The following is a 56,886-nucleotide window of genomic DNA, read 5'->3' as shown; positions in this document are numbered from 1 at the left end:
CGGCGCGGCGACGTCGGAGATGATGCCGCGGTTCACCCCGACCATCCCCGATTCGAGCGCCTCGGCCACCCGCAGCGCGCGGTCCAGGTCTGTCGTGTAAATGTATGCGGCCAAACCGAATTCGGTGTCGTTGGCCGCGGCGATACCCTCGGCTTCGCCGTCGAATCCGGTGATCGGGGCCACCGGTCCGAAGACCTCCTCGCGCAAGATCCGCGCGTCGGCGGGCACATCCGCCAAGACCGTCGGCTCGTAGAAGTAGCCCTCTGCTTCCGTATTCGCGCCGCCGGTGGTCACCACCGCACCCTTCTCGACCGCATCGCGCACCAGCTCGGCCACCGTGGTGCGCTGCTTCTCGCTGATGAGCGGCCCCACCTGCACACCGTCGAGGTGGCCCGGCCCGACCTTCAGTGCGCGCATCCTTGCGGTCAGCATCGTCGTGAACTGTTCGCGCACCGCATTATCGACATGGAAGCGGTTCGCCGCGGTGCATGCCTCGCCGGTGTTGCGCATCTTGGCAGCCATGGCGCCGTCCACCGCCGCGTCCAGGTCGGCGTCCGCGAACACCACGAACGGCGCGTTGCCACCGAGCTCCATGGACGTGCGCAGCACGCGCGTCGCCGACTGGGCGAGCAGGAGTTTCCCGACGCCGGTCGAGCCGGTGAAGGTCACCTTCCGCAGCCGGTCGTCGGCGAACATCGGGTCGGTGAGCTGTGCGGCCTGCGAGGTCGGCAGGATCGACAGCACACCGGCGGGCAGTCCGGCGTCGGCGAACACCTGTCCGAGCAGCAGCATGGTCAGCGGCGTTTCGGCGGCGGGCTTGACCACCATGGTGCAGCCCGCCGCGAGGGCGGGCGCGATCTTCCTGGTGCCCATGGCGAGTGGGAAGTTCCACGGCGTGATCGCCAGGGTCGGACCGACCGGCTGCTTGGTGACCAGGATGCGCCCGGTGCCCGAGGGCGACTGCGTGTAGCGGCCGTTCACCCGGACCGCTTCCTCGGCGAACCAGCGCAGGAACTCCGCGCCGTAGGTGACCTCGCTGTAGCTCTCCGCGAGCGGCTTGCCCATCTCCAGGGTCATCAGCAGCGCGAAATCGTCGCGGCGCTCGATGACCAGTTCCCAAGCGCGTCGTAGGATTTCCGAGCGTGACCGGGATGATGTTGCAGCCCAGTCCTTTTGCACGCGAGCAGCGGCCGCCAATGCGCGTGCGCCGTCGGCAGCGGCCGCATCGGCCACCTCGACGAGTACCGCGCCGGTCGCCGGATCGTGCACCGGGAAAGCGCGGCCGCCTTCCGCGGGCACTTGCTCGCCGGCAACCCACAGTCCGGTCGGCACCGCGGCGAGCAGGGCAGCCACATCACGCATCGTCAGGTTCTCCTCGATCACTTCGAAAGGGTTTGTCGTCAATGCAAGGCGTCGGTCAGCCGGCCAGGCGGCGCAGCGCGTCGGCCAGTACATCGATGCCGTCGTCGAGCAGCTCGGCGCCGATCACCAGTGGCGGAAGCAGCCGGATCACATTGCCGTTGGTCCCGCACGTCAACAGCACAACACCGGCGGCGAGCGCGGCCGCGGCAACGGCTTTGGTGAGCGCCGGATCCGGTTCGGTGCTGCCCGGCCGCACGATCTCGATCGCGAGCATGCCACCGCGACCACGCACCTCGCCGATCACGCCGACCTCCTCGGCCAGCGCCCGCAATCGCGGCACGACGGCGGCCTCGATGGCCCGCGCCCGCGCGGGCAGATCGAGCTCGCGCATCACCGACAGCGTGGCGAGCGCGGCCGCGCAGGCGACCGGATTACCGCCGTAGGTGCCACCGAGACCGCCGGGGTGCACCGCGTCGAGCAGTTCGGCCCGTCCGGTGATGGCCGCGAGCGGCATACCGCCCGCGATCCCCTTGGCCATGGTGATGATGTCGGGCACCACACCCTCGTGCTCGCTGGCGAACCAGGCGCCGGTGCGCGCGAACCCGGTCTGCACCTCGTCCGCGATGAAGACGATGCCGTTGCTGCGCGCCCACTCTGCCAGTGCCGGAAGGAAACCCGGTGCCGGGACGATGAACCCGCCCTCGCCCTGGATCGGCTCGATGATCAGCGCGGCCACCGAAGTGGCACCGAGCTGTGCCTCGATGCGCGCGATCGCGCGCTGTGCCGCCTGTGCGCCGGTCAGCCCGGCCTCGTCGCGGTACGGGTAGGAGGTCGGCATCCGGTAGATCTCCGGAGCGAAGGGCCCGAAGTTCGTCTTGTACGGCATCGACTTCGCGGTCAGGGCCATCGTGAGATTGGTGCGCCCGTGGTAGGCGTGGTCGAACGCGACGACCGCAGCGCGTCCGGTGGCCAAGCGCGCCACCTTGATCGCATTCTCCACGGCCTCCGCGCCGGAATTGAACAGCACGGTGCGCTTCTCGTGGTCACCGGGTGTCAGCGCGTTCAGTTCCTCCGCCACCCGCACGTAACCTTCGTACGGCGTGACCATGAAGCAGGTGTGGGTGAACCGGGCCACCTGCTCGGCGACCGCCGCCGCGACCGCGGGATGCGAGGCCCCCACGCTGGTTACGGCAATGCCGGAACCGAGGTCGATCAACGAGTTGCCGTCGACATCGACGATGACGCCGCCGTCGGCATCGGCCGCATACACCGGCACCGACGAACCGACGCCCGCCGCGACCGCGGCCTTGCGGCGGTCGGCCAGCGCCGTCGACCGCGGCCCTGGCATGGCGGTGACGATAGTGCGCTGCTGCGCCAGTCGGTGGCCGATGGCGATCATCTTCGGGCTCCTGTCCAGTCGAAATGTCTCTATCTAGTCTCGGCGCAATCGGCTCTCCGAACCAGCGCCACTTCGGCCATGCGCCACCCCTACACGCGCCATTTCGTCGTTGCACGCGGAAGGGCGGCCTATGCCGCCGGCGCTCGGGTCTACCGCTTGTCCACGCGGATCACTACGGCGTCATCGCTGATGACCGGGGTCTGTCTGGTGAGCGTGTTGTCACGGAAGAACTCGGGGTTGCGCCACCGCATCACCGACATCAGCACCGCGCCGAGGCACAGCATCCCGAAGCCCATGAAGAACACCAGTCCGACACCGCCCACCGACGCGCCGCTGCCGTTGTCCGGGTTCATGCTCTCGCGCACGGAGATCACGAACACCGTCGCCAGCATCAGCCCGCCGAGCAGCGGGAACAGCAGTTTGAAGACGGCATTGCGGACGCTGCTGAACAACTCCCCGCGGAAGTACCACACGCAGGCGAAGGCCGTGATGCCGTAGTACCAGCAGATCATGATGCCCAGTGCCGCAACGGTATCCAGCAGTGTGTGCTCCGAGAGCAGCGTGACCACGGTGTAGAAGACGCCGGTGACGACGCCCGCGACGATGGTGCTGAACGACGGCACCAGGAACCGCGGGCTGACCTCGGCGAACTTATTCGGGAACGCACCGTAGGCGCCCATCGCGAGCATGGTCCGGGCGGCGGGCAGGAACGTCGTCTGCAGGCTCGCCGCCGAAGAAGCGAGGACCGCGAGCATCAGCAGCGGCCCGGCCCAGCCACCGAGCACCGGATCGGCGAGCGCACCGAAAACATTGCCGGCATTCTCCTCGTTGCCGAGGCCGAGACCACTGGCACCGACACCGGCATACATCATCACGGCGACCGCGACGAGCAAGTAGGTCAACAGGATCGAGAGCACGCAGAGCAGCCCCGCACGCCCGGGCACCTTGGTCGGATCCTTCGACTCCTCGCCGAGAGTCAGGCAGGTGTCCCAGCCCCAGAAGGCGAAAATGGAGCCGGTGAGGCCGACAGCGAACGCGCTCAACGTGATTCCGGTGAACGGGTTGAACCAATCGAAGCTGAAGCCGAGTGATCCCGGTGCCGCGCCCCGGCCGACGTGCACGAGCGCGACCACCGCGAAGGCGAGCAGCACGATCATCTGGAAGCCGACGAGCACGTATTGGACGTGCTGACTGGTGGTGATGCCACGACTGGCGATGAAGGTGGCGACGGCGAGGAACAGCAGGGTCGTCGCGATATTGATGCCCTTATTGCCCGCGAGATCGGCGATACCGGGATCGCTGAAGATCCTGGCGAGGAAGAGATAGCAGAATTCCACGGCGATCGAGGCCAGATTGGACAGCACGATGACCGAGGCCATCACCATGCCCCAGCCGCACATCCACCCGGTATAGGGACCGAAGGCCTTGGCGGACCAGGTGAACGACGCGCCGCAGTCGGGCACTCGCGAGTTCAGCTCGCGGTAGGCGTAGGCGGTCAGGAACATCGGGATGAAGCCCGCGATGAGAATGGCGGGCATCTTCAAGCCGACGGCGGCCACGATCAGGCCGATACTCGCGGTCAGCGTGTATCCGGGCGCTACGCACGAAATACCCAGTACCGCACCGGCCAAGGTGCCGACCTTGCCCGCCGCCAGCCCCTTGTCGACGAACGGCTCGGCGGATGCTGCCACGATCGGACCGGAGGCAACGGGCGGTGGGACAGCAGTGTCACCGGCCATGGTCGTTTACCCCCTCTTTCGGAACCACGACCATGGGTACCTGGAGGACCCGCAGCATCTTCGCGGCGGTAGAGCCGAGGAACAGGCGGCGGGGTTGGGCGAGTCGGCTGGAGCCGACCATGATCAGGTCGCCGTCGTGCCATTCGAGCTTGTTGACGGCGGCTTCGACCGTCGGACCGTCGGTTGTCGAGGACGTCGCCGGAAAGTCTTCGGGTAGTTCGGATTTCGCGCTGTCGAGGGTTTCTCGTGCGTGTTCGAGCGCGCGGTTGCGGACCGCGGCGGGCAGATCGTCGGCGCGGCGGGAGCCGTGCATCGGATCCAGGGCGACCAGCGAGACCAGCCGCAGCGGCGTGCCCGCCGCTCTGCTGGCGCGGACGGCGATGTCGAGCAGGAGATCCGCGCCGGGGCGGTCGCCGATGGCACAGGTCACCTCGCGCACCCGATCGACCGTCGAATGACGGGTGCCGCGCGGCGCCAAGGCCAGCGGGACCGGCGCCGAATGCAGCAGGTCGCCGGCGACCGAACCGAGGGAGTGGCGGCCGATCAGGCCGTCACCGGCGGCGCCGATGACGATCGCCGAGGCAGCCAATTTCTCGGCCTGTTCGATCAGACCGGCGGCGAACGATTCGTCGAAGCTGATATGTGTCTCGACCACAATGTCGTTCGGCACCGCTGCCGCCGCTTCGGCCAGCCATTGCTGCGCCTGCTCGACGAGCACATCCTCATATCCGCCGGTCGGCACCGCGCCCGCCGCCACCTGATCCGGCGGCAGCACCATACAGATATCCAGCTGCGCATCCAAGGTCCGAGCAAGCCGGATGGCAAGCGCCACACCGTCGGCGCCGCTCGGGGTGGCGAGGTAACCGACCACCAACCTCATCTGCGTACCCGCCCTACTCGTGCGAACTCATAACGTGCTTGACGCGGGTGTATTCCTCCACGCTGTAGGCCGAGAGATCCTTGCCGTAACCGGAGTGCTTGAACCCACCGTGCGGCATCTCCGCGACGAGCGGGATATGGCAGTTCACCCATACCGCGCCGAAATCCATTGCGCGAGTGAGTCGTTCCACTCTGGCATGGTCCTTGGTCCAGACACTCGCCGCGAGCCCGTAGCGGACACCGTTGGCGTATTCGATGGCCTGGGCTTCGTCGCGGAACGGCTGCACCGTCAACACCGGGCCGAAAGTCTCGTCCTGGACGATGGCGTCGTCCTGTAGCACCTGGGTAATGATGGTCGGCTCCACGAAGAAGCCCTTGTCGCCCATGCGCTTTCCACCGGTAGCGAGCTTCGCGTGCGCAGGCAGAGCATCGAGTTTGCGCAGCACCTCGGTGAAGTGGTTGATGTTGTTGAGCGGGCCGTAGAACGTGTCCGGATCCTCGGGCAGACCGGGCTTCAGCATTTCCGCCTTCTTCACCAACGCGTTCACGAACTGGTCGTGGATCGACTCGTGCACGAGCACGCGGGTGGCCGCAGTACAGTCCTGGCCCGCATTGAAGAACGCCGCTTCGGCGATTCCGCTTGCGGCCGTTTCGATATCGACGTCGCCGAACACCACGGCGGGCGCTTTGCCACCGAGCTCGAGATGTGTGCGTTTGACCTGCTGTGCCGCCGTCGCGGCGACCGCGATGCCCGCGCGCACCGATCCGGTGATCGAGACCAGCCCCGGCGTCGGATGGCCGACCAGCTCGGCGCCGGTTCCGCCGTCGCCGAGCACGACATTGAACACGCCATCGGGCAGGATGCCCTTGGTCAGCCGGGCCAGCACCAGGGTGCTCTCCGGGGTGGTGTCGCTCGGTTTGAGCACAATGGTGTTACCCGCGGCCAGCGCGGGGCCGATCTTCCAGATCGCCATCATGAACGGGTAGTTCCACGGTGTCACCTGACCGACCACACCGATCGGCTCGCGACGCACGTAGGAGGTGAAGCCCGCCATGTACTCGCCGGCCGACTTGCCCTCCAGCATTCGGGCGGCGCCTGCGAAGAATCTGATCTGATCGGCGCTCACCGCGATCTCCTCGGCGGCGATGACCGCCTTCGGCTGTCCGGTGTTGCGGCATTGCGCCTCCACCAGTTCATCGCTGTGCGCCTCGATGGCATCGGCCAGCTTCAGCAGTGCCGCCTGCCGCACACTCGGGGTGGTCCGGCCCCAGGATTCGAAGGCTCGCTGCGCGGCCGCCATTGCGGCATCGATATCGGCCTTGTTCGAAATCGGGGCTTGCCCGACGATGGTTTCGTCCACCGGATTCACCAGGTCGAGGGTTTCGATGGCGGACGAAGCCACGAATTCGCCGTCGATATAGTTCTGGAGCGCAGGCCTCGACATTAGTTTTCCGTCCATCTCTCGGTGCGTTGTCCGGGGTTTGCCTAGGTCAGTGTGCCTCGGGGCACATCGCGGACACCCTGCCAAGATGGATAAGACACCGGCGATTCTTCGACATTCTGTACACTCACCAGCGATGGCGGTTCCTGTTAGCTGGGTGTTGTCCCAGCCCGATCTCGCGGTGCGGTTGAAAGGCGGCGCGGCAGGCGTCGGCCGCGAGATCGACCTCGTCGTCACCTCCGAGCTCGAAAGCCCGTTCCGCTGGCTATCGGGCGGGGAACTACTGCTCACCACCGGGATGCGGCTGCCTGCCACGGGAAGCGCCCGCCTCGAGTATCTGCGCGGCCTGGACGAATGCGGTGTCGCCGCAGTCGGATTCGGCACCGGACTAACCCACGCCGAGGTGCCCGCGGATCTCGCGGAAGCGGCCGACGCGATCGGTATTCCGCTCTTCGAGGTGCCGTTGCCGACGCCGTTCGCGGCCATCGTCGAACGCGTGACCGCGCGGCTGGCACAGCTACAGCACGACGCGCTGCTGCGCGCCTCGCGCGCCCAACCGCGCATGACGAGAGCACTGGTCAAGGCAGGAGCTCAGGCCATCGTCCGCGAATTGGCCGTATCGCTCGGCGCGAAGGTCCTGATGCTGGATTCGGCGGGCGCCGTCACCGAATGCCATCCGGGTGTGCCGGATGACAACCTGCTGCCTACGGTGCGCGCGGCGCTTGCCGCGGACCCGGCCGCATCGGTGAGCAGCGTCCACACCGATACGTCGGGGATGTCGATCACGCACCAGCGCATCAGCGTCGGCCGCAGCTCCTACGGTGATCTGGTGGTGGTCAGCCCGGCACCGCTCGGCGCTGTCGATCAGATCCTGCTCGGGCACGCCAACTCACTGCTCGCGCTCGATTTCGAGAAGCCTGCACGGCTGCAAGCCGCACAGCACCTGCTCAATAGCACCGCGCTCGGGCTGCTGCTCGGCACCGACGCCGACCTCACTCCGGCGTGGGCACAGCTGGCCCAGGCCGCCGACGCACAGGGCCGCATCCGCGTCCTGGTCGCCGAGTGCGACGCCACGCGCGCGGTCGCCGGAGTGCGGATAACACTGGAAGCAGCGCTCGTCCGCGCCGGACTTCCCCTGTTCATGCACGTCCTCGAGCGTCGCGTGCTTGTCGTGTTGCCCGCCGCCAAGGGCACGGCGCTGGCCGGCAGGCTCGCGACCGAGATCGATGCTGCGACCAGAAAGCTGGTCCGTCTCGGACTGAGCGGCGCGCATCCCCCACACGATCTCACCGCGATGCTGGCGAATGCCGAGCTCGCTGCCTCCGCCGCCGAACGTGGCGGTCCCCCTGCGGAATTCACCGAACTAGCCGGTCGTTCATTGCTATCGTTCGACGCCACCAGGCAGGTGCTGAACGCGATGGCCGACACCATGCTCACCCCGCTGGTCGACTACGACCGCACGCACGGCACCGATCTGCTGAGCTCGCTGCGCGCATTCCTCGAATCCAACGGACAGTGGGAATCGGCGGCGGCCGTGACAGGGGCGCATCGGCACACGCTGCGCAAGCGGATCGCCACGGCGCAGAGTGTGCTCGGCTGCGATCTCGACAATGCCCGGGTGCGCGCGGAGCTGCTGCTCGCGCTGCTGGCGCGCGGATCCTGAGCCACGATGACCCGACACCTGCGGGCGTCACTGCGATATAAAGGTCGCCAATCGTAAAATTCGACGGATTTCGTTGTTCGAAGCGTTCGATTTCGACGCATCCGATGTTTTGACCACAACCCTCGAGGAAGGATGCAGCGTGTGAGCGACCAGGAGAACTACCGGCCCGCGCCGGTGCTCGACGACATCTCGAAGCGGATCATCGCCCAGCTCCAGGAGGACGGACGCCGGGCCTACGCCACCATCGGCAAGGCGGTCGGACTGTCGGAGGCGGCCGTCCGGCAGCGGGTCCAGCGACTGTCGGACGCCGGCGTCATCCAGATCGTCGCCGTCTCGGATCCCTTGCAGGTCGGGCTTTTTCGCCAGGCCATGATCGCGATCACCGTCGACGGACCGTTGCAGCCGGTGGCCGACGCCCTCACCGCCATGGACGAGATCAGCTATGTGGTCGAGTGCGCCGGGCGCTACGACATCCTGTGCGAAGCGGTCTGCACCGATGACGCGGCGCTGCTGGACCTGGCCTCCAACCGGCTGCGCACGCTGCCTGGCGTACGGCATGCGGAGATCATGGTCTACCTCAAGTTGCGCAAGCAGACCTACAAATGGAGCACTCGCTGACCGGACAACGAAATCCGTAGAAGTATCGACAAAAAAGATCTCAATTCGTTGGTAAACATGCAAATAGCAGCAGATTTAGTTGCGATACGCCGTACGGTGTGGAATAACCGAGTGGACCAGTCCCGCCTCCGAGGAGCCCGCACATGACTGCCACGATCGACTTCCATCCTCTTGCCGCCCCGGATGCCTCCCGCGTCATCCGCGACCACCTGTGGATGCATTTCACCCCGCACACCGGCCTGACCGGCGCGGACGTTCCGGTCATCGTGCGTGGCGAGGGCGCCTACGTCTGGGACTCCCACGGCAAGCGGTACCTCGACGGACTCGCGGGCCTATTCGCGGTGCAGGTCGGCCACGGCCGCGAGGAACTCGCCGAGGCGGCGGCCCGCCAGACTCGCCAACTCGCCTACTTCCCGATCTGGGGCTACGCCCACCCGACGGCGATCGAACTCGCCGAACGTCTCGCCAACGCCGCACCCGGCGATCTCAACCGGGTGTTCTTCACCGTCAGCGGCGGCGAGTCGGTCGAAACGGCGTGGAAGCTGGCCAGGCAGTACTTCAAGCTCGTCGGCAAGCCGACCAAGCACAAGGTGATCAGCCGTTCGATGGCCTATCACGGCACCTCGCTCGGCGCACTGTCGATCACCGGAATCCCCGGCGCGAAGGCCGATTTCGAGCCACTGGTGCCGAGCACCCAGCGGGTGCCACACACCAACTTCTACCGCGCCACCGAACACACCGACGACTACGAGGCCTACGGCCGGTGGGCCGCGGACCGGATCGAAGAGGCCATCGAATTCGAGGGCGCCGACACCGTGGCCGCGGTCTTCCTGGAGCCGGTGCAGAACACCGGCGGCTGTTTCGTGCCGCCCCCGGGATACTTCCAGCGCGTCCGAGAGATCTGCGATCGGCACGACGTACTGCTCGTCTCCGACGAGGTGATCTGTGCTTTCGGCCGCCTCGGCCACGATTTCGGCGCCAAACGCTTCGGCTACCAGCCCGATATCCTCACCACCGCAAAGGGACTCACATCTGGGTACGCCCCGCTGGGCGCGGTGCTCGTCAGCGACCGGCTGATGGAACCGTTCCAGCACGGCGCCACCTTCATGCACGGCTCCACCTACGGCGGCCACCCCGTTTCCTGCGCGGTCGCACTCGCCAACCTCGATCTCATCGAGCGCGACGGCATCTACGAGCACGTGCTCGCCAACGAGTCCGCCTTCCGATCCACCCTGGAAAAACTCTCCGACCTGCCCATCGTCGGCGATGTCCGCGGCACCGGCTACTTCTATGCGGTGGAGCTGGTCAAGGACCGCGACACCAAGGAGCGGTTCACCGACGAGGAGGCCAACCGCATCCTGAAGGGCTACGTCTCCAAGGCCATGTTCGAGGCGGGCCTGCACTGCCGCGCCGACGACCGCGCCGAACCGGTCATCCAGTTGGCCCCGCCGCTGATCTGCGATCAAACCCAGTTCGACGAGATGGAACAGATCCTGCGCCACGCGCTCACCGGAGCCTGGGCCCAGCTCTGAGCCACGCACGGCAGCCGATTTACACCGTCGGCAATGCCCAGTCGGTTCCCGAAGCGAAGGCGGCGACGCGCGGCTCAACGAGGTGCTCGAGTTCGACTGACACCGTCGCCGCCCTGCGGCGCCGCCTCGGCCATCACCCGGTGACTTCACACGCCGCGGTGAGCAATCCCGGTGGGCCGGGTTTCGTGCTCGACCGCACCAACGCCGCCGCACTGCACGCGGTTTACCGCGACTCGCCCGGAGTCTTCCTGCACCACAGCGGCCACACCCACCGAAACCGTCGCAGCCGCCCCGACTTCGGCATCGATGTCGAATTCCTCGAAGTATCGGCGGTCAAGGAATATCCAGGCGGCTACATGCTGCTGCGCATCTACGAGGGCGGCTACACGGTGAACTTCTACAAGACCCGCACCGACGCCGCCCGCCGCTGGAGCACCCGCACCCGCCGCCAGTACTTCGGCATGCACCCCGACCACGCCCTCGGCAGCCACACCGACCGCAACCACGTCAGGCTCCGCGACTACTGCGGACTCACCCGCGGATCAATAAGCGTTGGCGCGATGCGATCGCGGTGAGCTCAGCTCTCCTGCCAGGCTCTTGGGGAAGCTGACCGTGGCCGGATCGCCGTCGGAGGTGTAGCGCTGATCGGGGTGGTCGGCGAGCCAGTCGAGCCAGTAGGCCGAGTCGAAAGCGACCTCGCCCTTGCCGGATCGGATGCGCGGGACGCCCATGGGGTCGATCGTGCTGAACGGCGAAGGGGCGGGCTCGGCGCCGACCAGCATCACGGCGTCGAAGGTGTACGGGGTGCCGTCCCAGTTGCCTCCGGCAGCGAGGGCGTGGTCGGTCGGAAAGATGCCGAGAGGCAATGCCATGGTGCGCACGTCATTCCGAGGTGCGGCGGATTCGATGGCGCGGACGTTTTCCGCCAATTCGCGCTGCACGCCGATGGCGTCCAGACTCGCCAGGTTGGCATGGGTCGCGGTATGCGCGCCGATCTCGTATCCGTGTTCGGCCAGCCACGGCAGCACTCGCGGGTCGTTGCCGAAAGGTTCGTTGTTGATGTAGAAGGTGGCTCTGGGTGTGAAATCCGGATTCTTCGAGGCGAATTCCGTGAGAATGCCGAGCGCAGAATCCGGGGCGAGGGTGGCGTCGTCGGCGAACCGGACCTGGCTGATGGTCGAGTCGTCGAAGGTGAGCACGACAGGATGAGTGCCTGCGGGGAGGTCGATCCGGCCGGAAATGTAATCGACAGCGGTCACGGGGCGGTAACCCTCGCGGTAGAGGCGTTCGAGTTCGAGGCGGAATTCCGCTGCCGTCTGGTCGTATTCACTGACCGGCGACGGCGTCATTTGGTGGTACATCAGGACGGGCACCAGCCCGAGTTCATTCGCCGCGACCGCTGCCGCATCGGGCAGCGAACTCGTCGGCGGCGTCATGCTTTCGACGGCAGCGGCAACGGGATCTTTCGGCGTTTCGCAGGCGGGAACTGCGGCGAATACCACTGCCGACGCGATAATGATGATCCCGATGCGAGCATTCGGCGTCACCGATCCAACATTACGTGTCGGCAGGCGAGTTCGGCTGCGCGAACGTGGAAATAGCGCCTGCTTTCAGCGTCCCGCGGTGGATAGTAAGGGAGAGCGATGAACGAAAGTTGGTGCGCGTTGAACAAATCGGTCTCGCCTACAGGACGACGTCGGTTGCTGGCAATAGCGGTTATCGCAGTTTTATCAATTCTGGTCGCTTCGGTAACCATTGGTGCGTTCCGCGCGGAACCCGAGGGTTTAACAGTGACGGGGCTCCCGGAGGGCGTTGTGGGCGCGGCAGCCATGGCCGCGCTGGAATTACGGGTGGATGCCCGCGGTCACGATCCGAACGATATGCAGCTCGAGCTCGACGGCAAACCCGTCACCGGTGCCGTCGCGGGCAATGTCGTGAGCTACCGGCCGGGCAACCTCGCCGACGGCACCCACAAGTTCACCGCCGAGATCCGATCAGGCGGCCTGTCCAGCTTCCTCAAGGCCGGACCCGGAGTCACCAAGACCTTCACTGTCGACACCGAGCCGCCGACGGTGGAGCTGAGCGAGCCCACGAGCGTGCCCTCCTATCGCCAGTCGGTCGTGTTGCGCGGCAGAGCAACCGGTGCCGACCACGTCTCGGTCGGCGCGCAGTCGGTGCCGACCGCCGCGGACGGATCTTTCGAGATCACATTGCCACGCGCGCCGGTCGACGCCGAGATGATCGCCGTCGACGCGGCGGGCAACACGGCCGCCAAGGCCATCAACGCCGCGGTCGACCTGCCGCGAATCAAAGCGGTGCACGTGACCGCCTATGCGTGGATGCACGAGGGTCTGCGTGCCGGCGTGCTCGACATGGCGCGCGAAGGGCGCATCAATACCGTCCAACTCGACATCAAGGACGAGGACGGCATCGTCGGCTACGACTCCCAGGTGCCGCTCGCCCGGGCATCGGGCGCGGCCGCCGGGATCTACGACGCCCGCGCGGCATTGCAGCAGCTGCACGACATGAACCTGAGCGTGGTCGGCCGGATCGTGGCATTCCGCGATCCGACGATGGCGGAATGGGCCTGGCGCGAGGGACATCGGGACTGGGTCATCCAGAACCCCTCCGGTGAGCCGTATTCCAGTCATTACGGCGCTATCGCCTTCACCAACTTCGCCGATCCCGAGATCCGGAAATACAACATCGACCTCGCCATAGAAGCGGCCGAACTCGGCTTCGACGGGATCATGTACGACTACGTCCGACGTCCGGACGGCAGCCTGTCGCAGATGCAATTCCCCGGCTTGACCGACACGCCCAGCGTGTCGATCGCGCAGTTCCTGCGCGAGAGCCGTGACCCGGTGCGGGACAGGGGTGCTCATCTCGGTGCCGCGGTCTTCGGGATCGCCTCGACCCGGCCGGACGCGATCGCCCAGGACATTCCGATGATCGCCCGGTACGTCGACTATGTCGCGCCAATGCTCTACCCGTCGCATTGGAACCCGGGCGAATACGACGTCGCGAACCCCAACTCTCAGCCCTACGACATCGTGTTCCGCTCACTGGCGGACTTCAACATGCTGACCGCGGGCACGCACGCCGATGTCATCCCGTGGTTGCAGGACTTCAGCCTCGGGGTGAACTACGGCGACGCCGAGGTCCGAGCCCAGATCGATGCCGCCGCGGCCACGGGCGACACCAGTTTCTTCCTGTGGAACGCCGCGACCCGCTACCACTCCGGGGCACTCAGCCCGAATTGACACTCCGAAGTACTTCTATCAGCAGAGTCTCAAAATAGGACCCCTATGCTGAGGTCATGAGACGGACTTCTTTCGCAGGCTGGCCATGCTCGGTCGCACGGACCATGGATCTGCTCGGCGACTGGTGGACGCCGCTGGTGCTGCGCGAAGCGTTCTACGGGATTCGGCGCTTCGACGAGTTCCGCCACGAGCTCGGGATCGCCCGCACCACGCTCTCCGAACGGCTGCACCGGCTGGTCGAGGAAGGACTGCTCGAAAAGCAGGCCTACCAGCGCGAGCCGGCGCGTTACGAGTATCTGCTCACCGAGAAGGGCGCCGACTTCTGGAGCGTGTTGCTCGCCATGTCGAAGTGGGGCGATCGGTGGCTCGCCCCCGAGGATGGACCGCCGGTCGTCCTGCACCACACCCGGTGCGGTCACGAGACCCAGGTGAACGTTGTCTGCGCACACTGCGGCGACCCCGTCCCCATCGAGGAGTCCCGCATGCGGATGGGGCCTGGATACCCGCCGCATCTGGCCGAGCGGCCCGAGATCGCCCGACGGTTCACGGCGGATTGACCCACTTCAGTTGGTTGACATGCTAAGTCTATCTACGGGACTATCCGTCACGAGGCAGGTCACAGAGAGGTGGTTGCCGTGGAGTGGACGGGCGCCAAGTACGCCGACGGCCCGACGGTGGAGGTCGAGACCTGGATCGATGCTGCGCCGCGGCGGGTCTGGGAGATCGTCACCGACGTCGAGTCGATGCCGCAGATGAGTACGGAATTGCAATCGGCGAACTGGCTCGACGCGGCGGGGCCCGCCGTCGGCAGCGCGTTCGTCGGCACGAACAGTCACCCGGCGCTCGGCGAGTGGTCGACAACCTCCTACGTGGTCGAATGCGACCCGGAGCAGGTATTCGCCTGGGCGGTACAGGATCCCGACAACCCGACGGCCACCTGGCGCTTCACCCTGCAGGCCCGCGACGGCGGCACCCAGCTGCGCCAGTGGGTCCGCATGGGTCCCGGCCGGTCCGGGCTCTCGCAAGCGATCGACCAGATGCCGGACAAGGAAGAGAAAATCGTCTTCGTCCGGATGCGGGAGTTCGAAACCGCAATGACCGCAACGGTCGCCGCCATCAAGCAGCGCGCAGAATCGGCGGGCCACCGGTGAGGACCGCGACGACGATCGAGGCGTCCGACGCCGCGGGGCAGACGTTGGACTTCGTGCTCGAGGCCGAGAAGCTCGGCCTCGACATCTGCTGGGTCGCGGAGGCCTGGGGCTCGGACGCCCCGTCGGTGCTCGGCTACCTGGCCGGCCGTACCGATCGAATCCTCTTGGGCTCCGGCATCATTCAACTCGGCACCCGAACACCGGTGGCCATCGCCCAGACCGCGCTCACCCTCGCCGACCTGTCCGATGGGCGATTCCTGCTCGGGCTCGGCGCCTCGGGTCCGCAGGTCATCGAGGGCCTGCACGGCGTGCGCTTCGATCGGCCCCTGACCCGCATGCGCGAGACGGTGCAGATCATCCGCCGAGCATGGGCCGGGGAAAAGATCACGTTCTCCGGCAAGGTATTCCAGATCCCATTGCCGGGCGCGGCCCGGCCGATGCGACTGTCGAAGGCCGCGAACCCCGACATCCCCATCTACCTCGCCACCCTCTCCCCCAAAATGCTGGAACTGACCGGCGAAATCGCCGATGGCTGGCTCGGCACCAGCTTCGTGCCCGAAGGCGCGTCCGCCTACTTCGACCACCTCGATGCCGGACTCGCCAACGCCGGCCGCACCCGCGCGGACCTCGACACCTGCCAGGGCGCCGAGGTCGCCCTATTCGACGACGACGAACTGCTGAGGTCCCACATCCGCAGTCGCAAAGGAGAACTCGCGTTCAGCATCGGCGGCATGGGCAGCGCCGACACCAACTTCTACAACGCCGCCTACAGCAGGCAGGGCTGGTCCGAGGTCACCGGCGAGATCCGCGAACGCTGGCAGGCAGGTGACCGCGACGGCGCCACGGCACTGGTCACCGATGACATGGTCTTGGCCACCACGCTGATCGGCACCGAACCCATGGTTCGCGACCGGCTCCGGATCTGGCGCGACGCGGGCATCGACACCGTCCGGCTATATCCCGCCGGCGCAACCTTGCAGGACCGCCTCGCCACCCTCGGGCGGGCCATCGAACTCGTCGCCGAGGTCGGTTGATCTCCGTCTGATCCTGCGGTGGCGGAATGTTCTGCCGGAAGCCTTGGAGGGCAACCATGTTCACGGCTGCCGGACGGGAGTCGCACGCGGGTGATCTACTCCCGGTTTTCGTCCGAGGCGACCGACAATCGGCAGCAGCACGAGGCTTCGATCGGGACATCCGCCACGGCAGCAGCCAGTTTCAGCTGTTGGCCGATGATCATGGCTTCGCCGGTCTTACCGAGCCGCCTCAGGCATTCGTGGTAACCGTGCAGGCTCCACACATTCGCGGGATGTTGCGCGGCGCGCGGCAGGCTGTTGTCGATGCCGAGATCGGCGCGGTAGACGGCTTCGGCCTCGCGCACGTGACCTTGTTCGAGCAGCAGCGCGCCGTAAGCGTGTCTGGTCGGCTGCATCCAGCCCCACGGTTCGTCGTAGGGCAGGTGGTCGTCGAGTTCGATCGATCGGCGCAGGGCTTCGAAGGCGTTGTCGTAGTTGCCTTTTCGGTAGTGCAGTTCACCCTCCAGCATGGCCGAGGCGACGGCGAGGATGTCGCGGCAGGTGTTGTTGAACAGCGTCCTGGTCTCGGGGACTCTGTCGAGCGCGGCATGGAACAGGCGCTGCTGTTGGTGTGCCTGCGGGATGTCGCCGGTCGCCGAATGTGCGACGCCCTTGGCGTAGTGCAGCATTGCCGTGCTGACGCAGTACAGGTCCTGGTCTTTCGGGAGCGGGAGGTCGATGATCTCCGCCCATTTGCCGAACCTGACGAGGACGTGCACCCGCATCGACAGAAAACCCTCCAGCCAATCGGCCATCGGCGGAACCTGTACCCGCAGCAGATCCTCGGGAATCGAGTTCTCCAGCTGCGCCACCGTTCTCAGTGCTACGTCGTATTGTCCGAGGAACATTGCGCCGTAGACCTTGAAGTGATAGTTGTGGGCGCGATACAGCGTGTAGAAGTTGATCTCGCCTGCCTGCTGCGCATATTTCCGGTCCGCGACGATGGCCGCCGAGTTGGACGAGACCACGGCCCGATAGTCACCGCACAGCACGTCGATGTGCGAGGGCATGTGCTCGAGGTGACCGGCATCGGGCACCAGCCCGCGCAACCGATCGGCCGCAGGCTGCGCGGCCTCGGGCGTCGCAGACATCTCCATCAGGTGGATGTACATGTGCAGCACACCGGGGTGCGCCCGGCCGGTTTCGCTGCGCAACGCCCGCTCGAGCACCGCCTTGGTCTCCACGGCGCCCGCGCCCGGTTCGCCGGTGTGCTGGTCCCACAGGCCCCACGGCGTCAGGTTCATCAAGGCATCGGCGAACAGTACGGCCACGTCGATGTCGTCGGAGAACCGCTCGTAGACGGCACGCATCGCATCGGCATAGTCGCGATTCCACGCCGAGCCATCGCCGTCGGGCCGGTTGCGCTGGTAGCGCGTTGCGAGTGATTCGATGAGTGCGCGTTCGACCGGGGCCGCCGAGCCTACGAGTTCCAGCGCCCGCCGCGTCGCCTCGAAGGTGCGGGTGACGGTGTCGGCCAGCTCCATCTCGTCGAAGAACTCCCATGGCTTGTTGTAGTTGGGGCCGAGCGCATAGGCCAGGCCCCAATGGGCCATCGCGCAGCCCGCATCCTCGTCCGACGCCAGGGCGAAACATCGAACTGCTTCTTCATGATTGAAGGCATAGGTCCAGATCAGACCCCGGTCGAACCACCGCTGCGCGGCAGGTGAGGTTGTCGTCACCGGTCGCGTGTATTTCCCGAGATCGTAGTAATCCACAGCCATCTCCTCCAGGCCCCCACGACGAGTTGAGCACAGCATTGGCGATGATCGTGCCATCGGCCGCTCGCATCCGACGGAACCATCCGCGTCGACAAGACATGGCGGCAGGAATTCGAGCTCTACGACTACACCACCGAACGCGGCCGCATGGAGCTGGACCATATCGCCGGCAACAGCGCGGCGCAGGACAAGCTGCGCTATCTGCTCGAAAATGCCGTCATCCCCAACGAATTGGCCGCACCGGTACCGGGCTATCCGCGCTCCGCACAGGAGCAGGGAATCGCCGATTTCCACGCCCACAGCAGCCTGCTCACCCGGCTTCCGCGTGGCCTCCACCAACGCTGACTCGACCGACCTGCCCGGAGTCCCGCCCCAGCCCCTGTGGCCGTCCACGATACGGGTGTCGACCGCTGCGGCTGTGGCCGGAAGTTCGGGTAGCTGTCTTCTTCGGTGTCGCCCGATGCTGCCGGATCGGGGATGCTCCACTGGAGCCACCGCGGATCGTCGTCGAACTCGGGCGACTTCAGACAGTTCGGTCAACAGCCGCCACAGCAACGGATGAACGAACGGTGGAGCAGGCTTGACGGGACGGTGTCATGAGCAGTAGCACCGAATACATCCAATGAATGTGATCGAACTGGCCGAATCGGGTCTGTGACGGGAGCGTGGTGACCGAGACAACGCCGACGGATACGCCGGACGAGCTCCGTCGGAGCCTGGGAGTGATCGATGCTGTCGTGATCGGCCTCGGCTCGATGATCGGGGCCGGGATTTTCGCGACCCTGGCTCCGGCGGCGCGGGCGGCGGGATCGGGGTTGCTGCTCGGGCTTGCGATAGCGGCGGTAGTCGCATACTGCAATGCGACCTCGTCGGCGCGGTTGGCCGCGCGGTATCCGTCCTCGGGCGGCACGTACATCTACGGGCGCGAACGACTCGGCGAATTCTGGGGGTATCTCGCGGGGTGGTGTTTCGTGGTCGGCAAGACCGCCTCCTGCGCGGCCATGGCGCTGACTGTCGGCGCGTATGCGTGGCCGGAGCAGGCACACGCCGTCGCGGTCGCGGCGGTCGTCGCGCTGACTGCGGTGAACTATCGCGGCATACAGAAATCGGCTCTGGTGACCCGGGTGATCGTCACGATCGTGCTGGCCGTGCTCGCCGCGGTGGTTGTCGCGGCGTTCACCTCCCCCGCCTCCGACGTCGCACGGCTGGAATTCGGTTCCGACATCACCGTCGCAGGGGTGTTGCAAGCGGCGGGTCTGTTGTTCTTCGCGTTCGCCGGATACGCACGGATCGCGACGCTCGGTGAGGAAGTTCGCGACCCGGCACGCACCATTCCGCGCGCAATCCCCCTCGCGCTGGGCTGCGCCCTGCTCGTCTATGCGATTGTCGTGGTCGCGTCGCTGATGGCACTGGGGCCGCAGGGATTGTCCGAGGCGGGCGCGCCGCTGTCGGACGTGGTGCGGGCGGCCGGGGTCGACCGGCTGGAACCGGTGGTGCGGGCCGGAGCCGTCGTCGCTGCGCTGGGAGCGCTGCTGGCGCTGATTCTCGGTGTCTCGCGTACGACACTCGCGATGGCCCGCGACCGGCACCTGCCGCACGCACTGGCAGCTGTGCATCCCCGATTCGGGGTGCCACACCGCGCCGAGGTCGCCGTCGGCGTCATCGTGGCCGTCGTCGCCGCGACCACCGATGTTCGTGCCGCGATCGGATTCTCCTCCTTCGGCGTACTGCTCTACTACGCCGTCGCGAACGCGGCCGCCTGGACACTGACCGCGACCGAGGGGCGGCCGGTGCGGCTGATCCCGGCGATCGGCCTGCTCGGCTGCCTCATCCTCGCCTTCACCCTGCCGATGGCGTCGGTGCTGGCAGGTGCGGCCGTCGTAGCCATCGGCGCCGCGATCTACGTCGCCCGCCGCAAGTTCATCACCAGTTCGGCCGCAACAGCGCAATCCCGATGAAAGCCACCTGATCAGAAGGAGCGGATCGGCTTGTCCACCAACTATTTCCGGCACACCCGGCTGATGTCGACCAGCGCTCCCGCCGCGGTCATTCTGATCCGTTTCTATGTCGGTGCGATCTTCTTGTTCGAAGGCATCCTGAAGTTCCTGCGCCCCGACGCATTGGGGACCGGCCGGTTCGACAAGGCGGGCATCCCCGCACCGGGCTTCTTCGCACCCCTGGACGGGGTATTCGAAATCGCCTGCGGCGCACTTATCCTCGCTGGGCTGCTCACCCGACTGGCAGCGATCCCGATGATCATCAACATGGTCGGTGCGCTGCTGATCACGAAACTGCCCATCCTGTGGGGCAATGGGCCGCTGTTCACCGATGAATCCGGATGGTGGGACTTTCTGCACGAATCCCGCACCGACCTCGCCCAATTGTGCGGCTGTCTGTTTCTGCTCCTCGTCGGCGCCGGCACCTACTCCCTCGATACTCGCTTCGACCGCGGTCGCGTATCAGTGCGTACACGATCCCGATAAATTGCGCCGCAGCCCACGAGGACATGCTCGCCCTCTCGAGCGCTGACGGAATCGCCGGTCAGAACAAGGTCATCGGTTCGACCGGCTGTGGCTCGGGCAGCGGTGCCAATTCCGGGAGCCGCGCCTGTATCTCGTCGTAGAACCGGCGCGCGAGATCCAAAGAGCTTGCGTTGTCCGGGGTATGGAGGAACACCGTCGGCGATCGACCGTCTCGCAACCACTCGACGACGGTATCGAGCCACGGCTGCCAGCCCTCGATCGTGGGTTCTTCCGCGTCACGCCCGTGATACCGAACGATCGGGAACTCGGTGAGCGCCCGCATACGGCGCGGCAGGCGCGGCTTCTTCGACCGCGCCTCGGCCTCGGCCGGGCTGGTCGACGGGCCATCGAAAAGCACTGTCGTATCGAAAGGTATCCACTCCGCATCGACGAGCGCGAGCACGCTCTCCAATTGCCGTGCGGCGGAATCGTTCTCGAAGAATGCGGGATGCCGGACCTCGACAGCAGATCGATACGAGCGCGGGAGTCTGCGCAGGAACGCGGCAAGCGCGCCGAGATCGTTCGGGCCGAAGGAGCCGGGCAACTGCACCCACAGCGCGTGCGCGTTCGTCCCGAGCGGCTCGATGGCGTCGAGATACGCGCGCATCTCCGCGTCGACACCTGCCAGCCGGCGCTCGTGGGTGACCGTCTTCGGCAGTTTGACCACGAACCGGAAGTCGGGCCCGACCTGTTCGGCCCACGATTGCACCGTCCGCCGCTGCGGCGTCGCATAGAAGGTGGTGTTGCCCTCCACCGCGTTGCACCACTCGGCATAGGACCGCAACTTCTCGCCCGCGATGGGCTGCCGTTCCTGCCAAGCGGCGTGCGTCCACATCGCACATCCCACGTGTAGCCGCATACCCACGACGCTAACGCAGACCACCGACAGCGGCGACCGCGTCCGCAAGGCCGGTCAGCGCGGTGGAGCAGCCCACATCGAGGGTGAGTGCGGCGAATTCGTCGCCCCGGGTTGCGCCTCGATTGATGATGACAACGGGCCGTCCGTGTTTCGCCGCGTGACGGACGAAACGCAGGCCCGACATGACGGTCAACGAAGAACCGGCGACCAGCAGGACCTCGGCGTCGTCGACGAGGTCGAAGGCGGCAGCGACGCGATCCTTGGGGACGTTCTCGCCGAAGTACACGATGTCGGGTTTGAGCATGCCGCCGCAGCGTGCACAGTCGACCATGCGGAAGCTTTCGGTATCGGCGATCACCGCGTCGGCGTCCGGCGCCACCTCGACCCCGCTGGCCGTGGCATCGGCCGCGAAACCCGGGTTCGCCGCTTCCAATCGTTCGGCCAGCGTCATGCGGGAGATGAGCGCTTCGCAGCCGAGACAGCGCACCCGCGCGTAAGCGCCGTGCAGGTCGATCACCCGACGGCTGCCTGCCTTGGTGTGCAGCAGATCAACGTTCTGGGTGATCAGCCCGGTGACGACGCCCATCGACTCGAGTCGGGCCAGCGCGCGATGCCCGGAATTGGGGCGGGAGCCGTCCATGGCACGCCAGCCGATGTGGTTGCGGGCCCAATACCGTCGGCGGAAGACCGGATCACCGACGAACTGCTGGTAGGTCATGGGATTGCGGGCCGGTGAAGTGGGACCGCGATAGTCGGGGATGCCGCTGTCGGTCGACACACCGGCGCCGGTCAGCACCGCCACCCGGCGGCCGTTGAGCAGCTCGAGCAGCCGGTCGAAGTCCGCATCGAGGCGCGGTTCCGCGATTACCGACATGGAAATCAGAGTACGGCGGCTCGCCACACCCGAACCGGCACGTCCTCGTTAGCGGTGGCCAGGCGGTTGGCGGTCCGGGAATTCCGCCGCAGCTGCCCGCGCCGGTGTGCACCGACGCGGAATTCGACGACAACCGCGATGCCGATTTCGACAGCGCGATGCGGTGACTCGCGCCTCAGACCGCCCCGGTCCGCTGGTTGGTCAGGAAGGCCGCCATGGCCTCGGCGACCACGTCGGGTCGATCGAGCATGGACAAGACGTAGGCATCGTCGATCTCCACGAGCCTGCCCTTGGGCAGCAGCTCCGCGAGCCGACGACCGTGGTCCCTCGGCATCACCTTGCCCGCCGACGACCAGAGCACGAGGGCGTCACCGGAAAAGTGCTGCAATGCCTCGGTATTCGCGATCAGCTCGGGTCCACGGAAGTCCGACTTGGCATATTTGATCAGATCCCGCCGAATTGCCTTGTCGTGCAGCGCCGGTTCGGTCCACTCGCGCACCAGGTCGTCCGGCAGCGGCTTGCGCGCCATCATTCCCATCAGTAGCGGCGAGTTGCGCAAGAAGCGGATCCGCAACTGCCGCAACGCAAGTGCGGCACCGCCGGGAATCGCCACCGCGATGGCGACCATCTTGCCCGGCAGTCCGGGCGGAAAGTTGTCGAACGCCTCACACGGCAGTGCGATCAGCCGGGCCACCCGCTGATCGAGACCGTACGCGGTGAGGAACAGTCCCCCACCCCAGTCGCTGTGCACCAATGTCACCTCGCGCAGATCGAGCGCGTCGAGGAAATCGGCAATGATCTGATTCTGCCCACGCAGGGAGAGGTCCGTGCCGGGATTCATCGGTGTCGCGTGCGCGCCGAGCGGTAAGTCGGGCAGCACATAGCGGAATCCACTCGGCAGCAGGTCGATCACCCGATCCCACACGGTGTGGTTCATCAAAAGACCGTGGAGCAGCACCACGGGCGGGCCGTCGCCACGCTCGACATAGTGGATCCGACCGGCGGCAATATCGACTGCAGGCATCGCAGCACCTCCGCTAGAGTAGTCGCTCTAGAGCATTTGCTCTAGTCTTACGGAGTGGCCGAGAAGATGTCAACCAGCACCAGGGAACGGATCCGCACAGCGATGGCGGAGCTGATGCGCACGCAGGGCTACGGCGCGACCACCGTCAAGCAGGTGAGCGAGCTGGCGCAGGCACCGATGGGCTCGCTCTATCACCACTTCCCACAGGGCAAACAACAGATCGCGGCCGAAGCGCTGCGGGCGGCGGGCGCGGCCTACATCCAGCTGCTGCCGATGCTGATGGATCCGCACGAGGATCTGCGCGAAGCGGTGACCGCCGCCTTCACGGACGCCGCCGAACAGATGGAACAAGCGGGCTGGCTCAATATGTGCCCGGTCGTCACGATCGCGGGCGAAATCGCCGAGAGTGAACCAGCACTGCGGGCAGTCACCGCCGAAATTCTCGACTCGTGGATCGCTCGCGGCACCGAATACTTCGTGCGGCGCGGGCTCGATGCGACCCAGGCGCGCCAATTCACCCTCGCACTACTGAGCGCACTGGAGGGGGCCTTCATCCTCAGCCGCACCCTGCATTCGACCGAACCCCTGCGGGCTGCGGGTCGCGCCCTGGCAGTTCAGCTGATGGACGACACCGTGTAGCTACCGCGGCTGTTCCGGTGTCTGCTGCGACTGGGTCGGCTGCGGCTGCACGACTTTCGGCTTGTCGGCCCAATGCGTCGTGCCGTCGGCGGCCACCATCGTGTTGACCAGATCAATACCCGCGACGATCAGGACGGGGCCACCGACGATGGTGGTTCCGATGATCCCGCCGATGCCGGCTCCGGCGAGGAACCCGCCGATGCAGCCCGCGGCGATGGTGAGCACGCAACCGATGGTCGCGCCGACTGCGGTCCCGATAAAGCCGCCGATCGCAGTGGCAAGGCCGAATTGGGTGGCGAATTGGTTTCTGGCGCGCTCGTTCTCGAGCATCGATGCCACCGGCTTGACGGCAACCGGCTGCGAGACAACGAGCCCCGCCGGCTTCCAGGGCGTCAACTCGAGCACCGTGCCGTCCTTCTGCACAACCGGTTCGACCGGAATCGAGGTCTGCGCGATGCGGAAGTCGAGCGGCAGGGTCAGCACGGTGTGACCAGCGCTGTCCTCGAGATCGACCACGTCGACCACGTCGGCGATATCGGCGGCCTTGCCCGTGGCGTCGACCAGCTTGCCGTCCCGCTCGACAAGACGACCGTCACCACCCGCGGCCAGCACACCCGCGAGCGCTTTCGACAGCTCGAAGGTGCCGCCCTTCACGGTGGTCACCACGGCCTTGTCCACCAGCTTGACCGAGTACGTGATGTTGGGCTGCGTGGGCTCCACGGCGGGTTCGGCGTGGACGATGCCTGCACCAAGGGTCACGGCGCCGATAACCAGGACGGCCGCTGTAGCGCTGTCGCAAAGCCTCATTGCGTTTTTCCATTCCGTCATCAGGGCAATTGATCTGCCGCGTCCTGCACACCGATGCTCGAACCAGTTCCGCACTCGCGATACTCCCCGATCGAATGTGCCGACATGCACAACGAGGAGGCAGAGGGGAGCATAGCCGAGCGGTCCGCGAGATGCGACTGGCTATTCCCAGAGAACCCTGTGACGGCGGAGCGATTCGCGGTGTCGGCCAGTGCCATTCGTCGAACGGCACCGGCCGGGGCACCGCCCTACCCGACGGCAGCCGCCTCCGTTTCCTTCGCCGGCTCGGCCGGGCGCGCCCGCAGCAGCACCAGCCCGAGTAGCGCGGCAGCGATGCTGAAGCCCGCGCTGATCCAGGCACCGGTGGACATGGCGGTCGTGAAGGCCGTCTTCGCCGGCTCGATGTAGCCGAGTTGGAAAGCCGCGCCGATGGATTCGCGTGCCGCATCAGGGGCATCCGCAGGCATGTTCGAGGTGAACACCCCCGCGAGCACGCTGCCCAGAATCGCGATGCTGATCGCCATGCCGACCTGCTGCAGGGTGTCGTTCATGGCCGAGCCGACGCCGGCGTGCTCGAGTGGGATGGCGCTCATTATTGCGGCGTAGGCGGCGGGACCGGCAAGGCCGCCGCCGATGCCCATCACCAGCATGCTTCCCAGCACCGCGAAGTATCCGGTGCCGAGCGCCAGAATGCCGAAGGCCACGCCCATCACGAGCAGGCCGGCCACGATGAGTGTCTTATTGCTCAGCTTCTGCCCCAGAGTCGCGCCGAGACCGTTGAACACCGCGGCGGCCACGGCGTACGGCAGCAGCGCGAGACCGGCCTTCATCGGCCCGTAGCCGAGCACGAACTGCAGATACTGCGTGAGCATCAGCATGATCGCGCCCATACCGAACACCATGAGCAGCAGGGTGAGCGCCGTGCCGGTGAAGTCACGCTTGCGGAAAACCGCCAGCGGCAGCATCGGGTGTGCAGATCGGCTCTCCCAGACCGCGAACGCGATGAACGCCGCGATCGCCAGCACGATCATCCCGATGTTCCACTCACGCTCGATGATCACGTAGACCGTGGCGCCGAGCGCGGTGATGGACAGCACCACGCCGAGCAGATCGACCGGACGCTGCTCCCCCGTCGATTCCGGCATCAGCACGATCGCGGCGACGATCGCCGCCGCTGCGACCGGAATATTGAGCAGGAACACCGAGCCCCACCAATAGTGTTGCAGCAGAAAGCCACCCAGCGTCGGCCCGAGCACGATGCCGACCATCGAGACGGTAGACCAGGCGGCCATCGCCTTGCGCCGCTCATCTTCGGCGAAGGTGGTCATCAGGATCGACAGCGTCGATGGCATCAGCAGCGAGCCACCGATGCCCATAGCGGCCCGCGCGGCGACGACCTGCCACGGTTCGGTGGCCAGCACGGCGAACAGGGATGCCGCGCCGAACACCGCAAGGCCGACGATCAGCATTCGACGCCTGCCGAACCGGTCCGACAGGCTGCCCGCGGTGAGCAGCAAACCCGCGAAGACGAGGACGTAGGCGTCCAGGATCCACTGCACGTCCGAGGGCGAGGCGCCGAGCTCACGAATGAGTGACGGGATAGCGATATTGAGCACGGTGCCGTCGATCATCAGCACCAGCAAGGACAGACAGAGGACCCCGAGAATCCACCAACGGCGAGGGTCTCGTACGACGTTCGATTCCACTCGCACACCGTACGATAGAATCGAACAATGTGCGAGCGAATTATGCTGGCCCGATGACCAAGCAGTTCACCTCGGTGTGGACCCGCGAGCCCCGCCAACCCAAAACGGCGGGTCTGCGCCGCGACCAGATCGTCGCTGCCGCAGTCGAACTCCTGGACGCCGAGGGGAGGGAGGCGCTGAGCATGCGCAAGCTCGGCGCCAAACTCGGCGCGGGCGCGACCAGCCTCTACTGGCATGTCGCGAACAAGAACGAACTACTGGAACTGGCCCTCGACGAAATCTGGGGCCTGGTGGACACCCCGGAGCCCGACGAAACCTCGTGGCGCGAAGTGGTGACGACCTTCGCCTACAGCTTGCGCGTCACCATGCTCGCCCACCCGTGGGTGGCATCCATGGCGGTCCAGATGCCGAGCATCGGCCCGAACTCGTTCCGCCTCGGCGACCGCCTGCGCCGCACCTTCCTCTGCGCGGGTTTCACCGGCGTGGATGTCCACCTCGCGACCAGCACGGTGATGAGTTTTGTTCTCGGCCAGATCATTCCGGCGATCACGGCGGACAAAGCATTCGACGGCGACCTGAGCCCGGAGAACGTGATGGAGGTGATGGAGCAGATCGGCCACGACTACCCCGAGATGATGGCGGACTACCGCACGACCGTCCCGACCGACCCGGAGGTCGCCCGCGCCATGGCCTTCGACTTCGGCTTGCTGTGCGTCATGGACGGCCTCGAAGCGCGGCTGCGCGCCGCGCCGAAATCCTGATACGCCGCTACCCGCAGAGCGCGGCATCGACGAGGGCGTTCATGGCGCCCAGGTATACGCCCATGACCAAGAAACCAGTGAGCTCGTTCGTGCTGACGGTCACCGCGCGGTCGGTGGTCGCTGCGCCGAACACGAGGAAGCCGTTCATGGCGCCACCGTGGCCCCAGGTCTCCATACCACAGCTGTTGATGCGACGGAACAGGCCCAGACCCGCCTCGCGGGGCCGGGCCGGCTCGTTGGCGGGGATGGTGTGCATCATCTCGGTCTGCACTTCAGGTGGCAGCAGCCGCCCGGACACCAAGGCCATGAAGAATCGGTTCAGATCCGCACCGGTGGACACCAGTGCGCCATCGGAAAGGCCCCAGCCCGGGTCGATGTCGGTGATGTCGACGCGGGTGCCACCAAAGTTGTGATACCCGCGCGGATGCGGTTGCCGAATCACGTTCTCCACCGGGAACAATGGCCAGTAAGTATGACCCAGCCCCAGCGGCACCAGGATTCTGCGGGTGATCTCGACGCTGACCGAGGACCCGGTGACCCGCTCGATCAGCTCCCCTGCCAACAGATAATTGGTGTTGGAGTAGCCGAAGGCCGAGCCGGGGGTGAACTCGGCCGGATGGTCGAGGCCGAGCCGGATCAGCTCGTCCGCCGGCCGCGACCGCCGCAATGCGTCAGCGGAACCGAGGTCGAGGTAGGCGAGATAGTTGGGAATACCACTGGTGTGCTGCAAGAGATTTCGAACGGTGATCACACGGCCGTCGCCACCTGGCCCGTAGACCCGACCCGGGAGATACCGCTCCAGCGCAGCGTCGAGTTCCACTCGATGTTCGGCCACCAATTGCAGCACCACCGTCGCGACGAAAGCCTTGGTATTGCTGGCTATCCGCACCTGAGCGTTATCCGGGAAAGCCGCGCCGGTCGCCACATCTCCCACACCGCTATTGATCTGGATGTCGGTTCCGTGCTCGGTGAGCACCAGTTGCGCACCGGGCACCAAGGTGTCCTTGACCAGCTCATCCAGACCGACCTGCAACACCTGGGCCCGCATCGAGAATGCCGGATCGGCACTCGACGCCGATGCCAGGGCCAATGGCGAAACCAGCACTGCCACAGCCGAAACCGCCGTCATCGCAAACCGTCTCATCGGGCCTCATCCGATTCGGCCCGTGCCCGTCCCGCGGATAGGCGATCATTCGTGGCTGGAGTTCGAGTACTGCGTGAGGCAATATCCGGACGGGTCCCGTTCGGTTCGAACCGACGCCGTACTGCAACCACCGACAATGCGGCCTCACTTCTGCTCGACGAACTCCTTGATACGGCTCAGCGTTTTCCGCATTCCATCACGATTGGTCTTCCCGCGCGCCCGACCGGCCACCAGCCAGTACAGCCGCAGCCCGACGATGTCGGCGAGCCGGAACGACTCGGTGACATCGGTGCCGCCATCGACCGTCTCGAACCGGTAGCTCCAGGTGTTGAGCGCCGCCCCGCCGGGACCGAGCACGGTGAAGGTGAACTCCCGGCCCGGCTCGCAGGCGTCGATCCGGCAGACCGTCCAATACTTCAGGCCCCAGCCATTGCGGTTGACGTGGCCACGGAACTTGACGCCGACGGCAGGTGCGGTCGCGCCACCGAGCCACTCGGCGCCGAAGGTCTCCGGACTGAACCGGCCGGTATTGGTGATGTCGCTGACCAATTCCCAGATCTCTTCGGCAGGCGCAGCCATCCGAATCGTCACGCTATCGTGCATATTCGAACGCTATCACCGAGCGTGCGCACCAGGACCGGGCAGTAACGCGACGGTCGATGACGGTCAGCGCGAACTCCGGCCGGCGGATGTTCTCCCGCCGCATGCGCCCATTGCAAGCCCACGGCCATCGAGGCACGGATCGTGTCGGTGTTTTCCGCGTCGAGGGGTTGGACCTGCACTATCCGCTCGTCGCGGATCACGGTCGGTTTCGGTGCGCCGACTGCGAAGGCGTGCAACGCTGCGCGCCCGGCCGGGGTGATCGAATGCAGTCGCTCGGTGGGGCAGCACCCGCTAGCGTTCGATGCGGATACTCGACACATTGACTATGAGAGGTGGGTCATGCACCCGTTCCGGAAAGCCGTCGAAGCCGGCGACGCGGCCGCCATCGAGGCACTGCTGGCCGACAACGTCGTCTTCACCAGCCCGGTGGCGTTCAAGCCGTACCCGGGCCGGGCCATCACCGCCGCCATCATCCGTGGCGTGATGCGAGTCTTCGAAGACTTCCGCTACATTCGCGAGATCACCGACACCAACGGGCTCGACCACGCCTTGGTCTTCGAGGCGAAGGTCGACGGCAAACAGCTCACCGGCTGCGATTTCATCCACCTCGATGCCGACGGCAAGATCGATGACCTCATGGTCATGGTCCGCCCGCTGTCGGCGGCCAATGCGCTCGCCGCCGCTATGGGCGCACAGTTCGACCGGATCCAACGCGAGGCCACCGAGCAGATCGAGCGAGAAGCCGCCGGCGCATAGGCACCGATGTGCGCCCGCTCGTCGATTCCCACTGCGGACGCACACCGCCCCGACCCTGGGCCGCGACGATTACGCGTCCCGCCTCCGCAGCTCGACGCCGGCGGCAATGAGCCGCTTGGCATGCTTCTTGTGTACCGCCTGCCTGGTGACCCCGAGTGCCTCGGCAACCTGCGGCCAGCTCCACCCCTCCCGCATCGCCTGTTCGACGGCAGCGTCTTCGACCTGATCGGCCATACGACGCAGGGCCGCAACCGACGCAAGCGCATCGGCCGGGCTCTGGGTACCGGGAGGACCGACATCAGGCACGCAAGCAACCCTAGTTGACTATATTCATTCCAGTCAACCAGGGTTGCTTATCGACGACATCTCGAGTGACGTGAGCCACGTTCCCGCTCGACGGAATAGCAGGCCCGCCGTTCATGTTCCATTGGTTGCCACATCCACCAACTGGATGTAAGACTTGGATTGAGGAGGTGTCGTGCAGTTCGGAATCTTCACGGTCGGGGACGTGACCACCGATCCGACCACCGGTCGTACGCCGACCGAGCACGAGCGCATCAAGGCGATGGTGACGATCGCACGCAAGGCCGAAGAGGTCGGCCTCGACGTGTTCGCCACCGGTGAGCACCACAACCCGCCGTTCGTGCCGTCGTCGCCGACCACCATGCTCGGCTACGTCGCCGCACAGACAGAGCGGCTGCAACTGTCCACCTCTACGACGCTGATCACCACCAACGATCCGGTGAAGATCGCCGAGGACTTCGCCATGTTGCAGCACCTGGCCGACGGCCGGGTCGACCTGATGCTCGGGCGCGGCAACACCGGGCCGGTCTACCCCTGGTTCGGCAAGGACATTCGCGACGGCATCCCCCTTGCCATCGAGAATTACCATCTGCTGCACCGGCTTTGGCGCGAGGACGTGGTCGACTGGGAGGGTAAATTCCGCACGCCGCTGCAGTCGTTCACCTCGACGCCCCGCCCGCTCGACGGCGTGCCGCCGTTCGTGTGGCACGGGTCGATCCGCAGCCCCGAAATCGCCGAGCAGGCTGCCTATTACGGCGACGGGTTCTTCGCCAACAACATCTTCTGGCCGAAGGAACACTTCCAGCGGCTGATCGAGCTGTACCGGCGGCGCTACGAACACTACGGCCACGGCTCCGCCGACCAGGCGATCGTCGGCCTCGGCGGACAGGTGTTCATGCGCAAGAACTCTCAGGACGCGGTGCGCGAATTCCGTCCGTACTTCGACAATGCGCCGGTGTACGGCCACGGCCCGGCGCTGGAGGACTTCACCGAGCAGACACCGCTGACCGTGGGCAGCCCGCAGGAGGTCATCGACAAGACGCTGAGCTTCCGCGACTCTTTCGGCGACTATCAGCGCCAACTCTTCTTGATGGACCACGCGGGCCTGCCGTTGAAAACGGTGCTGGAACAACTGGATCTACTCGGCGAAGAGGTGGTCCCGGTGCTGCGCAAGGAATTCGACGCGCTGCGCCCGGAGCATGTGCCCTCGGCACCGACCCACGCTGCTCTCGTCGCTGCCCGAAGCGTGGAAGTGGAGGTCGCGCAGTGACTCGCATCGCCGTCATCTCGGCCGGGCTGGCGCAACCGTCCTCGACGCGGCTGCTTGCCGATCGTCTCGCAGCGGCGGCCGATCGGGCGCTGACAGCGTCCGGTCGGGCCGTGCAGTTCGATGTCATCGAATTACGGGACCACGCCCTCGATTTGGCCAATAACCTGGTGACCGGGTTCCCGGCGGCCGGTCTCCGGGAGACGATCGGCACGGTTGTGGACGCGGACGGCATCATCGCCGTGACACCGATCTTCAATGCCTCCTACAGCGGCCTGTTCAAGACCTTCTTCGACGTGCTGGAGCCGGATTCGCTCACCGGAATGCCGGTGCTCATCGGCGCGACCGGCGGCACCGCCCGCCACTCGCTCGCACTCGAGCACGCCGTGCGGCCGATGTTCACCTATCTGCGCTCGGTCGTAGTGCCGACCTCGGTGTACGCGGCCTCCGAGGACTGGGCGTCCGCGGACGCAGACGGACTCAGCGCCCGAATCGACCGTGCAGCAGTGGAATTCGCTGATGCACTGGCCACAGCTCGCCATGACCGCCCGTCCGATCCCTATGACGAGCCGGTGCCGTTCGCGCAATTGCTCGGAGGCACCGCGAGCTGACCACCGGTGCAACGGCGCACCGCCCCCAGCACCACCGCTGGACACCTGTTCACACCGCAGTAATTGAAGAATCAACTATATTAGGAGACAGCATGACGACCAACACCGCCAACGCCCTGACCGCAGGCACCTGGGCGATCGACTCCGCCCACTCCACCCTCGGCTTCTCGGTTCGCCACCTCATGGTGAGCAAGGTGCGCGGCCGCTTCGCCGACTTCTCCGGCAAGCTGGTCATCAATGAGGACGGCACCGCGCAAGCCGACGCCGAGATCCGCGTCGACTCGGTGACCACCGACAACGAGCAGCGCGACGGCCACCTGCGCACCGCGGACTTCTTCCACGCCGCGGACTTCCCCGTCGCGACGTTCTCCTCGACCGGATTCCGTGTCAACGGCAACGGCTTCGTGGTGGACGGCAACTTCACCATCCGCGGCGTCACCAAGCCGGTCTCCCTGGACGTCGAGTTCCTCGGCGTCAACCCGGGTATGGGCGACGGCCCGGTCGCAGGCTTCGAGGCCAAGACCGTGATCAACCGCCGGGACTTCGGCATCACCATCGACATGCCGCTCCCCGACGGCGGCGCCGTGATCGGCGACAAGATCACCCTCACCCTCGAGATCGAGGTCGGCCTGCAGGGCTGATCAATCCTCTCGAAGCCGAATCCGCTGCAACGGCTTCCGATCGGCGCCGAGCCCCACTCGTGGAGCCCGGCGCCGATCGGCGTTGCTACCGACCACGCCAGGTGTTTCGGCCCCAGCCGAATGTGGGTGCGCGCACCGTCGGCCGTTCCTACGCCTTACAGAATGCCGCCGAGGCGTTCGGGCACGGCGACGAGGTGACGACACTCGGCGCGGCCTTGCTCGACGGTGATTTCGGCAGCGGCGTACGCACCGCATAAGGCCGTCGCTCGCGCAGTGTCCGATTCTTGCCACGATCGCAGGACCGGGTGACACTGGATCGATCGAGTGTGGCAACCATCCACGGATGGTCAGCCACCGGCTCGTGCGCAGTGTCGAACGAGTCGAGACGAAAGTTGAGGCGGCGACGAATGACCCGGCCACGAAGGCTGCCGCAATGATGGACGACGACACTGTTCCCGGCGCCGAGGTCGACGGCCGATGGCCGCAGCGCCCGCCGCGCTCCCGGCACCGGCAGGCGGCGCACCGGCGTGCGGCACAGTCCCCGAGATGGCGGCACGCGGCCGAACCCGCGCCACGGGCTCGTCGAGCCACCGAACCCCCACGACGTGGTCGCCGCGCAGCGCAGCTCGCGACCCGAGCGGTCGCCTGCGCCGCCGCGCTCGCTGTCCTGTCCGGCACCGGATTCGCCTGGTCCGCCAAGACCGATTTCGAGCACGGCTTCACCCGCACCGAGGCCATCCCCGAAGATGCACCGCATTCGCTCGGTGGCGACATGAATATCCTGCTGATCGGCCTGGACACTCGAAAAGACCTGAACGGCAACGACCTACCCAAGGCAATCCTCGACCAGTTGCACGCGGGCGACGGCGACAACGGTGGATACAACGCGAATTCGCTGATTCTGCTGCACATTCCGGCAGATATGAAGAAGATCGTCGCCTTCTCCATCCCGCGCGACGACTACGTCGCGGTGTCGGGCATTCCCGGCTACGACCACGCCAAAATCAAGGAGGCCTACGGCCTGAAAAAGGCCGCCGCCCAGGCAAAGCTGATCAACAACGGCGAAAAGGACCAGGTCACGCTGGAGCGGCAGGGCCGCGAGGCGGGCCGCGCGTCCATTGTGCAGACCGTCCGCAACCTCGTCGGCGTGCCCATCGACCGGTTCGCCGAAATATCGCTCGCCGGTTTCTACGACTTGGCGACCGCGCTCGGCGGTGTCGATGTCTGTCTGAATCACGCGGTCGACGACAGCTACTACTCCGGCGCGTCCTTTCCCGCGGGCCCGCAGCACTTGAACGGCTCCGACGCACTCGCCTTCGTTCGCCAGCGGCACGGCCTGGAAAACGGCGATCTCGACCGCACCCATCGTCAGCAGGCCTTTCTCACCTCGGTCGCCAAGTCGATGAGGGACACCGGCACCCTGACCAACCTCGGCAAGCTGTCGGAGCTGATGGAGGTCGCCCATCGCGACGTGGTGCTGTCGGGCGGCTGGGACCTGCTCGATTTCGCCCGCGACCTCGGGTCCGCGGGCTCGATGTCGGTCGAGTTCCGCACCCTGCCGGTGCTGCGCTACGACAATGTCGACGGCCAGGACGTCAACGTTGTCGATCCGGTCGCCATCAAGAAAGAAGTGCGGGCCGCCTTCGGCTTCGACGCAGCGCAGCCGACCCCGGCCCGCGTCCCGACAAGCACCGTCGACGTCCACAATGCGGGCGGCCGAACCGGTCAGGCCGCCAAGCTCTCCGCCGCACTCGCCACGCGCGGCTACCGGCCGGGCGCGGTGGGCAACGGCACCTACGCCGACGGTTCTGCATCCACCGTCAGCTACGGGCCCGGCGCCGAGGCCGATGCCACCCAGCTGGCCGAAACCCTCGGACTGACCGCGACGGCCTCGCCGGCCACCGCGACCGACCACATCACGGTCGTCATCGGCAGTGATTTCTCGATGCCCACCGAGCTGACCCCGGCCTCGGCCACAGCCTCGGCCGCGCCGACCATCGCACCGGATCTGCCCGTCCCCGACTCGGGCAGGCCGGTCGCGACCCAGATCGGCAGCACGGTGCCCTGTGTGAACTAAGTCATCGTTCAGGGCGGTTGTCGACGGCAAAGGCAGCCCTCAGCGGCCGGTAAACTACGGATGGGGACAGTAACCAGAGCTGCGCCGCTGGGAATGTACGGCGATATATAGGAGATCCATGTCGAGTCGCCGCTTCCGATCGAGTGTTGCCGCGGGTGTTGTGTTGGTGACGGCTCTGGTCGTTGCCGCGTGTTCTTCGTCTGCGCCGCAGGCGACAGGACCCGCCGAGCAGGCACCCGCCGGGATCTCCATCAGTCCGGGGGACGGGGCGAGCAAGGTCGACCCACTCGGCCCGGTCCGGGTGAGCGCGGGCGACGGTCAGTTGACCTCGGTGACCATGACGAACGAGCAGGGCAAAACTGTCGAGGGGATCCTGACCCCGGACAAGACCGCCTGGAAGCCCGCCGAGCCGCTCGGCTACGGCCACACCTACACTGTCACCGCCGAGGCGCTCACGATCACCGGCCGCACGGGTCCGACCACAGCGACCTTCTCCACGCTGACCCCGAACAACCAGACCAAGGCGTATCTGAACACCACCGCCGGCACCCCGTTGACAGACGGCGGCACCTTCGGCGTCGGCACCGTCATCGTCGCGCACTTCGACGAGGACATCCCCGATCGGGCCGCCGCGGAGAAACGGCTGGTGGTGACGACCACCCCCGTCGTCGAAGGCTCGTGGTACTGGGTCGACAACCGCAATGTGCACTGGCGCCCGCAGCAGTATTACGCGCCGGGTACCAAGGTGACCGTCGCGGCGAACATCTTCGGCGCCGAACTCGGCAAGGGCCTGTTCGGCCAGGAGGACAGCAAAACCTCCTTCACCATCGGACCCTCCCATGTGTCGATCGCCGACGACAACACCAAGCAGGTCCAGGTCTTCGAAAACGGCAATCTGATCCGTACCATGCCGACCTCGATGGGCATGGGCGGCAGCGAGGTCGTCGGCGGCAAGACGATCACGTTCTGGACCCAGCCCGGCGTGTACACGGTCATGAACAAGGCCAACCCGGTGATCATGGACTCCTCCACCTTCGGGCTGCCGGTCAACTCGCGGCTGGGCTACAAAGAGTCCATCAACTGGGCGACCCGGATCAGCACCGACGGCATCTACCTGCACGAGCTGGCGTCCAGTGTGTGGGCCCAGGGCAACACCAACACTTCGCACGGCTGCCTCAACCTCAGCCCCGCGAACGCGCAGTGGTTCTTCAACTTCGCGGCGCCCGGCGACATCGTCGAGGTCCGCAATACCGGCGGTGCGCCGCTCGAGGTCTGGCAGAACGGCGACTGGGGCCTGCCGTGGGACCAGTGGCAGCAGGGCAGCGCACTGCACTGAGCTCGTCGGCCGCAGCTTCGAGCGGAAGGGCACTGACTTGGACATCTCGACCATGCCGCGCTCCTACGGCGTCACCGTGCCGGACTGGGTCTTCGACGAGCTGCGCGCGACGCCCGACACGCTGAGCACCGACGAGGAACGAATGTCGTTGGTGCACAAGCTCGCCGCACGTAACCCGGCCGAAGGCTCCGGCGGCCCGTTCGCTGCACTCGTCGTCGACACCGATACCGGCGAAGTCGTCTCGGCAGGCGTCAATCTCGTTCTTGCCAGCGGTCTTTCGGCGGCGCACGCCGAGGTCGTCGCACTGTCGCTCGCTCAGACCCGGATCGGGGGCTGGGATCTCGGTGCGGCGGGCGCTGCGAACCGTGAGCTCGTCGTCAACTGGCGGCCGTGCGCCCAGTGTTATGGCGCCGCCCTGTGGTCGGGAGTGAAACGCCTGGTTATTGCCGGTGCAGGACCGGAGCTGGAGCAGCTGACCGGCTTCGACGAGGGCCCGATGCGCGAGGACTGGGCCGAGCAGTTCCACGGCCGCGGTATCGAGGTGGTCTCCGATGTGTTACGCGAGCAGGCACTCGAGGTTTTCGCCGCCTACGGCCGGATGGCTGCCGAGCAGGGGCTCACCGTCTACAACGCGCGCGGCACCCGCTAGCCGAAGCCCGCTCGATCGCTCCTGCACCCGCCCCATACAACGCCGGGTACGTCATTGCCACCTACCCCGGGCCGCACGCCGTTGACGAGTCGGCCGCAGTGGTCACACGGGAATGTCGGTGCCCCTTGCTAACTTTCGAGATGTTCTGATCTCACGAAAAAAGCGGGGCTATGCGATGACCACCGGGGGCACTACCTATCTCGAACTGTCCGAAGACGGCGGTTCGGCACACAAGTTCTACGAAGTCGCCGTGGCGGGCACCGAGGTGACCATTCGGTACGGGCGCATCGGCGACCAGGGGCAAATACAGGTGAGTTCCTTTGCCACCGCGGAGAAAGCGGCCGCCGCCGCCGCGAAGAAGGTCGGCGCGAAGGTGCGGCGAGGCTATGCGCCCGCGGTGATGGGTGCGCGAACCAAGCGCCCGGTCACCCGGCGCGCGATCGTCAGCCAGCGCTCCACCGCAAAGTCGGCGCCGGTGCTGTGGACCTTCGACTCGGGCGCGGCCGCGTTCGGCATCTTCGTCGACGAGCACCGCTGCTGGGTCGGCAACGAGCACGGCGACGTGTTCACCTTGACACCTGCCGGCGACGTAACCGGTCGCTTCCGTCTGCCCGATGCCGTGAAATGCATTGTGGCGGATGATTTCTGGATCTATGCCGGATGCGACGACGGCAGGGTGTACGACCTTTCCGGCAAGGTGCCGCGCGCCGCATACGACATCGCCGCCGATGTCGACATCTACTGGCTCGACATCCACGACGGCATCCTCGGCGTCTCCGATCGAGACGGCGGCATCACCGTGATCGACCACGAAGAGGAGTCGCTCTGGACTCGGCGTAGCACCGGGAACTCGGGCTGGATGGTGCGCATCGACCGGGACGGCGTCTATCACGGCCATTCCGACGGCGTCACCAAATATGGTCTCACCACCGGAAACCACCAGTGGCATGTCCGCACCGGCGGCCCGGTCCTGTTCGGCTGGCAGGAGACCGACGCGGTCTACGCGGGCACCAGCACCCGCCAGGTGCGGATGGTGGCGAAGAACGGCCGATCCGAGCGCTCCTACCAGTGCGATGCCGCCGTATTCTCCTGCGCCACTTCGCCGGACGGCCGCTACGTCTTCGCCGGTGACAACTACTCCTCGGTCTACTGCTTCGATTCCAGCGGTCAGCGCCTGTGGAAACTGGCCACCGGCTGCGGTTCGGCATACTCCATGCAGTACCACGACGACAAGCTGTACCTGGTCACCACGAACGGAACGCTGGCCTGCCTCGACGTCAGCGAGGCGGCCATCCACAATGCGGAGCAGGGCGTCCTGCCCGAGACGCTGTCGGTCAAAGCGCCGGAGATCTCCGCCGTAACTCCGAGCAGGACCGTCGAAGTGGCCGTGGACGCGGGCTCCGGCATCGTCGTGGAGTGCGTCGAGGACGGCGGCAATCTGCGGGTGCATGTCGTGTCTCCCGGCTACCAACCCGCCTGGAACGTCCAGTTCCCCCGCGATATTCGCGAAGCGGGCGTTCGCTACGTCGTCGATGCCGTCGCCGAGTCGGCACGCGGCGGTTTCTACCGGGTCCGTGGCGATATCCGGCGATTGAGCTGACACCGGTGGCGAACCAGGCGTGCCGGATGCGCCCGCCACACCTGGTTCGCCCGGCGAGTTGCGCAGTCCGAGCTCGGTAGCAGACCGGCCGCTATCATCCATTGTGTGACGCAGACGACATCGGATCGGTTCCGGTAATGACCGGGCTCAACTCGCAGACTCTGTCCGATCTCGGCGCTGCGATATCGACACTCACTTATGAACGCACCGAAATACGCACCGGCATAGTGCATTTCGGTGTCGGCGGCTTTCATCGGGCCCACCAGGCGCGATATCTCGACCTGCTCCTCGAATCGGGTACCGCCCGGGAGTGGGGAATCTGCGGGGTCGGCGTGCTCGCCAAGGATCGCCGGATGAGCGAGGTGATGGCCGAGCAGGACTGCCTGTACACCCTGTGCGTCACCGAACCCGACGGCGCTTGGACGCCGCGGGTCGTCGGCTCGATTGTCGAGTACCTCTTCGCCCCGGACGATCCCGAAGCGGTCGTCGAGAAGCTCGCCGACCCGGCCACCCGCATCGTCTCGCTGACCATCACCGAGGGTGGATACAACATCTCCGCGACCACCGGCGCGTTCGATGCGGCGAATCCTGCCGTCCGCGCCGATCTCGCGCCGGGAGCCGTCCCGGCGACGGTGTTCGGCCTTGTCACCGAGGCACTTTCGCGGCGCATGGCACGTGGCACGGCGCCGTTCACGATCATGTCGTGCGACAACATTCAGGGTAACGGCCATGTTGCTCGAAACTGCTTCACCGCCTTCGCCCGCCTACGTGATCCGGCACTGGCGGACTGGCTGGACCGCGAAGGCGCGTTTCCGAATTCGATGGTCGATCGGATCACCCCGGCGACAACCGCTGCCATGAGGGCCGAGCTCACCGACCGTTTCGGCATCGAAGACGGGTGGCCGGTGGTGACCGAGCCGTTCCTCCAATGGGTGCTCGAAGACGAGTTCACGCTGGGCCGCCCCGATTTCGGCAGGGTCGGCGTGCAGCTGGTCGAAGACGTCGCGCCCTACGAATTGATGAAGCTGCGGATGTTGAACGCCAGCCATCAGGCGCTGTGCTATCTCGGGCATCTGGCCGGATATCGACTGGTGCACGAGGTAGTTCAGGACGAAGCGTTCCGGCGGTTCCTGCTCAGATATATGGACGAGGAAGCCCGACCGACGTTGCTTCCCGTCCCCGGTATCGACCTCGACACCTACCGGGACACTCTCATCGAACGGTTCTCCAATGCCGCGATCGGCGACACTGTGGCCCGGCTGTGCGCGGAGTCTTCCGACCGGATACCGAAGTGGCTGCTGCCGGTGCTGCGCAGCCAGTTGGCCACCGACGGCGCAATAGCTTGCGCCGCAACAGTAGTAGCGGGGTGGGCACGCTACTGCGAAGGAGTCGACGAGGGCGGTGCACCGATCGATGTCGTGGATCCGCTGCGCGATCGCCTGATGGCGCTTGCCCGCCGCCAGCGCGACGATCCGACCGTATTCCTCTCCGACCGATCGGTGTTCGGCAACCTGATCGACGAGCCCCGCTTCGTCGCCGCCTACCGCGCGGCATTGGCGAGCCTGCACACCCGCGGCGCACGCGCCACCGTCGTCGAACTGCTGCGCGATCAGCGGACACCCTGACAAGCAGCTGCCGTCCGCTCCGGGCCGAAATGCCGGCTGTGGTCGCGTATGGCCCGAGCGCACTCGGCGTCGACGCCTCCGAATTCCCGCAGATCGGCCGGCGTCGGGAACAGGCGTCCGAGCCCGAACTGTCTCAGCCCGGCGACCGGTGCGCCGTACTCTGTGACGATTTCACCGAGGACGGCCGGAGCCGCTGCCGCGCCGACGTGGTCGGCCACGATGGCGCGGACACCGGCCTCGAACGGATCCCACGCGCGTCCATCGAGGAAACGCCGCACCTGGTCCACCTGGTGGATGAGTCCTTCGATACGCGGTAGGTGGGCGATCAGCAGCGCATCGGCAGGCCCGGCCGCGCTGATCTCGATCACTCCCGGATCGCCGTCGACGCGCACAGTACGCCGGTAGACCGTCTTCGTGGCGTTCTCGACGCCGCGGATCGCGTGGCAAGCCAGCTGAGAAAGCCGTCGACCGAGGTCGACGGGTGCGGGCAACGGCACACGGAGGGCGAGTCCACCGTCGGCAACAAGCCGATCCGCACGGCGTCGGCGGCGGCGCAGTTCGAGCGGCGCGGCGCGGAAGGTCGCGGTCATGACTCGATTGAACTGGCGGAGACTGCCGAAACCGGCGGCGAAGGCGATATCGATGGCCGACAGGTCGGTGTCGTCCAGCAGTCGCCTGGCGAAATGTGCCCGCCGGGAGCGCGCGAGCTGATCGGGTGTTGCGCCGACCTGTTCGTGGAACATCCGACGCAGATGCCGCTGCGACACCGCGAGCCGGGCGGCGAGCGCTGCCTCGCTGCCCACATCCAGCGCACCCTCGGCAATGAGATCGATGGCGCGGCACACCAATTCGGAGGTCTGCGCAGGTCCGGCCGCGGCCCGATACGGCCTACAGCGGTGGCAGGCACGAAAGCCCGCCGCTTCCGCTCCGGCCTGCGAGGGAAAGGGCACGACGTTCGACGGCAGCGGACGTCCCGGACACGGCGGCAGGCAGTAGATCCCCGTCGTGACGACGGCCTGGAACGCTCCCACATCCGAAGTCTGCACGCAGCCCGGCCCACCGACCAGACATATTCGGACACGCCTGCCACCGTGTCCGAATATGGCGAGATCGGTAGCCGCACACCACCCAGGATTGCCCGCATGGACGCAACGACGAGCACAGAATTCATCCTGCGGGCCTGGCGCGAATTCGCCACCCGAGACCCCGAACGAATCGCCGCCGTCCTCACCCCCGACATCGAATGGCTGGCCCCGCCCCACAACGCCACCGCCCGCGCACTCGACGGCATCAGCCACCTCATCGGCCGAGACCGCGTCGTGCATTTCCTGACCACCGAATTCCCCGCGGTGTTCGTAGCCGACCGGCAAGTGGACTTCACAGCAGTCACCGCGACCGACACGACCGTCGTAGTCGAGACCCGAATGCGAGCAACCCTGATGAACGGCCGCCCCTACGACAACGACTACTGCTTCATCTTCGAACTCTCCGACGGCCGGATCCACCGGGTCCGCGAGTACATGGACACGCAACGCGCTCAGGAAATGTTCGACGGCAACGGTTTCCGGCAGAACGGCTGAAGCTCTGTGCCATGCTCCTCGATCGGTTTGCGGTCAAAACAGCCGCAGCGCACTCAAACGCCAGCCCTTGGCACGCGTGCGGGTGATGCGGGCAGCCAGCGCGAAATGGCGGCTGCCACGGTCGTAAGCGGCGCACACTTCCGCCGCGGTGGCATCGACCATGACCACGTCCACTCTGGTCAGCACCGCCGCGCCCAGGGTGCGCCCTGGCGCCAGGTCGGCTCTGACCAGAGTCCGCACCGCGGACAGCACCGCAGGCTCGGCGACCGCGGCCAGCTGTGCGACCGGTCGACGGTGATCGAGCACTTCGAGGGTGAGCCGCAGTGTTCGATCCGCGAATAGTTTTGTCGCCGGATCCACTTCGGGAATCGTGCTCTCGGCGGCCGACAGACCGGCTGCCCGGCGGGCACCGGCCGGATCCACCGAAGGGCGGGCACGGCACATCCGCTCGCGTGGCTGCGGTGGCAGCTCATCGAATCCGGTTGTTCGACGCGATGGCCGGCACGGCCGCAGCGGTGGCTCGCTGCGTGGCGCGCGCGACAACGACCTGGGATACCTGTCCATACAACAACCCCCTCGCCCCTGATCGCGACCCCCGCGATCGAATCGCGATAGCATGTCACGGATCTCGATGCAAGTAAAGCTGCAGGTCAGCAGGCCAAGCGACCGCTCGGGTGCGGGTCGGCCGAAGGCGTTGACACTCGGGTGTATTGATTCGAGCAGCCGACGAGCCGGCCGGTCACGGCGGTGCGAAGCGGCGCTCAGACCGTGCCGAGAACTCCCTCGAATGCCGCCTCCGCCGCACCGAGAAGTTTCAGATCCGGTCCGAGAGAAGACTTTTCGACTCGAACGCCGCCGATCGCCCGGCTCACCATGCTGCGGCGACGCACCTGCTCGGCGGCCCGCTCCACAACAGCGTCGGGCAGCGCGGTGAGCAGGTCGCCGAGGACGACGAGTTCGGGGCCGAGGATGTTGACCACGTTCACCAGACCGAGAGCCAGCCAGTCGATGTATTCGCCGAGTCGGTCGACCGCGCAGTAATTGCGTTCCAGCGCACGCAGTTCCGCAACAATCGCGCCGCGCGGGCTGTCCGCGGCAAGGCCGAGCGCTCTGGTCAGTGCGGCCTCGCCGACCTCGGTCTCCCAGCAGCCCTCGTTGCCACAGTGGCACGGGCGGCCCCCCGGCCGCACGGTCATATGGCCGATCTCGCCGAGATACCCTGCCGCACCGCGTAACAGCGAACCCTGCGCGATCAGTCCCCCACCGACGCCGATGTCCGCCGACACGAAGACCGCGTCCGAAACACCACGCCCGACGCCGCGCAGATGCTCGGCCAGCGCACCGAACTCCGCATCGTTGCCGACGACAACGGGAACCCCGAGCAGCGTGGTCATCCGATCGCCGAGCGCGACATCGACCCAATTGAGATTGGCCGCATCGTGCACATGCCCGTCGGAACGCCGCACCACGCCCGGCACCGAGATACCGGCGGCGGCGGGGCGCAGGCCGAGGTCGCTGCTGAGCAGCGCCGCGGATTCCGCGACATGGGTCATCACCTCGCTCGATTCCCGTTGCCGCCCACGCAGATTCCAGCTGTCGCGGCCGAGGATCTGGCCACCGAGCCCGATCAACGCGATCCCGACATGCTCCACCTGCACATCCACCGCCAGCACGACCACCGCCTGCGGTTGCGGCAGCACCAGCAGTGACGGTCTGCCCGCACCACGCGCGAGCCGAGGCACCCGCTCCTCCACCACTCCGGTCTCGGCAAGCCCGTCCACCAGCATCTTGATGGTGGAACGGTTGAGACCGAGTTCCGTTGCCAAGGCCGCCCGCGTCGCCGGGCCGCCCGCGTGCAACCGGCGCAGCAGGATCGCCCGGTTGACGCGTCGCAACTCGTCAGGGCGGGCGACGGCGGGGCTGGTCATGCCCTCAGGGATACCATCACCCGCACTCAACCTTCCGTAGTGGCCGCACGGCGGCGCGTCAGCGCGTCGACGGTTGCGGCCAGCAACAGCACCAGACCGGTGACGATGGCGACCACCGCGGCGGGCTGCTCGAGCAGCCCGAGCCCATTGGCGACGACGGCGAGCACCGTGCCGCCGATCACCGCGTCCGCGACCCGGCCCTTGCCGCCGAACAGCGAGGTGCCGCCGATCACCGCGGCACCGACCGCGAACAGCAAAGTGTTGAGCCCGCCCGCCTGCGGGTCGACCGAGCCGACCTTGGACGAGTACACGATCGCGCCGACGGCCGCGCACGACGAGCACACCACGAAAACGCTCGCCCGGATCCGAGTGACATTGATGCCGGCCCGGCGCGCGGCCTCGCGATTGCCGCCGACCGCGTAGATGTGCCTGCCATAGGTCGTCCTGTTGAGGACATAGGTCCCGATGACCAACAGCGCCAAGACAATCGGCACAACGTAGGGCACACCACGGATCTCGATGGCGTCGTTGCGCGATCTGTTGATCGTGAGCAGGGCGGTGGCCACCGCCGCCAAGACGGTCAACACCGAAACCTTGACCACCACAAGCGGCGTCGGCTGGGTCACCAGACCACGCCGCAAACGCAAGACATGTCTGCCGATGGTGAGCGCCGCATACCCCCCTGCCGCCACGACGAATAGCGCCCAGCTGCCCACCGTCGACAGGTTGCCGTTGGCCACCCGATCCAGCACCGTCGAGGAGCTGATGCCCAGCACGCCGCCCTCACCGATCAGCTGCAGAATCACACCCTGCCACGCCAGGAACAGTGCGAGGGTCACCACGAAGGACGGCATGCCGATCTTGGCGATGAGGAACCCGGTGATGCAGCCGATCGCCGTGCCGACACACACCGCGAGCAGCATCTCGATCCAGGGATTCGCTTCCAGCCCCGACACGGTCAGCGCGAGACCGAGCAGCGACACCGCGACGCCGGGCCAGATCCGTAGCAGCCCGGCCAGGACAGCCGCCAGTATCAGCATTGCGACGAAGATGATGAACACCGTCGAACCCATGCCGGCGAGCAGGTTTCCGTTCTCGACATAGTGCATCGCCAGCACCGCGCCCGCGACGCCCGACGCCGTGCCCGCCGACAGGTCGATCTCCCCGATCAACAACACGAAGACGATCCCGATGGCGATGATCGTCTGCCCCGCGCCCTGCGCGAGCAGGTTCGCGATGTTGTTGAGCGAGAAGAACACATCCGACAACGCCGAGAACATGATGACGAGCGCGACAAGTCCGAGCAGCGCGGGCAGCGAGCCGATATCGCCGCCGCGCAGCCGGGACAGATACTCGCGGACCGCATCCGCGGTGGACTGCGTGGTGGTGTCGATCCCGAAGTCGGCGACCGCCGTTGTCGTCGGGACCACGGAAGTATTCGTCATTACATTGTCTTTCTCGTTCACAGCACGCTCGTTCATAGCACCGCGGATTCCGGTCGAGCCAGCCCCAGATCGCCGGAACGTCCCGCGGTGATCAGTTCGACGACCTGACTGTGGGTCACGTCCTTGGTGTGCACCTCGGCCGCCATCCGCCCCAGATACAGCACCGAGATCCGGTCGGCGACCTCGAAGACGTCGGCCATGTTGTGGCTGATCAGCACTACGCCGAGCCCCTGTTCGGCGAGCCGCCGGACCAAGTCGAGGACCTGCCGGGTCTGCGCGACGCCGAGCGCGGCCGTCGGCTCGTCGAGCAGCACCAGATTGCTGTTCCAGAGCACCGATTTCGCGATGGCGACCGTTTGACGCTGCCCGCCCGACAGCGCCGACACCGGGGTGCGCACCGATTTCACGGTGCGCACCGACAGTGATGCCAGCGTCTGCCGCGCCGCCTCCTCCATGCTCGCCTCGTCCAGCAGCCACGGACGTCCGCGCTCCCGGCCGAGAAACATGTTCTGCACGATGTCGAGATTGTCGGCCAGCGCGAGATCCTGGTACACGACCTCGATGCCGAGCTCCGCTGCGTCCTTCGGACCGCGGATGTGCACCGGCTCGCCCCGGTACCGCACCGTCCCGGAGTCGAAAGCATGAATGCCGGCAATGCATTTCACCAATGTGGACTTGCCTGCACCGTTGTCCCCGACGAGGGCGGTGACCTCACCGGCCGGCGCCGTGAAATCCACATCGTGCAGGACATGGACCGGTCCGAAACTCTTGTTGAGACCGGTGATCTGAAGAAGCGGCTCACTCATGCTCGGCGCCTCAGGAAATACCGAGCTCGGTGCAGGCCGCCTGCAGGTCGCCGCCACAGATCTCGCGCGCCGGGACATAGCCTTCGGCGACTACCCGCTTGACGTTCGGCCGGGTGATCGTGAACGGCTCCAGCAGCACGGACCTGACCTCACGCTTGCCTTTTGCGTCCTGACTCACGCCGGTGGCAAGCGCATCCGCCGCCGCTTTGTCGTTATTGGCGAGTGCGACAGCAAGTTTGGCGACCGCATCGGCCTCCTGCTGGATCGGCTTGAACACGGTCATGTACTGGTCCCCGCGCAGGATCGCCTTCAGTCCTTCGGCCGTCGCATCCTGCCCGGTCACCGGCACCTTCCCATTGAGCCCGTTCTTCTTGAGCACAGTGATCACCGCACCGGCAAGACCGTCGTTGGCGGCGACCACGCCATCGACCTTCCCGACATTCGTGGTCAGTATCTGTTCGAAGGTGGTGCCCCCCTTCTGGTTGTTCCATCCATCGATCGGCTGGCTCTGGACCAGCTTCAGCGCGCCCGAGTCGTACAGCGGCTGCAGAACTTTCCGCTGCCCGTCGTGGAACAGCGTTGCGTTGTTGTCGGTCGGGGCCCCTTCGATCTCGATCACCTGCCCGCCGGGCTTGTCCTTCAGCGCATCGGCCAACCCCTGCCCCTGCAACTGCCCGACCCGCACATTGTCGAACGAGACGTAGTAGTCCGAGGATCCACCGAGGTTGAGCCGGTCGTAGTCGATCGTCGGAATCCCGGCCTTCTTCGCCTTGGCCGCAACCGCGCCGCCGACTTCGCTGTTGATCGCCGCAATGATCAACACCTTCACGCCCTTGGCGATCATGCCGTCCGCCAAGGTAGTGAACTTCTGCACCTCGCCCTGGGCGTTCTGCACATCGGCATCGAACCCCTGCGCACTCAGAGCCTTCTCGAGCATCGGTTTGTCGAAGCCCTCCCACCGGGCCGACGTCGCGGTCTCGGGCAGGATCACCCCGATCGTCCCGTTCTTCCCACCGCCGGACTTGGTTTCGCTGCCCCCGTCGTTACGCGAAGAGTTCGCGCCGCAGGCGGTGAGCGCCAACACCCCGACCAACCCCACCGCCAGAGCCCCGACCCGCGCCCGTCCGTGCCTGTTTTTTCCGAACGAGACCTGGCTTTTAGTCTGCATCTGGAGGAACCTTCCTGGAACAACCGACGACCCGTCGGAAGGACTCCGGCACTGCGTCGAGCTAATATGTTGTGGGCAACAACATATGCCGGAGAGTGACGTCTCGAGACGCAGATAACATAACAATTCGGTAACAGTGGGCATGTCGGCGCGAGTGGGACTGCGCGCAATCTTCATTGATGGCCGAAACGAATACTTCGTGACGATCGACAGACCCGGGAATTCGTTTATCTGCACCCATCGAAATCATCGAGGAGATTGCATGAAGCGCATCATCAAGAGGTTCGCCGGTGTGTTCGCGGCCGCGGTGGTGGCCCCGGCCCTGCTGGCTGGTACCGCACAGGCCGATGACGGGAACACCGTGCATTTCAGCAACGGCGTTATGCAGTGCTCCATTACCGGCGACGGCACCGTCGGCTGCGATCTGACGAACTCCATGCAGATCCAATACTCGTTCCTGCCGTTCCTCTTCCCGGTGCGCGACATTGTGATCGACCAGCCGTCGCTGCCCGCCCACCCCACTTTCATGAGCGGCACGCCGCGCACAGTGCCGGGCGGCAACCCGACCCTCTACGACGTCAGGACCGGCGACGGCCAGTGGGGCCCGTTCATCGAGCACGCCGGGGCCAAGTGTGAAGCCGGGTTCCATGGCAGCTTCACCTGCCGGACGAAGGGGCGTGGCTTCTCGATCTACAGCGGGATCATCTCCGCCTGAGCCGAATGCCGCACCCGACGCCCTGATCGTCCCGGGGCGTCGGCGCGCGGCAGCCGTTCCCTGGACAGCCGGTGAGTGTGACACCGATGTCGGCGAGGTCCCATCCGGCAGTAATGATCGACGTGTGAGTCACAGTTCCCGCATTCCGCAGCTCGATTGCCTTCGACCATATCGTCGAACTTTCTATAAACTTGTCTCGTGAATAGCACGGATATATGCGTAGAACCTTCAAACAGAGATGGGTAGCGGACGACTTCGTCCGGTCGACCTCGCACGGGCACAGGGCCTGTCCACGCAGGCGATCCGGAACTACGAGGAAGCGGGCATCCTCCCGGCTGCCGAACGCACGCCCACCGGATACCGCGTCTATACGCCCTTGCACGCCGAGGCGCTACGCGCATTCGCCGCTCTGGTGCCCGCGCACGGCCACCAGACTGCGACGGCGATCATGCGGGCCGTCAATGACAACGCCGTCGCGGCCGCGCTCGCGCTGGTCGACGCGAGCCATGCGCAACTCCTGGAAGACCGCATGACACTCGACCTGGTCGACAAGGCGCTGCGAGACCTGACGTCACCGCATCTGCGGGGATCGCCACCCACGGGAGCGATGTTCATCGGCCCACTCGCCCGTCAACTGCGCATCCGACCGGCGACGCTGCGGAAATGGGAGCAGGCCGGATTGATCACGCCGGACCGCGATCCCGAGACCGGTTATCGCGTCTACACACCGGACGATGTCCGCGACGTCCACCTGGCTCACCAATTGCGGCGTGGCGGATACCTTTTGAGTCAGATCGCCCCGCTCCTCGCCCAAGTGCGCACCGCAGGCGGACTGGCTCCACTGGAGGCCACGCTGGGCGACTGGCGCGACCGTCTCACGCAACGCGGCCGGGCAATGCTGGCCGGTGCCGCCGAGCTGAATTCCTATCTGACGCACCGTGAATGACGTGTCGCAGTGTGCGTGCCACACGGACACCCTCGGCGCAGTCCCTACCCGTCGTCAGGCCGAACGACGAACTCGATGCTCGGCCACATGCACGCGGTTCGAGCAGCGCGTCGAGCAGAACCGTCGCCGCCCGTTGCGGGAGGTGTCGACGAAGACCAGGCCACACCCGGCCCGAGCACAGCGTCCGATTCGGGCCGGATCCTCGCAGAACAGCTCCGCCAAGCCGGCCGCGGTGTAAGCCTTGACCCGCTCATCGATGGGCGCGGTCTCGCGGGCGAAATGCAGGTGTGGCTTCCTACCGTCGTGGGTGGAGATATACGGCTGACTCGTCGTCCCGGCCAGCAGTGCGTTGAGCAGCTCGACGCTCGGCGCGGAGAAGGCCGCGTCGAGTTTGGCGATCCAACGGCGCAGTTCTGCGTCTTGGCGAGCATTCAGCGTGCTCAGCGGCTTGTATCCGGATTCGTCGAGCAACGCGAGGAGATCCTGGTCCGGGTCGGCGTTCACCAATCGGGCCGCGAGTTCGGCCGCCGCGCCTCCGTAAGGGTTGAAATGCACTGACTCATTACAGCAGGCTGGACCCATGATCGCCACCTGCCCCTCATGCTCCTGGCCCGCCCCGGCCCTCGTGTCGTCACACGGCTCTGTTCGCTACCTGCGCTGCGTATGCGGCCAGTGGTTGGTCAGCGAGGGCGGCGCGGTGGTGGCGACCGCGGGAAGGAGCGCGTTCAGCGAATCGCGCGTCGCGGAATACAGTGCACCGGTGGCACTTCCGGACCACTGACTACGAATCACCCACTACGGCAGCTGAAAACGCTGGCCGCGACCCCGCGCTACCCCAGCGGCCTTGTTCCGATACATCGCCGTGTCGACCGCATGCATCAGCTCGTCGACCTCCGTCGGCCGGTCCTCGACGAATACCGCGCCAATGCTGGCGCCGACGACAATTGGGCGTCCGGCAACCTGCATCGGCGCAGCAAGGGCGGCGAGTAGGACGCCTGCGACTGTGTCCAATTCTTTTCGGCCGGAACACTTTTCGACCAGCACGATGAATTCGTCGCCACCGATTCTGGCTACCAGGCCGCCAACCGGTTCGACGGAAGCCTGTAGTCGCTGCGCGACGTCGCGTAACACTCGGTCGCCGACGGTGTGGCCCCACTCGTCGTTGATCTTCTTGAAGCCGTCGAGATCCAGGTAGCACATCCCCACCGGGGGTGTGGCATGGGCCAGCCGATCGAAGAAGAGCACCCGGTTCGGCAGGCCGGTGAGGCTGTCGTGGGTCGCGTCGTGCCACAGGCGATCGGCGAGCTGCTTGCGTTCGGTCACATCGACGGCGACGCCGATGAGGAAGCGGACCCGGCCGCTACTGTCGCGCACCGTGGACATCGACAGGTCGATGCGGGCCAGGGTGCCGTCCGGGCGCACGTGGTCGGTCTCGAGACGGAAGCGGTCGATCGCCCCGCTGAGCATTCGCCCCAGTTGCGCGTAAGCGGGTCCGATGTTCTGCGGACCGAGCACCTCGGCCGCCGAAAGACCCGGCATGGTGGCCGCCGGCATGCCGACCATTTCCGCCATGGCCTCGTTCACGTCCAGCACGTGGCCGGTGATGTCGACGGTGCCGATGCCGACCGACGCGCCCGCGAAGACCGCCTCGAACCTGGCCTCCGACAACTGGCGCCGCACCTCGGCGTCCTGAGCAGCCGACAGCACGGCTGCCAGCGTTGTTTCCTGTTCATTCAAGGCCGCACTGCGCAGCGCCCCGGTGAAGCCCGCGGCGAACTCGGCGGCGACAGCGATCGCCCGATCGCGGATCTGCTCGTACTCGGGGGTTGTGGGGGTCGGGCAGATCTCACGGACCATGTCCTGACAGATCACCGGAATCGAGCGGCTGACAGTCACTGGATCCCGGTAGTTGGCGGCGACGAGCGCCGCCGCGGCATCGTGCGCGACCGCGACATCGGCTGTCCCCCGCACCGCGGCCACCAGCGCCTCCGCCTGCTCGGCGAGCAATCCTTCGATCTGGGTTCGCGTGAGCGTCGGCGCGACGACGCCATCGAGCGCGTCGGCCCATCGCGCCGCCAACTCACCCATCCCCACGCCACCAACCCCCTGCCGGTTCGCTTCGCCCTCTCAGGCCTTGAAGCCGACGCCTGCCAAGCCGAGCGAGCGACCCGGTGCCTCGTGTAGGTCGCGCTCGGATTCCGGACGCCACGCAGGCAGCTCGACCACCCCTGGCTCGACCAGCTCCCATCCTTCGAACATAGTCGCGATGGCGTCCCGAGAACGGAAGTGGATGCCGATCCGGCTCTTGTTGGCCGCATTGGCGCCCAGCTTGCCCGCGTCTTCGGGACGCAGCGCCGAGGTCAGGTGGGAGATCGCGACATAACTGCCGGTGGGGACGGCCCCGCGAAGCCGGCCGACCATCTCGGCGGGTCGATCCTCGTCCGAGAGCAGGTGCAGCACCGCGATCAGCAGCACGCCGACGGGCTTGTCGAAGTCGATCACACCGGTTTCCCGGACGCGAGCCAGCAGCTCGTCCGGTTTGCGCAGGTCGGCCTCGATCGCGGTGGCATTGTCGTTGCCATGCAGGATCGCCCGCGAATGCGCGACCGCGACCGGGTCGATGTCCGCATACAGCACCCGGCACTCCGGGTCGATGTCCTGCGCGACCTCATGGACATTTCCTGCGGTCGGGATGCCCGAGCCGATGTCGAGGAATTGCCTGACGCCCGAATCGGCCAGGAAACGCACCGCCCGCCGCAGGAAAGCGCGGTTGCTCAACGCCAATCGCGGCAGGTCGGGCACCAGTTGCTTACCCATCTCTGCGGCTTTGCGATCGATCTCGAAGTTGTGCGAGCCACCGAGCAAGGCGTCATACATCCGTGCCGGGCTCGCCTGCTGCATATCCACGCCCTCGGGCGCCCACGCCGGCCTATCCATCGAAAACCCCTCTACGCTCGCGATCGGACCTTCCCGACTCCGGGCCGCCCGCCCCGTCCGGATGCGGTGTTCTCGATCACCCGAAAGGCGCAGACCGCATAGTAGCCGGACCGGCGAATCCCGGTGCACCACACATGATCACGAAAGCGCACGAGCCGGACCGCGACACCCGACCTTCAGGCCTGGCGCGACGGCATGACACGCGCTTAATATTCATACATGCGCATGCATGCAAGATGGGGTACCCTATCCTGCGGCAGGCCCGTGAAACAGAAGGGACGTTCGACCATGGGAGAGCAGTGCGTGTCGTCGAAGCGGTCGGTGGAGACAGTCCCCCACTCCGGCCATGATCATGGCGCAAAGGCCGGTCACGGCCATTCGCATGACCACTCGCACGGACACGACCATGGCATTTCGGCGAATTCCGACCCACGCTGGCTGTCCATATCGCTCGGGCTGATCGTCGCCTTCATGATGGTCGAGGTGGTCGTCGGCATCCTGGCCCACTCACTGGCGCTGATCACCGATGCCGGGCACATGCTCACCGATGCCGCATCGATCGTGCTCGCCATGATCGCCATCCGGCTCGCCAGGCGGCCTGCGGCGGGCCGGTTCACCTACGGGTTCAAGCGCGTCGAGATACTGTCCGCCCAGGCCAACGGGATCACCCTGCTCTTGCTCGCGGTGTGGTTCGTGTACGAGGGCATCAGCAGGCTGATCGATCCGCCCGACGTCTCGGGTCCGTTGGTGTTGATCACCGCGCTGGTCGGGATCGTCGTCAATATCGCCGCGGCGTGGAGCATCAGCCGCGCCAACCGCACCAGTTTGAACGTCGAAGGCGCCTTCCAGCACATCCTCAACGACCTCTACGCCTTCATCGGCACCGCCATCGCGGGTGCGGTGGTGTGGCTGACCGGTTTTGCCCGCGCCGATGCCATCGCCGCACTGGTGGTCGCCGTCCTGATGGCCAAGGCGGGCTGGTCGCTGGTCCGTGAATCCGGCCGCATTTTCCTCGAGGCCGCGCCCGCACACCTCGACCCCGATGCCATCGGCGCGCGCATCGTCACCATCCCGCAGGTGACCGAGGTGCACGACCTGCATGTCTGGCAGATCACCTCCGGCCAGCCCTCGCTGTCGGCACACGTCCTCGTCACCGACGGCGCCGACTGTCACGCGGCTCGCTCGACGATCGAAACAACCCTGCACGACGAGTTCGGCCTGGCACACACCACGCTGCAGGTCGACCATGTCTCGGACCTCGATCCGTCCCCGGCAGACCTGCACTGCGCGGATTCCCACGGGCCGATCCACCGATCCTGACCACCGGCCGCGGCCCATCACGTCCCGTCGAGCAGCGTCAGCAGGGTCCGGCGCACCGCATCGGAGGCCACCTCGGGTGACCTCCCGCACCGGTCGACGAGATGGTGGCGGAAGCTCCACGCGGTCGTGGCCTCGATCAGATCGAGGAGTTGTTCGTCGACGGCGCCGTCGGGCTGCTCGAGCTCGTCGGCGAAGGTGCGGGCGAGCTGTTCGCGCAGCAAGCGATCCCCACGCCGCATCCGCTCATCGATAATGGGCACACTCGGCGATTCGACGAGGCCGGTAACCCGGATCCGGCGCTGCAGGGTGAACACTTGCGCGGTCTGCACTACTACCGCATCCACCCGGTCGCGCAACGGCAAGTCCGGGTCGGCACCGGTGATCAGTTGTTCGACACGATCGGTCTGCTGAATCGTCGCGGCGGCCTTGAGCTCGTCCAGGTCCGGGAAATGGACAAAGATACTGCGCAGCGAAACCCCGGCCCGCTCGGCAATACTCTTCGCGGTCGGCGACACCTCGCCCGCGTCCAAGGCGGCCAGCAGCGCATCGATGATCACCGCCCGCGTCCGAATCGGATCACGGATCCGTCCGCGCGCCATATCGCCTCCCATTGAGCTGATTGACCAGAGATTAACGCCGAGCCTGCCGCGGGGACCGGTAGACCCGCTGGCGCAACCATCACTCGGGCCGGCAATAAACCACCTGCGCAATTCGGACCCACCGGAGACAATGGCGCTTTCCTACGAGCCAGGAGGACATCGTCTGTGTACAACCCCGGAGTGCTGCCGCTGCTCGGTCAGGTCGCTGCCATCGTCGCCGAGGCGATCAGCAGGACCCGACCCGACATGACAGGCGCAGACCCGGTTGTCCGACGATCCGTGCACGCTGACTTCCAATCCAATGCGGCTCTCGCACTTGCCAAACGCCTCCACCTGAAGCCGGCCGAATTCGCAGAACAGCTCGTCGAGGCACTGGCCACGGAAGCCGATCATCTCATCGCGTCGGTGGAGTTGTCCGGGCCCGGATTCCTCAACATCACGGTGCCCGACCGCGTGGTCTGGGCACAGGTGGCAACGCGGCTGGCCGACGATCGCCTCGGCGTCGCCGCCTCGGAACTCGGGCGGCGCACGGTAGTCGACTACTCGGCTCCCAACATCGCCAAGGACATGCATGTCGGGCATCTGCGCACCACGATCATCGGCGACAGTCTGGCGCGGGTACTCGGATTCCTCGGTGCCGACGTGATCCGACAGAATCACTTGGGCGACTGGGGAACCCAGTTCGGAATGCTCATCCAGTACCTCGACGAACACCCAGAGGCGCACTGGCGTCATACCGACCTCGCCGTCGACACCTCGGCGGTTTCGGCACTGGATCGGCTCTACAAGGCAGCCCGTGCCGCCTTCGATACCGACTCCGATTTCGCCGACCGTTCCCGAACCCGTGTGGTAGCGCTGCAATCCGGCGACCCCGCCACGCTGGCCAGGTGGCGCGAGATCGTCACCGAATCAGAGCAGGCATTCGGCGACATCTACCGCCGCCTCGACGTGCTGCTCACCCCCGACGACTATGTCGGCGAGTCGTTCTACAACCCGCTGCTGGCCGAGACCATCGCCGAGCTCGTGGACAAAGGCATTGCTGTCGACAGCGAAGGCGCACTGGTCGTGTTCTCCGAGGAGGTCACCGGCCCCGATGACCAACCCGTGCCGCTGATGGTCCGCAAGCGCGACGGCGGATTCGGTTACGACTCCACCGATCTCGCCACCATCCGCTACCGCATCAAAACCTTGTGTGCCGATCGGCTGCTCTACGTCACCGACTCCCGGCAGGCACTGCACTTCCGACTCGTCTTCGAAACCGCACGAAGGGCCGGGTGGCTGACCGATGTCATCGATGCCGAACACGTCTCCTACGGAACAGTTCTCGGGCCGGACGGACGACCCTTCAAGACTCGGGCAGGCGGCACCGTGCGGCTGACAGAACTGCTCGACGAGGCAGTCGCCACTGCCAGAGCGGTAGTCGCCGAAAAGAACCCCGACATGCCTTGTGCGGACCTGGACAGCATTGCCGAGCAGTCCGGCATCGGCGCGGTGAAGTACGCCGACCTGTCCACCTCGCGCGTGAAGGATTATGCCTTCGACCTCGACCGCATGGTCGCCGTGCACGGCAACACCGGCGTCTACCTCCAGTACGCGCACGCCAGGATCCGTTCCATTCTTCGGAAGGCCGAAGACCACAATGCCTTCATCGACCCGACCATTGCGCTGCGGCCTGCCGAACGGGCTCTGGCGCTGGAGCTCGACAACTACGGTGCGGCGATCGCCGAGGTCGGTGCGACTCTCGAACCGCACCGACTCTGCGGATACCTCTACGATCTCGCTCGCGATTTCACCACCTTCTACGACAACTGTCCCGTCCTCACCGCCGACGAACCCACCCGCGGAAACCGGCTCGCACTGTGCCGGCTCACGGCAGGCACCCTCGAACACGGCCTCGGGCTACTCGGCATCGCCGCACCTGAACGCATGTGAACCGCAATCGGATCGGGTCGTCGGGCGGACCGAGCGATATGTTCCGCCGACCCCCGCGATCGCCCCCAGCACCAAGCGCCTGCGATCAGTGTTGACGCAGCTGACAGTGGTCGAGCAACCGAGTCGACTTGCGCGCCAGCTACTGGCGACCAGCTACAAATAGCGCCCGATGTCCCGAGCGTGCACCCCGGTGAACCGAATGGCCCGGCCCGCGCAAAGCCTACCCTCGACACCATGGTCAACGTCAGTGTCGAAACCCGCGAGCAGACCGAACAACGGCTGCGTCGCGTCATCGCGGCCGCCGAGTTCGTCGTGCACGAAGGCGTCTGGTCCTTCCACGAAACCCCGATCGATCAGCCGCCGGCACTGACCCCCGACACCCTCGCAGTGGTCCGCGACGAAACCAGTTGGAGCACCCTGCGTCCCGCACCGCTCGCGGACACCGGCGTAGAACGATTCGGCCTGTGGTCCTTTCACTTCCCGCCGAACGCCGACAACAGCGGCTTCGTCGGCTGGCTCGCCACCCACCTCAAAACACAACTGGGCACCGGCGTTTTCGTGGTCTGCGGCAGCAACCGCGAGCGCGGCGGCATCTACGACTACTGGGGCTGCCCTGCCGAACTGCTCGACCAGGCCACCCAGGTGATCGACGAATTGCGCACCAACGGTTGACCCGCGAAAACGGGCCGATGCCGTCGGCATGTCGCCGCGTTACGCCACGTCCTATTCGGACGAGGACGCGTCGGCGGTGCCGGTAACGACACATGAACGCATGAGTTCCACACTCGCGCAACGCAAATCACGACATCGCACCTGCATACGACGGTACTGTGTGCGTATAAGTTTCAGTACCCGGCGAGCGTTGACACTTACTTGCACCGCTCTCGAACGAGGACAGCGATGCGACCAACTGGCGGGCCGGCGAGCAATGCCTAACATCGACAGATCGACCCGCCGAGCCGTGCCCGACGACATCGGGCCGAAGTCGTGAAAGTCCGCACCGCGCTCCGTGAGAACAGGGGCTATCTATGCGCTGCAGCCGGAACGTCGTCACATTCGGCTTACTCTTCGAGCCGTGGATCGACATCAACTTTGGCTCTGACTCCATCAAATCGGACGCCTTCGGGAAATTCCAGATATCCAGTTCGCTCGTGGGCCTTTGGTCGGGATCTGCGCCCGCCGCGAAGATCAACGGCACGTGGCCCGTCCTCGCCTGCGTAGCCATCGGCGTAACCATCTGCACCGTACTGGTGAACCTTCGTGCACGTACCAAGGCACTTTTTCATTTGACTGCGGTTTCCTCGGTAGCAGTAGCGCTTTTCGTTGTCTTCGCTCTCGTCCACATGAACGGCAAAGTGTCCGAGGTGCGAGGCATGCTCGGGTATGGCTCCTTTAGAGATCTAGGCACCCAAGCCGGGCTGATGATGCGCTGGGCCTCCGGCAACGGCGGCCCACCGCCGGTGCCCGGACGCCGCCAGGTTTCCTATACCACTGCCGGTCTCACGTCCAAGGCGTGGTTCGCGGGCGTGATGGCGGTGAGCTCTGCTGTCATAGCTATCGCTCAATGGTCACGCAAGCACCCGAGCGGCGCCATCCAATTGCGGTTGGGTGTCTCTGATGGCCTTCCGTTGACCGAAGCTCCAAAGCTCGACACCGCCCCGAAACCATCGGTGGATCCAGCACACTGAGCTCAGCCAAGGTTCCCGAAGTGCTCCCGCATGGCAGTGAAACGGCCCGGAACATCTTGGGTTCATGCGGTCGTCGCAACACTCTCGATGTGAGAGGTTGCGGCGACCGTGTCGTTTTCGGAGGATCTGGCTCGGTTCGGTGATCCGCTGACCCGGCTGGTCGATGCCGGGGTTGCGGT

At 66.1% G+C, this 56,886-nt stretch carries 55 protein-coding genes (1 of these 55 only partly in view); 30 read left to right on the top strand and 25 right to left on the bottom strand.

The window, feature by feature from the left end; all coding sequences use genetic code 11:
* The 5 genes from ACLMAL_RS23505 to ACLMAL_RS23485 all read right to left on the bottom strand — a co-directional run.
* Positions 1-1,362: the 5' portion of an NAD-dependent succinate-semialdehyde dehydrogenase gene (locus ACLMAL_RS23505; protein ID WP_412001123.1), read on the bottom strand. It extends 93 nt beyond the left edge of the window; the window shows 1,362 of its 1,455 coding nt (coding positions 1-1,362); it begins with the start codon at positions 1,360-1,362; the stop codon falls past the left edge of the window.
* Between the two features lie 55 nt (positions 1,363-1,417).
* Complete coding sequence (gabT, locus tag ACLMAL_RS23500) at positions 1,418-2,761, bottom strand: 4-aminobutyrate--2-oxoglutarate transaminase (protein WP_412001047.1); 1,344 nt, start codon at positions 2,759-2,761, stop codon at positions 1,418-1,420.
* A gap of 149 nt (positions 2,762-2,910) precedes the next feature.
* Positions 2,911-4,500 carry an APC family permease gene (locus tag ACLMAL_RS23495; RefSeq protein WP_412001046.1) on the bottom strand — a complete coding sequence of 530 codons (1,590 nt, stop codon included), beginning with the start codon at positions 4,498-4,500 and terminating at the stop codon, positions 2,911-2,913.
* The gene (locus ACLMAL_RS23490; RefSeq protein ID WP_412001045.1) at positions 4,490-5,380 is read right to left on the bottom strand and encodes a universal stress protein; all 891 of its coding nucleotides are present in this window, start codon (positions 5,378-5,380) and stop codon (positions 4,490-4,492) included. The genes ACLMAL_RS23495 and ACLMAL_RS23490 overlap by 11 nt, the downstream gene beginning before the upstream one ends.
* 13 nt (positions 5,381-5,393) lie before the next feature.
* Positions 5,394-6,824 (bottom strand): gamma-aminobutyraldehyde dehydrogenase, encoded by a 1,431-nt coding sequence (locus ACLMAL_RS23485; RefSeq protein WP_412001044.1) that lies wholly within the window; start codon positions 6,822-6,824, stop codon positions 5,394-5,396.
* A 133-nt stretch (positions 6,825-6,957) separates the two neighbouring features.
* Here ACLMAL_RS23485 and ACLMAL_RS23480 point away from each other — a divergent pair, with 133 nt between their 5' ends.
* From ACLMAL_RS23480 to ACLMAL_RS23465, 4 genes are all read left to right on the top strand, one after another.
* The gene (locus tag ACLMAL_RS23480; RefSeq protein ID WP_412001043.1) at positions 6,958-8,484 is read left to right on the top strand and encodes a PucR family transcriptional regulator; all 1,527 of its coding nucleotides are present in this window, start codon (positions 6,958-6,960) and stop codon (positions 8,482-8,484) included.
* Between the two features lie 132 nt (positions 8,485-8,616).
* Positions 8,617-9,102 (top strand): Lrp/AsnC family transcriptional regulator, encoded by a 486-nt coding sequence (locus ACLMAL_RS23475; protein WP_412001042.1) that lies wholly within the window; start codon positions 8,617-8,619, stop codon positions 9,100-9,102.
* A 143-nt stretch (positions 9,103-9,245) separates the two neighbouring features.
* Complete coding sequence (locus ACLMAL_RS23470; RefSeq protein WP_412001041.1) at positions 9,246-10,634, top strand: aspartate aminotransferase family protein; 1,389 nt, start codon at positions 9,246-9,248, stop codon at positions 10,632-10,634.
* Between the two features lie 140 nt (positions 10,635-10,774).
* Entirely contained in the window at positions 10,775-11,209 is a 435-nt protein-coding gene (locus ACLMAL_RS23465; protein ID WP_412001040.1) for a hypothetical protein, read from the top strand.
* On the opposite strand, the gene ACLMAL_RS23460 is transcribed toward ACLMAL_RS23465, so the two are convergent.
* Complete coding sequence (locus ACLMAL_RS23460) at positions 11,177-12,181, bottom strand: polysaccharide deacetylase family protein (RefSeq protein WP_412001039.1); 1,005 nt, start codon at positions 12,179-12,181, stop codon at positions 11,177-11,179. The two genes, ACLMAL_RS23465 and ACLMAL_RS23460, sit on opposite strands and share 33 nt — an antisense overlap.
* 243 nt (positions 12,182-12,424) lie before the next feature.
* Between ACLMAL_RS23460 and ACLMAL_RS23455 the strand changes: the two genes are divergently transcribed.
* The 4 genes from ACLMAL_RS23455 to ACLMAL_RS23440 all read left to right on the top strand — a co-directional run bounded on the left by ACLMAL_RS23455 (position 12,425) and on the right by ACLMAL_RS23440 (position 16,082).
* Complete coding sequence (locus tag ACLMAL_RS23455) at positions 12,425-13,897, top strand: putative glycoside hydrolase (RefSeq protein WP_412001038.1); 1,473 nt, start codon at positions 12,425-12,427, stop codon at positions 13,895-13,897.
* Positions 13,898-13,953: 56 nt separating this feature from the next.
* Positions 13,954-14,454: a winged helix-turn-helix transcriptional regulator gene (locus tag ACLMAL_RS23450; RefSeq protein WP_412001037.1), complete on the top strand. Its 501-nt coding sequence runs from the start codon at positions 13,954-13,956 to the stop codon at positions 14,452-14,454.
* A 78-nt stretch (positions 14,455-14,532) separates the two neighbouring features.
* Complete coding sequence (locus ACLMAL_RS23445; RefSeq protein ID WP_412001036.1) at positions 14,533-15,048, top strand: SRPBCC family protein; 516 nt, start codon at positions 14,533-14,535, stop codon at positions 15,046-15,048.
* Complete coding sequence (locus ACLMAL_RS23440; RefSeq protein ID WP_412001035.1) at positions 15,045-16,082, top strand: LLM class flavin-dependent oxidoreductase; 1,038 nt, start codon at positions 15,045-15,047, stop codon at positions 16,080-16,082. The genes ACLMAL_RS23445 and ACLMAL_RS23440 overlap by 4 nt, the downstream gene beginning before the upstream one ends.
* Positions 16,083-16,177: 95 nt before the next feature.
* On the opposite strand, the gene ACLMAL_RS23435 is transcribed toward ACLMAL_RS23440, so the two are convergent.
* Positions 16,178-17,842 (bottom strand): tetratricopeptide repeat protein, encoded by a 1,665-nt coding sequence (locus tag ACLMAL_RS23435; RefSeq protein WP_412001122.1) that lies wholly within the window; start codon positions 17,840-17,842, stop codon positions 16,178-16,180.
* A 144-nt stretch (positions 17,843-17,986) separates the two neighbouring features.
* On the opposite strand from ACLMAL_RS23435, the gene ACLMAL_RS23430 reads away from it, so the two are divergent.
* The 3 genes from ACLMAL_RS23430 to ACLMAL_RS23420 all read left to right on the top strand — a co-directional run bounded on the left by ACLMAL_RS23430 (position 17,987) and on the right by ACLMAL_RS23420 (position 20,322).
* Positions 17,987-18,184, top strand: a complete 198-nt coding sequence (locus ACLMAL_RS23430) for a hypothetical protein (protein ID WP_412001034.1) — start codon at positions 17,987-17,989, stop codon at positions 18,182-18,184.
* Between the two features lie 410 nt (positions 18,185-18,594).
* Positions 18,595-19,797, top strand: a complete 1,203-nt coding sequence (locus tag ACLMAL_RS23425) for an APC family permease (RefSeq protein WP_412001120.1) — start codon at positions 18,595-18,597, stop codon at positions 19,795-19,797.
* 30 nt (positions 19,798-19,827) lie between these two features.
* On the top strand, positions 19,828-20,322 hold the full coding sequence (locus ACLMAL_RS23420; protein WP_412001033.1) for a DoxX family protein: 495 nt from the start codon (positions 19,828-19,830) through the stop codon (positions 20,320-20,322).
* A gap of 58 nt (positions 20,323-20,380) precedes the next feature.
* On the opposite strand, the gene ACLMAL_RS23415 is transcribed toward ACLMAL_RS23420, so the two are convergent.
* The 3 genes from ACLMAL_RS23415 to ACLMAL_RS23405 form a co-directional block, all read right to left on the bottom strand.
* A complete protein-coding gene (locus tag ACLMAL_RS23415; RefSeq protein WP_412001032.1) occupies positions 20,381-21,220 on the bottom strand; it encodes a DUF72 domain-containing protein in 840 nt (279 codons plus the stop codon).
* Between the two features lie 10 nt (positions 21,221-21,230).
* Positions 21,231-22,094, bottom strand: a complete 864-nt coding sequence (locus tag ACLMAL_RS23410; RefSeq protein ID WP_412001031.1) for an NAD-dependent protein deacetylase — start codon at positions 22,092-22,094, stop codon at positions 21,231-21,233.
* 175 nt (positions 22,095-22,269) lie between these two features.
* Positions 22,270-23,118, bottom strand: a complete 849-nt coding sequence (locus tag ACLMAL_RS23405) for an alpha/beta fold hydrolase (RefSeq protein WP_412001030.1) — start codon at positions 23,116-23,118, stop codon at positions 22,270-22,272.
* 66 nt (positions 23,119-23,184) lie between these two features.
* Between ACLMAL_RS23405 and ACLMAL_RS23400 the strand changes: the two genes are divergently transcribed.
* A complete protein-coding gene (locus ACLMAL_RS23400) occupies positions 23,185-23,757 on the top strand; it encodes a TetR/AcrR family transcriptional regulator (protein ID WP_412001029.1) in 573 nt (190 codons plus the stop codon).
* Here ACLMAL_RS23400 and ACLMAL_RS23395 read toward each other — a convergent pair whose 3' ends face one another.
* Positions 23,758-24,564 (bottom strand): hypothetical protein, encoded by an 807-nt coding sequence (locus ACLMAL_RS23395; RefSeq protein ID WP_412001028.1) that lies wholly within the window; start codon positions 24,562-24,564, stop codon positions 23,758-23,760.
* Positions 24,565-24,812: 248 nt separating this feature from the next.
* Positions 24,813-26,270 carry an MFS transporter gene (locus tag ACLMAL_RS23390; RefSeq protein WP_412001027.1) on the bottom strand — a complete coding sequence of 486 codons (1,458 nt, stop codon included), beginning with the start codon at positions 26,268-26,270 and terminating at the stop codon, positions 24,813-24,815.
* 53 nt (positions 26,271-26,323) lie between these two features.
* On the opposite strand from ACLMAL_RS23390, the gene ACLMAL_RS23385 reads away from it, so the two are divergent.
* Entirely contained in the window at positions 26,324-27,031 is a 708-nt protein-coding gene (locus ACLMAL_RS23385) for a TetR/AcrR family transcriptional regulator C-terminal domain-containing protein (RefSeq protein WP_412001026.1), read from the top strand.
* A 7-nt stretch (positions 27,032-27,038) separates the two neighbouring features.
* Here the strand turns inward: ACLMAL_RS23385 and ACLMAL_RS23380 are convergent, their stop codons facing one another.
* Together ACLMAL_RS23380 and ACLMAL_RS23375 are read right to left on the bottom strand one after the other, a co-directional pair.
* A complete protein-coding gene (locus ACLMAL_RS23380) occupies positions 27,039-28,175 on the bottom strand; it encodes a serine hydrolase domain-containing protein (RefSeq protein ID WP_412001025.1) in 1,137 nt (378 codons plus the stop codon).
* A 144-nt stretch (positions 28,176-28,319) separates the two neighbouring features.
* Positions 28,320-28,778 carry an SRPBCC family protein gene (locus ACLMAL_RS23375; RefSeq protein WP_328410124.1) on the bottom strand — a complete coding sequence of 153 codons (459 nt, stop codon included), beginning with the start codon at positions 28,776-28,778 and terminating at the stop codon, positions 28,320-28,322.
* A 339-nt stretch (positions 28,779-29,117) separates the two neighbouring features.
* On the opposite strand from ACLMAL_RS23375, the gene ACLMAL_RS23370 reads away from it, so the two are divergent.
* A complete protein-coding gene (locus tag ACLMAL_RS23370; RefSeq protein WP_412001024.1) occupies positions 29,118-29,534 on the top strand; it encodes a nuclear transport factor 2 family protein in 417 nt (138 codons plus the stop codon).
* Positions 29,535-29,603: 69 nt separating this feature from the next.
* On the opposite strand, the gene ACLMAL_RS23365 is transcribed toward ACLMAL_RS23370, so the two are convergent.
* A complete protein-coding gene (locus ACLMAL_RS23365) occupies positions 29,604-29,840 on the bottom strand; it encodes a hypothetical protein (RefSeq protein WP_412001023.1) in 237 nt (78 codons plus the stop codon).
* Positions 29,841-30,012: 172 nt separating this feature from the next.
* Here ACLMAL_RS23365 and ACLMAL_RS23360 point away from each other — a divergent pair, with 172 nt between their 5' ends.
* The 9 genes from ACLMAL_RS23360 (at position 30,013) to ACLMAL_RS23320 (ending at position 39,643) form a co-directional block, all read left to right on the top strand.
* Complete coding sequence (locus ACLMAL_RS23360; RefSeq protein ID WP_412001022.1) at positions 30,013-31,107, top strand: LLM class flavin-dependent oxidoreductase; 1,095 nt, start codon at positions 30,013-30,015, stop codon at positions 31,105-31,107.
* The gene (locus tag ACLMAL_RS23355; protein WP_328410116.1) at positions 31,104-31,715 is read left to right on the top strand and encodes an FMN reductase; all 612 of its coding nucleotides are present in this window, start codon (positions 31,104-31,106) and stop codon (positions 31,713-31,715) included. Before ACLMAL_RS23360 ends, ACLMAL_RS23355 begins: the two co-directional genes overlap by 4 nt.
* 92 nt (positions 31,716-31,807) lie before the next feature.
* Positions 31,808-32,356: a YceI family protein gene (locus ACLMAL_RS23350; RefSeq protein ID WP_412001021.1), complete on the top strand. Its 549-nt coding sequence runs from the start codon at positions 31,808-31,810 to the stop codon at positions 32,354-32,356.
* Positions 32,357-32,478: 122 nt separating this feature from the next.
* Positions 32,479-32,613 (top strand): hypothetical protein, encoded by a 135-nt coding sequence (locus ACLMAL_RS23345; RefSeq protein ID WP_412001020.1) that lies wholly within the window; start codon positions 32,479-32,481, stop codon positions 32,611-32,613.
* A gap of 86 nt (positions 32,614-32,699) precedes the next feature.
* The gene (locus tag ACLMAL_RS23340) at positions 32,700-34,433 is read left to right on the top strand and encodes an LCP family protein (RefSeq protein WP_412001019.1); all 1,734 of its coding nucleotides are present in this window, start codon (positions 32,700-32,702) and stop codon (positions 34,431-34,433) included.
* Positions 34,434-34,551: 118 nt separating this feature from the next.
* Positions 34,552-35,769 carry a L,D-transpeptidase gene (locus ACLMAL_RS23335; RefSeq protein WP_412001018.1) on the top strand — a complete coding sequence of 406 codons (1,218 nt, stop codon included), beginning with the start codon at positions 34,552-34,554 and terminating at the stop codon, positions 35,767-35,769.
* A 37-nt stretch (positions 35,770-35,806) separates the two neighbouring features.
* Entirely contained in the window at positions 35,807-36,418 is a 612-nt protein-coding gene (locus ACLMAL_RS23330; protein ID WP_412001017.1) for a nucleoside deaminase, read from the top strand.
* A 175-nt stretch (positions 36,419-36,593) separates the two neighbouring features.
* Positions 36,594-38,018 carry a WGR domain-containing protein gene (locus ACLMAL_RS23325; RefSeq protein WP_412001016.1) on the top strand — a complete coding sequence of 475 codons (1,425 nt, stop codon included), beginning with the start codon at positions 36,594-36,596 and terminating at the stop codon, positions 38,016-38,018.
* 137 nt (positions 38,019-38,155) lie between these two features.
* Positions 38,156-39,643, top strand: coding sequence for a mannitol dehydrogenase family protein (locus tag ACLMAL_RS23320; protein ID WP_412001015.1), 1,488 nt, complete (start codon positions 38,156-38,158; stop codon positions 39,641-39,643).
* Here the strand turns inward: ACLMAL_RS23320 and ACLMAL_RS23315 are convergent.
* Positions 39,628-40,674, bottom strand: a complete 1,047-nt coding sequence (locus tag ACLMAL_RS23315; RefSeq protein WP_412001014.1) for a helix-turn-helix domain-containing protein — start codon at positions 40,672-40,674, stop codon at positions 39,628-39,630. The two genes, ACLMAL_RS23320 and ACLMAL_RS23315, sit on opposite strands and share 16 nt — an antisense overlap.
* A 111-nt stretch (positions 40,675-40,785) precedes the next feature.
* On the opposite strand from ACLMAL_RS23315, the gene ACLMAL_RS23310 reads away from it, so the two are divergent.
* Positions 40,786-41,223, top strand: a complete 438-nt coding sequence (locus tag ACLMAL_RS23310; protein ID WP_412001013.1) for a nuclear transport factor 2 family protein — start codon at positions 40,786-40,788, stop codon at positions 41,221-41,223.
* Positions 41,224-41,256: 33 nt separating this feature from the next.
* Here ACLMAL_RS23310 and ACLMAL_RS23305 read toward each other — a convergent pair whose 3' ends face one another.
* From ACLMAL_RS23305 to ACLMAL_RS23285, 5 genes are all read right to left on the bottom strand, one after another.
* Complete coding sequence (locus ACLMAL_RS23305; protein WP_412001012.1) at positions 41,257-41,583, bottom strand: Rv3235 family protein; 327 nt, start codon at positions 41,581-41,583, stop codon at positions 41,257-41,259.
* Between the two features lie 401 nt (positions 41,584-41,984).
* The gene (locus ACLMAL_RS23300) at positions 41,985-43,151 is read right to left on the bottom strand and encodes an ROK family protein (protein WP_412001011.1); all 1,167 of its coding nucleotides are present in this window, start codon (positions 43,149-43,151) and stop codon (positions 41,985-41,987) included.
* A gap of 26 nt (positions 43,152-43,177) precedes the next feature.
* Positions 43,178-44,596, bottom strand: coding sequence for an ABC transporter permease subunit (locus ACLMAL_RS23295; protein WP_328410093.1), 1,419 nt, complete (start codon positions 44,594-44,596; stop codon positions 43,178-43,180).
* A 32-nt stretch (positions 44,597-44,628) separates the two neighbouring features.
* Positions 44,629-45,402 (bottom strand): ATP-binding cassette domain-containing protein, encoded by a 774-nt coding sequence (locus tag ACLMAL_RS23290; RefSeq protein WP_328410091.1) that lies wholly within the window; start codon positions 45,400-45,402, stop codon positions 44,629-44,631.
* Between the two features lie 10 nt (positions 45,403-45,412).
* Positions 45,413-46,807: a sugar ABC transporter substrate-binding protein gene (locus ACLMAL_RS23285; protein WP_412001010.1), complete on the bottom strand. Its 1,395-nt coding sequence runs from the start codon at positions 46,805-46,807 to the stop codon at positions 45,413-45,415.
* A gap of 25 nt (positions 46,808-46,832) precedes the next feature.
* Between ACLMAL_RS23285 and ACLMAL_RS23280 the strand changes: the two genes are divergently transcribed.
* On the top strand, positions 46,833-47,285 hold the full coding sequence (locus tag ACLMAL_RS23280) for a hypothetical protein (protein WP_412001009.1): 453 nt from the start codon (positions 46,833-46,835) through the stop codon (positions 47,283-47,285).
* A 238-nt stretch (positions 47,286-47,523) separates the two neighbouring features.
* Positions 47,524-48,231, top strand: a complete 708-nt coding sequence (locus ACLMAL_RS23275; protein ID WP_412001008.1) for a TioE family transcriptional regulator — start codon at positions 47,524-47,526, stop codon at positions 48,229-48,231.
* Between the two features lie 54 nt (positions 48,232-48,285).
* Here ACLMAL_RS23275 and ACLMAL_RS23270 read toward each other — a convergent pair whose 3' ends face one another.
* The 3 genes from ACLMAL_RS23270 to ACLMAL_RS23260 all read right to left on the bottom strand — a co-directional run bounded on the left by ACLMAL_RS23270 (position 48,286) and on the right by ACLMAL_RS23260 (position 51,168).
* On the bottom strand, positions 48,286-48,786 hold the full coding sequence (locus tag ACLMAL_RS23270; protein ID WP_412001007.1) for a CGNR zinc finger domain-containing protein: 501 nt from the start codon (positions 48,784-48,786) through the stop codon (positions 48,286-48,288).
* Positions 48,787-49,026: 240 nt separating this feature from the next.
* On the bottom strand, positions 49,027-50,319 hold the full coding sequence (locus ACLMAL_RS23265) for a diguanylate cyclase domain-containing protein (RefSeq protein ID WP_412001006.1): 1,293 nt from the start codon (positions 50,317-50,319) through the stop codon (positions 49,027-49,029).
* A 39-nt stretch (positions 50,320-50,358) separates the two neighbouring features.
* On the bottom strand, positions 50,359-51,168 hold the full coding sequence (locus tag ACLMAL_RS23260) for an SAM-dependent methyltransferase (RefSeq protein ID WP_412001005.1): 810 nt from the start codon (positions 51,166-51,168) through the stop codon (positions 50,359-50,361).
* Between the two features lie 411 nt (positions 51,169-51,579).
* Here ACLMAL_RS23260 and ACLMAL_RS23255 point away from each other — a divergent pair, with 411 nt between their 5' ends.
* Positions 51,580-52,488 carry a cation diffusion facilitator family transporter gene (locus ACLMAL_RS23255; protein ID WP_412001119.1) on the top strand — a complete coding sequence of 303 codons (909 nt, stop codon included), beginning with the start codon at positions 51,580-51,582 and terminating at the stop codon, positions 52,486-52,488.
* Positions 52,489-52,505: 17 nt separating this feature from the next.
* Here the strand turns inward: ACLMAL_RS23255 and ACLMAL_RS23250 are convergent, their stop codons facing one another.
* On the bottom strand, positions 52,506-53,087 hold the full coding sequence (locus ACLMAL_RS23250; protein ID WP_412001004.1) for a TetR/AcrR family transcriptional regulator: 582 nt from the start codon (positions 53,085-53,087) through the stop codon (positions 52,506-52,508).
* A 165-nt stretch (positions 53,088-53,252) separates the two neighbouring features.
* On the opposite strand from ACLMAL_RS23250, the gene argS reads away from it, so the two are divergent.
* The 3 genes from argS (at position 53,253) to ACLMAL_RS23235 (ending at position 56,707) form a co-directional block, all read left to right on the top strand.
* A complete protein-coding gene (argS, locus tag ACLMAL_RS23245; protein WP_412001003.1) occupies positions 53,253-55,019 on the top strand; it encodes an arginine--tRNA ligase in 1,767 nt (588 codons plus the stop codon).
* 234 nt (positions 55,020-55,253) lie between these two features.
* A complete protein-coding gene (locus tag ACLMAL_RS23240; RefSeq protein ID WP_412001002.1) occupies positions 55,254-55,691 on the top strand; it encodes a DUF6196 family protein in 438 nt (145 codons plus the stop codon).
* 356 nt (positions 55,692-56,047) lie between these two features.
* Positions 56,048-56,707: a hypothetical protein gene (locus tag ACLMAL_RS23235; RefSeq protein ID WP_412001001.1), complete on the top strand. Its 660-nt coding sequence runs from the start codon at positions 56,048-56,050 to the stop codon at positions 56,705-56,707.
* Positions 56,708-56,886 lie beyond the last annotated feature (179 nt).

This window comes from Nocardia sp. CWNU-33 (assembly GCF_046764895.1).
GTDB lineage: Bacteria > Actinomycetota > Actinomycetes > Mycobacteriales > Mycobacteriaceae > Nocardia.
The sequence above is the reverse complement of the archived record's forward strand: the minus strand, read 5'-3'. Positions and strand labels throughout refer to the sequence as shown.

What these genes read in the sequence shown, in the direction of transcription:
- ACLMAL_RS23400 (WP_412001029.1), top strand. Translation starts at nt 23,185, where the DNA reads ATGTCAACCAGCACCAGGGAACGGATCCGCACAGCGATGGCGGAGCTG.
- ACLMAL_RS23370 (WP_412001024.1), top strand. Translation starts at nt 29,118, where the DNA reads ATGCACCCGTTCCGGAAAGCCGTCGAAGCCGGCGACGCGGCCGCCATC.
- ACLMAL_RS23335 (WP_412001018.1), top strand. Translation starts at nt 34,552, where the DNA reads ATGTCGAGTCGCCGCTTCCGATCGAGTGTTGCCGCGGGTGTTGTGTTG.
- ACLMAL_RS23290 (WP_328410091.1), bottom strand. Translation starts at nt 45,402, where the DNA reads ATGAGTGAGCCGCTTCTTCAGATCACCGGTCTCAACAAGAGTTTCGGA.
- ACLMAL_RS23385 (WP_412001026.1), top strand. Translation starts at nt 26,324, where the DNA reads ATGACCAAGCAGTTCACCTCGGTGTGGACCCGCGAGCCCCGCCAACCC.
- ACLMAL_RS23265 (WP_412001006.1), bottom strand. Translation starts at nt 50,319, where the DNA reads ATGGGTGAGTTGGCGGCGCGATGGGCCGACGCGCTCGATGGCGTCGTC.
- ACLMAL_RS23350 (WP_412001021.1), top strand. Translation starts at nt 31,808, where the DNA reads ATGACGACCAACACCGCCAACGCCCTGACCGCAGGCACCTGGGCGATC.
- ACLMAL_RS23415 (WP_412001032.1), bottom strand. Translation starts at nt 21,220, where the DNA reads ATGCGGCTACACGTGGGATGTGCGATGTGGACGCACGCCGCTTGGCAG.
- ACLMAL_RS23310 (WP_412001013.1), top strand. Translation starts at nt 40,786, where the DNA reads ATGGACGCAACGACGAGCACAGAATTCATCCTGCGGGCCTGGCGCGAA.
- ACLMAL_RS23485 (WP_412001044.1), bottom strand. Translation starts at nt 6,824, where the DNA reads ATGTCGAGGCCTGCGCTCCAGAACTATATCGACGGCGAATTCGTGGCT.
- ACLMAL_RS23435 (WP_412001122.1), bottom strand. Translation starts at nt 17,842, where the DNA reads ATGGCTGTGGATTACTACGATCTCGGGAAATACACGCGACCGGTGACG.
- ACLMAL_RS23260 (WP_412001005.1), bottom strand. Translation starts at nt 51,168, where the DNA reads ATGGATAGGCCGGCGTGGGCGCCCGAGGGCGTGGATATGCAGCAGGCG.
- ACLMAL_RS23490 (WP_412001045.1), bottom strand. Translation starts at nt 5,380, where the DNA reads ATGAGGTTGGTGGTCGGTTACCTCGCCACCCCGAGCGGCGCCGACGGT.
- ACLMAL_RS23325 (WP_412001016.1), top strand. Translation starts at nt 36,594, where the DNA reads ATGACCACCGGGGGCACTACCTATCTCGAACTGTCCGAAGACGGCGGT.
- ACLMAL_RS23240 (WP_412001002.1), top strand. Translation starts at nt 55,254, where the DNA reads ATGGTCAACGTCAGTGTCGAAACCCGCGAGCAGACCGAACAACGGCTG.
- ACLMAL_RS23380 (WP_412001025.1), bottom strand. Translation starts at nt 28,175, where the DNA reads ATGAGACGGTTTGCGATGACGGCGGTTTCGGCTGTGGCAGTGCTGGTT.
- ACLMAL_RS23320 (WP_412001015.1), top strand. Translation starts at nt 38,156, where the DNA reads ATGACCGGGCTCAACTCGCAGACTCTGTCCGATCTCGGCGCTGCGATA.
- ACLMAL_RS23300 (WP_412001011.1), bottom strand. Translation starts at nt 43,151, where the DNA reads ATGACCAGCCCCGCCGTCGCCCGCCCTGACGAGTTGCGACGCGTCAAC.
- ACLMAL_RS23280 (WP_412001009.1), top strand. Translation starts at nt 46,833, where the DNA reads ATGAAGCGCATCATCAAGAGGTTCGCCGGTGTGTTCGCGGCCGCGGTG.
- ACLMAL_RS23275 (WP_412001008.1), top strand. Translation starts at nt 47,524, where the DNA reads ATGGGTAGCGGACGACTTCGTCCGGTCGACCTCGCACGGGCACAGGGC.
- ACLMAL_RS23235 (WP_412001001.1), top strand. Translation starts at nt 56,048, where the DNA reads ATGCGCTGCAGCCGGAACGTCGTCACATTCGGCTTACTCTTCGAGCCG.
- ACLMAL_RS23375 (WP_328410124.1), bottom strand. Translation starts at nt 28,778, where the DNA reads ATGCACGATAGCGTGACGATTCGGATGGCTGCGCCTGCCGAAGAGATC.
- ACLMAL_RS23340 (WP_412001019.1), top strand. Translation starts at nt 32,700, where the DNA reads ATGGTCAGCCACCGGCTCGTGCGCAGTGTCGAACGAGTCGAGACGAAA.
- ACLMAL_RS23475 (WP_412001042.1), top strand. Translation starts at nt 8,617, where the DNA reads ATGCAGCGTGTGAGCGACCAGGAGAACTACCGGCCCGCGCCGGTGCTC.
- ACLMAL_RS23470 (WP_412001041.1), top strand. Translation starts at nt 9,246, where the DNA reads ATGACTGCCACGATCGACTTCCATCCTCTTGCCGCCCCGGATGCCTCC.
- ACLMAL_RS23250 (WP_412001004.1), bottom strand. Translation starts at nt 53,087, where the DNA reads ATGGCGCGCGGACGGATCCGTGATCCGATTCGGACGCGGGCGGTGATC.
- ACLMAL_RS23295 (WP_328410093.1), bottom strand. Translation starts at nt 44,596, where the DNA reads ATGACGAATACTTCCGTGGTCCCGACGACAACGGCGGTCGCCGACTTC.
- ACLMAL_RS23450 (WP_412001037.1), top strand. Translation starts at nt 13,954, where the DNA reads ATGAGACGGACTTCTTTCGCAGGCTGGCCATGCTCGGTCGCACGGACC.
- ACLMAL_RS23425 (WP_412001120.1), top strand. Translation starts at nt 18,595, where the DNA reads ATGATCGGGGCCGGGATTTTCGCGACCCTGGCTCCGGCGGCGCGGGCG.
- ACLMAL_RS23410 (WP_412001031.1), bottom strand. Translation starts at nt 22,094, where the DNA reads ATGTCGGTAATCGCGGAACCGCGCCTCGATGCGGACTTCGACCGGCTG.
- ACLMAL_RS23395 (WP_412001028.1), bottom strand. Translation starts at nt 24,564, where the DNA reads ATGAGGCTTTGCGACAGCGCTACAGCGGCCGTCCTGGTTATCGGCGCC.
- ACLMAL_RS23405 (WP_412001030.1), bottom strand. Translation starts at nt 23,118, where the DNA reads ATGCCTGCAGTCGATATTGCCGCCGGTCGGATCCACTATGTCGAGCGT.
- ACLMAL_RS23430 (WP_412001034.1), top strand. Translation starts at nt 17,987, where the DNA reads ATGGAGCTGGACCATATCGCCGGCAACAGCGCGGCGCAGGACAAGCTG.
- ACLMAL_RS23495 (WP_412001046.1), bottom strand. Translation starts at nt 4,500, where the DNA reads ATGGCCGGTGACACTGCTGTCCCACCGCCCGTTGCCTCCGGTCCGATC.
- gabT (WP_412001047.1), bottom strand. Translation starts at nt 2,761, where the DNA reads ATGATCGCCATCGGCCACCGACTGGCGCAGCAGCGCACTATCGTCACC.
- ACLMAL_RS23480 (WP_412001043.1), top strand. Translation starts at nt 6,958, where the DNA reads ATGGCGGTTCCTGTTAGCTGGGTGTTGTCCCAGCCCGATCTCGCGGTG.